The following is a 56,199-nucleotide window of genomic DNA, read 5'->3' as shown; positions in this document are numbered from 1 at the left end:
AGACGGTCTGGGGCTACTACGGCCTCGACCCGGCCGACGCGGCCAAGGGCGGCATGAACCCGCAGATGTTCAACTCCTTCCTCGACGGCACCAAGTCGGGCATCGAGATGGCCGCGGTCGCCAACGCCACCGGCCTGACCCCGCCGCCCTCCGGCCTCGCCTTCCCGCCCTGCGGCGTCGACGACCTGCCGCGGGTGCTCCGGCCGCACAACGAGGGCGGGGTGCTCAACCACTCCGGCACGGTCGAGGTCGTTTCGTCCCTGGAACGCGACGGCCGGCCGGTGTTCCGCGACCTGCGCTGGGGCGTCTACGTCGTCTTCGAGGCGCCGAACGCGTACGCCGCGCGCTGCTTCCGCGAGTACGGCCTGATCACCGATCCCTCCGGGACCCGGGCGGCGATGTACAAGCCCTTCCACCTGATCGGCCTGGAACTCAACGTCTCGGTGCTCTCGGCGGCGCTGCGCGGCGAGGCGACGGGGGCGCCGACCGGCTTCCGCGGCGACGTCGTGGCGACCGCCAAGCGCGACCTCAAGGCCGGCGAGACGCTGGACGGCGAGGGCGGATCCTGCGTCTGGGGCAAGCTGACCGAGGCCGGCGAGAGCCTGGCCAGGGGCGGCCTGCCGATCGGCCTCGCCCACGGCATCAAGCTGGTCCGTCCTGTTTCGGCGGGCCAACCGCTGAGCTACGCCGACGTTCAGATGAACGAGCAGGACGCGACGCTGAAGGTGCGCCGCGAAATGGAACAGGCCTTCGCCGGTCGCGCGGCGGCCGCCGAATAGCGGCGGCGCCGGGGCAGGTAGCCCCGAGTCGGAAAACTATTTGCTCTGAAGACGGGAGAGCGAGATTCCGATTGGAATCATCGACGCGGGGAAATGGCAATTAAATTGCGTTCTTGCACATGCGAGACGGGAAAATCTTTACGGATCACCATTTCGGTGCCATTTTTTTCTTGACAACGTCGGAGTCCATACCGACGGCACCGGGGAGGACGGGCAATGGTTGGATGGATGGAAACAATCGGAATCCTGATCGCGCTCTTCGCGGCACTGTACTTCGCGCGCCTCGCGTGGAAGTTGGGCCTTGGAAGTGGCACAGAGTACAACCGCAATCGTAGTCGGCTAGATGGATTCGGCGCGACTCTCCGCGGGCAAGCGGCGACGAGTGTTAACGGCTCTCGCGACTACCGAGTCGCGGCGGGAATTGCGATAGACACCAAAGCAAATAGATGGGTAGAACAGGGTCGCCTTTCAGACGAAGCTGTTCTGTCGTCGATTAGGCGAACTGAATAATATAATTGAGTCCTGCAAATTGAGATCTGAACCCCCCGTGTTCTGCGGATGGATTCCCGCAGTAAGCGGGCGGTTGTCTTTTAGCGTGTTTGGGCAATCTGAACACCCTACTAAATCTATATCTGCGCATGCTGCAGATCGAACGAGGCGCTATTTAGTAGTCTATCAACGCCGAATCACAGCTGATGCGGTTGTTCCTCTCAAGTCGTTGCTTCTGCCAGCGCTCCACTTGGACGGCGACTTCATATTTCTGTTTCTTGCGTCCACAGACGATGGACGACTTAAGCAAGAGTTCTTGAGAGGAAGAGCCTTTATATTTAGGAGGAGAAGCGGGTGGACAATGATAAAGCGGGAAATCAGGAAGTATAGAGATTATTTAAATGAGTTTCGCTTTTCCAGAGATGAAAAAGTGACGGACTTTGCGAAGGAAAAACACGAGTATTTTATGAATGAGTGCACAAGATTTTGTGTATTCTGTGTGGACGTGTCTATTAGGAGAACCGGCACTACAGAAATATTTCCAGTTATCGAACACGATGGATATCATGACGCACCAAATTTACCTTGCGATTCAAAGGAAAGAGAGCATATTTTGTATATTTTAAGTGCACAGATATTCTATTTCCTGAAGGATATCGGCCATCGACATCAGAATCATGACCCAACAACTGATACGGTAGTTGATTTATATACGAAAGGAGACAATATAGAGTGGAGAATGTCCTCTTTATATAATATTTATAGAAAAGTAATATAGTATAAGAGGCATCCGAACATTGAGACATTTGATAATACTCTCGGTTTGATTGCTTATGCATCTGCTCTATATGAAGTCAGTAAGTCAGAAATCGGAGAAAACGAAGAATTTTCTACGATAAATAGAGATTTTCCGAGATATTTTAGCGCGGAAATATCAGAAAGTATAAAATCCACAAGATCACGTGTCGAGCGGGAAGCGATAAATAGGCAGGAAACAAGAGATTCAATCAGGAATTGGGTCCTATCAATTGTAGGAATAATACTTTCATTTTCGGGAATACTGCAACTATCTGATTACCACATAGACATCTCACCAAATAACAATATAGATATCGCTTTCAAATTTATCTTAAGATACCCAGAGCTGTTTGTGGGGACATCAATCGTGTTAATTGCTTTTTTCTCATACGTATCTGATAAGTTTCATTCAACAAGACGCGTGGACGCGGCTCTCATTAGGTTTTTTAACTCAATGAAGAGAATATATACTATTATGATATTATCAGCAGTCTCAATTATATTACTCACCAGCATAATTTTCTACGGCGTATTTATTCTTCCTTAGAGCCCGGCCTCTTTCGCCAGGCCGCCGATGCGGTCGGCGAAGTCGCGCAGGAACACCGAGCCCTTGACCGTGCGCTGGACCAGCACCGAGCGCTTGTCGCTCTCGTCGACCTTGCGCCGGGCGTAGTCGAGCGCCTCCAGCCGGTGCAGCGCGCGGGTCACCGCCGGCTTCGAGATCGCGAGGCGCCGGGCCAGGCCGCGCACCGTGTGCGGCGGCTCGCCGAGATAGATCTCCAGCAGGATCGCGGTCTGCCGCTGGTTCAGCTCGGCGAGGTCGTGGCTGAGGCTCTCGACCGCGACGCGGTGCCAGAGCGCGAGGGCCTTGCGGGCATCCATGGGCGGGCTCGGCTTGTCGTTTCGACGGCGAAATGATAGCCGCGGCGCCGCCGAGCGGCAAGGCGTCCGGCAAGGCCGCCGGACCGATCTCCCGGGTCAGTCGTGCGGCTTGACCGTGACCACCGTGCACTTGGCCAGGGAGTTGACCTTGAAGGAGACCGAGCCGAGCAGCACGCCGCCGATGTCGCCGATGCCGCGGCTGCCGAGCACGATGCAGTCGGCCTTGTGGCGCTCGGCGAACTCGACGATGGTCCGCGCCGGGTTGCCCGTGCGCACCTCCGCCTTGACGCCCTGCAGGCCGCTGGCCTCGGCGACGTCCCTGGCCTTGTTGACGATCTCCTCGGTGTACTCGTCGAGCACGTACTGCGGCTCGCCGGAGAGCTGCTCGAGCGCCATGAAGCGCTTCACCGATTCGCTCGGCTTCAGCTCCTTGGCGACGGTCAGGATGGTCAGCTGCCCGCCGAACTTCGCGGCCAGGGCGCAGGCCGTCTCGGCGGCCCTCAGGGCGTGCTGCGAGCCGTCGACGCAGCAGAGTATCCGCTCGAACATGATCCCCCCTTGCTTGCTTTCGCAGCACCGGTCGGCGCGACAGCCTAGCACCTCGGGCCGGGAACGCCCAGTCGAGGGGGCCCCGACGACCGCCAGTCTGCGCTTTCGAGCATCGGCCGGGGCTCCCGGATTCCGGCCATTGCTGGCCGATTCGCGCCGAGTCCGGCCGGTTCAGCGGGCGGCGAGATCCTCGATCAGCGCGAAGGCGCTGCGCAGGCCCATCGCCTCGCCGCCCTTGGGCCGGCCCGGCCGGTCCTCGGGATTCCAGGCGAAGAGGTCGAGATGGGCCCAGGCCCGCCCGGCCGAGACGAACTGCTCGAGGAAGAGCGCCGCGGTCACCGAGCCGGCGAAGCCGCCGCTGGAGACGTTGTTGAGGTCGGCGACTCGGCTGTCGAGCATCTTGAGGTAGGGCTGGTGCAGCGGCAGGCGCCACAGCGGGTCGCCGAGCCGCCGGCCGTGGGCCAGCAGCGCCTCGGCGGTCGCGTCGTCGTTGCTGAACAGCGCCGGCAGCTCGGGCCCGAGCGCGACGCGTGCCGCGCCGGTCAGGGTCGCGAAGTCGAGAATCAGGTCCGGGGCCATGGCGTCGGCCTCGGCCAGCGCGTCGCAGAGGATCAGCCGGCCCTCGGCGTCGGTGTTGCCGACCTCGACGGTCAGGCCCTTGCGGGTCCTGAGCACGTCGAGCGGGCGGAAGGCGTTGCCGGAGACGGCGTTCTCGACGCAGGGCACGAGCAGGCGCAGGCGGACCGGCAGCCCGGCGTCCATGACCAGGCCGGCCAGGGCGATGGCGTGGGCGCCGCCGCCCATGTCCTTCTTCATCAGCAGCATGCCCGACGAGGGCTTGAGGTCGAGGCCGCCGCTGTCGAAGCAGACGCCCTTGCCGACCAGCACGACCTGCGGGCCGTCCTCGGCCCCCGGGCCCCGCCAGGTCAGGTCGAGCAGCCGCGGCGCCCGCGCCGCGGCCCGGCCGACCGCGTGGATCGTCGGGTAGTTCTCCGCCAGCAGCGCCTCGCCGACCAGGATCCGGCTGGTCGCGCCGTAGCGCCGGCCGAGCTCGGCGCCGGCCTCGGCGAGCTGCTCCGGGCCCAGGTCCTCGGCCGGGGTGTTGACCAGGTCGCGGACCCGGCAGATCGCCTCGACCAGGCGGCCGACCCGCGCGCGACCGGCACCGGCCGGCCAGGCCAGCCGCGCGAAGGCCCGTTTCGGCGCCTTGTAGCGGGTGAAGGCGTAGCAGCCGAGCGCCCAGCCCAGCGCCGCCGCCTCGGCGACCGCCGCTTCCCCGTCCGCTGCCAGGCGATAGGCGCCTTCGGGCAGCGTGCCGGGCAGGCCGCCCCAGGCCCAGGGGTCGTCGGGTCGCTCGACCCCCAGCAGGACGCCGGCGAGCTTCCCCTCCGCATCCGGCACCAGCGCCTGGCTGCCGGGCCTGGCCGTGAAGCCGGTTGCGGCCAGCCAGGCGCCGAGCGGGGCCGGCTGGCCGGCGGTCCAGGCGGCGAGGCCCTCGGCGGTCACGGCGTGGATCGGCACCGCGCTCGGGTCGGGCTCGGTCAGATGGGCGAGCGGGAGCGGGAAGTCGGTCATGCGGTCTCCGGTCGGCGGCAGGGGTGAGCGGGCAGGGATGAGCGGGCAGGGATGAGCGGGCAGGGATGAGCGGGTTGGCGGTTGACGGCGGCCCGGGCGTCACCTTCCATCGCGGGCACGCGCCCGGGCGGTCGGTTCGGGCCCTGGAGCAGGAGGTCGGAATGTCGGGTGCGGAGTTTACCCTGGTCGTCGCAAACAAGAACTACTCTTCCTGGTCGCTGCGCGGCTGGCTGGCGCTGAAGCTGGCCCTGGCGGAGAGCGGCGCCGGCTTCGAGGAGATCGTGATCCCGCTCGACCAGCCCGAGACCCGGGCCGCGATCCTCGTCCATTCGCCGAGCGGCAAGGTGCCGCTGCTCAGGCACGGCGCGCTCTCGGTCTGGGATTCCCTGGCGATCGGCGAGTACCTGGCCGAGCGCTTCCCCTCGGCCGGGCTCTGGCCCGAGGACCCGACGGCCCGCGCCGTCGCCCGCTCGGTCGTCGCCGAGATGCATTCCGGCTTCGCCAGCCTGCGCGCCGAGCTGCCGATGGACATGCGCAACCGGGCGCCGGCCAGCCCCTCGTCGAAGACCCTGGCCGAGATCGCCCGGGTGCAGGAGATCTGGAACGACTGCAGGGCCGGCTTCGGGGCCGGCGGCGACTTCCTGTTCGGCCGGCCCGGGCTGCCCGACTGCTTCTATGCGCCGGTGGTCAGCCGCTTCGTCACCTACGGCATCCCGCTCGACGGCGCGGCCGCCGCCTACGCCGAGGCGGTCCAGGCCTGGTCGCCCTACCGCGAATGGCTGGCCGCCGGGGAGATCGAGCCCTGGGTGCTCGAGCGGCCCTGAGCCGCTCCGCCCCTCATTTCGGAGGTGGGGGCTTGCAGCCGATAGGGTTTCGATATATCTAAGTCATGATGTATCGAAACCCTATCGGAGACGCTTTCATGTTCCATCATCCCCATCATCGTTCCGAGTGGCGCCGGCGCTTCGCGCACGGCGAAGGCCGCCGCGGCTGTGGCCCCGAGGGTGGCCCCGAGGGCGGCCCTGGGCACGAGCACGGACACCATCGCCACGGCCGCGGCGGCCGGCGCTCGGCCAGGCTGTTCGACCACGGCGAGCTGCGTCTCGTCGTGCTGGCCCTGATCGCCGATCAGCCGCGCCACGGCTACGAGCTGATCAAGGCGATCGAGGAGCGGGCCGGCGGCAGCTACAGCCCGAGCCCCGGCGTGATCTACCCGACCCTGACCATGCTCGAGGAGCTCGGCCAGGCGACGGTCGAGGAGAGCGGCGGCAAGAAGCTCTACGCGGCGACCGACGAGGGCCGCGTCTGGCTGGCCGCCAACCGGGGCGCCGTCGACGCCGCGCTGGCCCGCATGGACGAGGTCGGTGCCGGCCAGGGCGGTCGCCCCGCGCCGCAGCTGGTCCGCGCCATGGAGAACCTGAAGCTGGCGCTGCGCCTGCGCCTGCGCGGCGGGTCGCTGAGCGACGAGCAGCTGCGGCAGATCGTCGAGACGCTCGACGCCGCCGCGGTCGCGATCGAGCGCAGCTAGGGAGGCCGGCCATGACGCGATTCGAAGCCAGCGTCCCGACCGCCCACGCCAGCCGCTACCTGCAGCAGCTCTGCAAGCACTGGAGCCATCGCTTCGAGGTCACGTTCGACGCGACCTCCGGCGAGGTCCGGATGACCGGCGCCACCTGCCGCTTCGAGGCGGCCCCGGAACGCCTGTCGCTGTACCTGGAAGGCGAGGACGCTGCGGCGCTCCCGCGGCTCTGCGGGGTCGTCGCCGACCACCTCAAGCGCTTCGCCTTCCGCGAGGATCTCGCGGTCGAGTGGCGCGAGGCCGCCTAGCGGCCTCCGCTATTCCTCCGGCGGCTGCAGCGTCTCGGGGATCGCCTTGCCGTGGTCCTCGTAGTAGCGCAGCGCGCCGGGGTGCAGCGGCACGCCGAGGCCGTCGAGGGCCGTGGCGAACTGGATCAGCCGGCCCTTCTGGTGGCCGGCGTCGAGCAGATGGCGGGTGTTCTCGTGCCAGAGCGAGGCCGTCACCTCGTAGATCAGCTGGGCATCGATCTCGGCCGAGCAGATCCACTGGGCGCCGACCGACAGCGTCGCGGTCGCGGCCACCCCGCGGTAGAGGCCCGCGCCGACGAAGGCGCGGGCGAAGAAGGGATAGTCCTTCAGCAGCTTCTCGACCGGCGGCCCCTCGATCGGCACCAGCGTGATGGTCATGTCGCGGGCCAGCGCCTCGATCGCGGCCGTCGGTGTGCCGGCGACGTAGAAGAAGGCGTCGAGCGTGCCGCGGCGCATCTGCTCGACCGCCTCGTTGGCGCCGATCATCCGGGCGTCCAGGTCCTTCGGGCTCAGGCCCCAGGCCTGCAGGATCAGCTTGGCGTCGATCTGCGTGCCCGAGCCCTCGCTGTCGATCGAGACGCGCTTGCCCTTGAGATCGGCAACGTTGCGCACCTTGGCGTCGGCCGCGGCGACCAGTTGCACCGACTCGGGATAGAGGTTGGCGATCGCCCTGAGGTTGGCGAGCGGCGGCTTGTCGGCGAAGGGCCCGGCGCCGTGGTAGGCCCAGAAGGCGACGTCGGCCTGGCTGAGCGCCGACTCCAGCCGGCCCTCGGAGACCGCCCGGACGTTGTAGACCGAGCCCTCGGTCGACTGCACGACGGCGATCAACCCGGGCACGCCGCAGCTGCCGCCGGAATCGCAGGGCCGGCTGCCCGGCGGGTGGCTGATCGCGGTGGCCAGCAGGCCGCCGATCGGGAAGTAGGTGCCGGCAGTCGAGCCGGTGCCGATGCGGAAGAAGGTCGGCGCCTCGTCGGCGACCGCCCGCCGCGCCAATCCGCCGGCCAGCCCGCCCGCCAGCAGGGGGGCCAGCGAGAGGCCGGAGAGGAACTGTCGGCGACGCATCGGATGGTCTTCCGGCGACTTCCGGGAGGGCGGGAGGGCCATACGTAGGCCCTTAGAAGACTATAGGCTCTGCTCTGCGCGATATAAAGGCGCCACCGTCGCAAATCGCCGCGATTTCTGTATCTTGGCGCCTCCGTGTCCAGGCCTTCGCATGGACCCGGTGTGGCGACGAAGGGAGGAGAGCGATGAACCTGGCCCGTCTGCTGGCCCGTACGGCGCAGGCCCGCGGCGACCGGCCGGCCCTGGCCCTCGGCGAGCGGGTGCTGACCGACTATGCCGGCCTGGCCGGCCGGGCGGCGCGTCTCGCCGGGGCGCTGCGCGGCCGCTGGGGCCTCGAGCCCGGCGAGCGGGTCGCGCTCGCCATGAAGAACCGGCCCGAATACCTCGAGGCGCTGTTCGGGCTCTGGTGGGCCGGGCTCGCCGCGGTGCCGATGAACGCCAAGCTGCACGGCCGCGAGTTCCGCTACATGCTGGAGCACTCCGGCGCCCGGCTCTGCTTCGCGAGCCCCGAGCAGGCGGCGGCGATCGCCGGCGAGAGCGCGGGCCTGGACCGGCTGGCCGAGCTGGTCGAGGTGCCGGGCCCGGCCTGGGACCGCCTGTTCGAGGCCGAGCCGCTGCCGCCCGCCGAGTCCGCCGAGACCGAGCTCGCCTGGCTGTTCTACACCAGCGGCACGACTGGCCGGCCCAAGGGCGCGATGCTGAGCCACCGCAACCTGCTGGCCATGACCGCCTGCTACTTCGCCGACGTCGATCCCGTGGCGCCGACGGATTCGATCCTGCACGCCGCGCCGCTGTCGCACGGCTCCGGCCTCTACGTGCTGCCGCATGTCGCGCAGGGCGCCCTGCAGGTCGTGCCGGAATCGGGCGGCTTCGACCCGGCCGAGGTCTTCGAGCTCTTCGCCGCGCACCGCGGCATCGGCTTCTTCTTCGCGCCGACCATGGTCAAGCGCCTGGTCGAGCATCCGGCCGCCGGCTCGGTCGACCCGGCCAACTTCAAGACCTGCGTCTACGGCGGCGGGCCGATGTACCTCGCCGACATCGAGCAGGCGCTCGAACTGTTCGGCCAGCGCTTCGTGCAGATCTACGGCCAGGGCGAGAGCCCGATGACCATCACCGCCCTGCCGCGCTGGGAGCACGGCCGGCGCGACGACCCGCGCTGGCGCGACCGCCTCGCCTCGGTCGGCCGCGCCCAGCTGCTGGTCGAGATGCGGGTCGCCGGCCCCGGCGGCGAGGGGAGCGCCGCCGCCCTGCCGCCGGGCGAGACCGGCGAGGTGCTGGCGCGCGGCCCTTCGGTGATGGCCGGCTACTGGCACGACCCGGAGGCGAGCGCGCGGGCCCTGGCCGGCGGCTGGCTGCACACCGGCGACCTCGGCAGCCTGGACGCCGACGGCTTCCTGACCCTGAAGGACCGCTCGAAGGACGTCATCATCTCGGGCGGCAGCAACATCTATCCCCGCGAGGTCGAGGAGGTGCTGCTGCGCCACGACGGCGTGCTGGAGTGCTCGGTCGTCGGCGGCGCCCACCCGGACTGGGGCGAGGAGGTCGTGGCCTTCGTGGTCGCGCGGCAGCCGGGCGCGGTCACGCCCGAGGCGCTCGACGCGCTCTGCCTCGCCGAGATCGCCCGCTTCAAGCGGCCGAAGCGCTACCGCTTCGTCGAGAGCCTGCCGAAGAACAACTACGGCAAGGTGCTGAAGACCGAGCTCCGGCAGCTGCTGGAGGACGTGCCGGACTGAGCCGTGCCCCGGGTCCCGCCGCCGGCTCCGGGCGCTGCGGCGACCTGCCCGCCGTGCGGGTCAGACCCTCTCTTGTGCGGCTGCCGGGATCGGCGTAAAGCTCCGGCCCGACCGTTCTACCGCACTGCAAGATGAGGGAGAGTAAGGCTCATGGCTCGCAACAAGATCGCCCTGGTCGGCGCCGGCAACATCGGCGGAACGCTCGCCCATCTGGCGGCCTTGAAGGAGCTCGGCGACGTCGTGCTGTTCGACATCGCCGAGGGCATTCCCCAGGGCAAGGCCCTCGACCTCGCCCAGAGCGGCCCGGTCGAGGGCTTCGACGCGAAGCTGAGCGGCGCCAACGACTACAGCGCGATCGCCGGGGCCGACGTGGTGATCGTCACCGCCGGCGTTGCGCGCAAGCCCGGCATGAGCCGTGACGACCTGCTCGGCATCAACATGAAGGTCATGGGCCAGGTCGGCGCCGGCATCAAGCAGCACTGCCCCGACGCCTTCGTGATCTGCATCACCAACCCGCTCGACGCCATGGTCTGGGTGCTGCGCGAGGCCTGCGGCCTGCCCCACGAGAAGGTCGTCGGCATGGCCGGCGTGCTCGACTCGGCGCGCTTCCGCCACTTCCTGGCCGAGGAGATGGGGGTCAGCGTCGAGGACGTCTCGGCCTTCGTGCTCGGCGGCCACGGCGACACCATGGTGCCGACGGTGCGCTACGCGACGGTCGCCGGCATCCCGCTGCCCGACCTCATCAAGATGGGCTGGATCAGCCAGGAGACGCTGGACCAGATCGTCCAGCGCACGCGCGACGGCGGCGCCGAGATCGTCGGCCTCCTGAAGACCGGCTCGGCCTTCTACGCCCCGGCCTCCTCGGCGATCGCCATGGCCGAGAGCTACCTCAAGGACAAGAAGCGCGTGCTGCCCTGCGCCGCCTGGCTGAAGGGCGAGTACGGCGTCGACGGCCTCTACGTCGGCGCGCCGGTGGTGATCGGCGCCAAGGGCGTCGAGCGCGTCGTCGAGCTGTCGCTCAACGCCGAGGAGCAGGCGATGTTCGACAAGTCGGTCGGCGCCGTGAAGGGCCTGGTCCAGGCCTGCAAGGACCTCGCCGCCAAGAGCGCGTAAGTCCGCGGCGGCGCGGCCTCCGCTCTCCGGCGTCGGGCGCCGCCCTGCGCGGTTGCACTGCAGCGTCGGGGTGCTAGAGTGCCGCCCGCCCGAGGGACGGGCGCCGCGCGGCCGCCGTTCGGGGTGGGCCGCTCGCGGCGTCCCGCCGCTTGACCGAGACGCTTCAACGAAACCGCAAGCGAGCGCGCCCGCATGAATATCCACGAATACCAGGCGAAGAGCCTGCTCAAGAAGTTCGGGGTCGCCGTCCCCGAGGGCTATGTCGCCTACACGCCGGAGGAGGCCGAGGAGGCTGCCGCCAAGCTCGGCGGCCCGGTCAGCGTGGTCAAGTCGCAGATCCACGCCGGCGGCCGCGGCGCCGGGCGCTTCAAGAGCGATCCCGACGGCAAGGGCGGCGTGCGCGTGGTCAAGGGCGGCCCGGCCGAGGTCAAGGCCGAGGCCGGCAGGATGCTGGGCGAGACGCTGGTCACCAAGCAGACCGGCCCGGCGGGCAAGGAAGTCAAGCGGCTCTACGTCGAGCAGGGCTGCGACATCGCCCGCGAGCTCTACCTCTCGATGCTGCTCGACCGCGCGACCGGCCGGATCACCATCGTCGCCTCGACCGAGGGCGGCATGGAGATCGAGGAGGTCGCCGCCGAGCACCCGGACCGGATCGTCCGCCAGGCGATCGACCCGGCGGTCGGCCTGATGCCCTTCCAGTGCCGCAAGATCGCCTTCGCGCTCGGCCTCGAGGGCAAGCAGATCGGCGCCGCCACCAAGTTCCTGTCGGCGATGTACAAGGCCTACACCGAGCTCGACGCCTCGCTGGTCGAGATCAACCCGCTGGTCGTCACCGGCGACGGCTCGGTGATCGCGCTCGACGCCAAGATGGGCTTCGACGACAACGCCCTGTTCCGCCACGCCGACATCGCCGAGATGCGCGACGAGGACGAGGAGGACCCGACCGAGCTCGAGGCCTCGCGCCACGAGCTCAACTACATCAAGCTCGACGGCAGCATCGGCTGCATGGTCAACGGCGCCGGCCTGGCCATGGCGACGATGGACATCATCAAGCTCTACGGCGGCTCGCCGGCCAATTTCCTCGACGTCGGCGGCGGGGCGACCAAGGAGCGCGTCACCGCGGCCTTCAAGATCATCCTCTCCGACCCCAATGTAGAGGGCATCCTGGTCAACATCTTCGGGGGCATCATGCGCTGCGACATCATCGCGGAGGGCGTCGTCGCGGCGGCCCGCGAGGTCAGCCTGCACGTGCCGCTGGTGGTGCGCCTGGAGGGCACCAACGTCGAGCGGGGCAAGGAGATCCTCAACGAGAGCGGCCTCGCCATCGTCTCGGCGGACAACCTGGCCGACGCAGCGGAAAAGGTCGTCAAGGCCGTGAAGGAGGCGCAGTAATGGCCGTCCTGGTCGACAAGAACACCAAGGTCATCTGCCAGGGCTTCACCGGCGCGCAGGGCACCTTCCATTCCGAGCAGGCGATCGCCTACGGCACCCGCATGGTCGGCGGCGTGACCCCCGGCAAGGGCGGCACGACGCACCTCGACCTGCCGGTCTTCAACACCGTCGCCGACGCGGTCGCCGAGACCGGCGCCGACGCCAGCGCGATCTACGTGCCGCCGCCCTTCGCGGCCGACGCGATCCTCGAGGCGATCGACGCCGGCATCCGCCTGGCGGTCTGCATCACCGAGGGCATCCCGGTGCTCGACATGGTCAAGGTCAAGCGCGCCCTGCAGGGCTCGGGCACGCGCCTGATCGGACCGAACTGCCCGGGCGTGATCACCCCGGACGAGTGCAAGATCGGCATCATGCCGGGCCACATCCACCGCCGCGGCAAGATCGGCATCGTCAGCCGCTCTGGCACGCTGACCTACGAGGCGGTCGCCCAGACCACGGCGGCCGGCCTCGGCCAGTCGACCTGCATCGGCATCGGCGGCGACCCGGTCAACGGCACGAACTTCGTCGAGAGCATCAAGATGTTCCTCGACGACGAGGAGACCGAGGGCATCATCATGATCGGCGAGATCGGCGGCGACGCCGAGATCATGGGTGCCGAGTACTACAAGGCTGCCGGCTCGCCGAAGCCGGTCGCCGGCTTCATCGCCGGCCGCACGGCCCCTCCGGGCCGCCGCATGGGCCATGCCGGCGCGGTGATCTCGGGCGGCAAGGACACCGCCGACCACAAGATCGCGGCGCTGCAGGCGGCCGGCATCTTCGTAGCGGACTCGCCGGCCAGCCTCGGCAGCACCATGCTCAAGGCAATGAGCGAGTTCAAAGGCTAGCGCAAAGGAAAGGGCGGCCCCGGCCGCCGTCGGCCGGGCCCGTGCGACGGACATGGCGAACGATATGGCTCAGCCGATCCTGATCGGCCCGAACGCGGAGCAACTGGTCGCAACCTACGCCCGCTACCTGGGCGATCCGGGGTCGGTGGGCCAGGACTGGAAGGCCCTCTTCGACGACCTGGCCGACGACGCCCGCAGCGTCCTCGAGCGGGCCGTCGAGCGGCCGGCCGGCGCCGGCAACGGCGCCGCCGTGCCGATCGGCGGGCCGTTCCCGGCGGGCGAGGGCGGCGTGCGCGCTGCGACGGTCGATTCGATCCGCGCGCTGATGCTGATCCGCGCCTATCGGGTGCGCGGCCACCTGGAGGCCAATCTCGACCCGCTCGGCCTGGCGCCGAGGGCCCGGCACCCGGAGCTCGATCCGGCCAGCTACGGCTTCACCGAGGCCGACTGGGACCGGCCGATCTTCATCGACAACGTGCTCGGCTTCGAGACCGCGACGCTGCGCCAGATCATGGAGGCGCTGCGCCAGATCTACTGCGGCTCGATCGGCGTCGAGTTCATGCACATCCAGGATCCGGACCAGAAGCGCTGGATCCAGCAGCGCATCGAGAACCGCGAGCTGAACCGCACCGACTTCACGGTGCCGGGCAAGCGCGCGATCCTGGAGCGCCTGGCCGCGGCCGAGACCTTCGAGCGCTTCCTCGACAAGAAGTACACCGGCACCAAGCGCTTCGGCCTCGACGGCGGCGAGGCGATGATTCCGGCCCTGGAACAGATCCTCAAGCGCGGCGGGCAGCTCGGCCTCAGGGAGGTCGTGATCGGCATGCCGCACCGCGGTCGCCTGAACGTGCTCGCCAACTTCATGGGCAAGCCCTTCACCGCGATCTTCAAGGAGTTCAAGGGCGGTGCCACCAGCCCCGAGGACGTCGGCGGCTCGGGCGACGTCAAGTACCACCTCGGCACCTCGGCCGACCGCGAGTTCGACGGCAATCCCGTCCACCTGTCGCTGACCGCCAACCCCTCGCACCTCGAGGCGGTCGACCCGGTGGTGGTCGGCAAGGTGCGCGCCAAGCAGGCGCAGCGCCAGGACAAGGACCGCACCGAGGTCATGGCGCTGCTGATGCACGGCGATGCCGCCTTCTCCGGCCAGGGCCTGGTGCCGGAGACGCTCGACCTCTCGGAGCTCAAGGGCTACCGGATCGGCGGCACGATCCACTTCATCGTCAACAACCAGATCGGCTTCACCACCAACCCGGTGAACTCGCGCTCCGGGCCCTACTGCTCGGAGCCGGCGAAGGTCATCCAGGCGCCGGTGTTCCACGTCAACGGCGACGACGCCGAGGCCGTCGTCCATGTCGCGCGCATCGCCACGGAGTTCCGCCAGACCTTCAAGAAGGACGTGGTGATCGACATGTTCTGCTACCGGCGCTTCGGCCACAACGAGGGCGACGAGCCGGCCTTCACGCAGCCGCTGATGTACTCGACGATCCGCAACCACCCGACGACCCGCGAGATCTACGCCGGCAAGCTGGTCGCCGAGGGCGTGGTCAGCGACAACGAGGCGGGCAAGCTGGTCGAGGAGTGGTACGAGCGGCTGGAGCGCGACTTCGAGGCGGCCAGCTCCTACAAGTCCAACAAGGCCGACTGGCTGGAGGGCGCCTGGGCCGGCCTGTCGCCGGTCAAGGGCTACGACGCCCGGCGCGGCCACACCGCGGTCAAGGAGGACGACCTGAAGAAGGTCGGCTTCAAGCTCTGCGAGGTGCCCGCGGGCTTCAACGTCAACCGCAAGATCGCCCGCCAGCTCGAGGCGAAGCGCAAGGCCATCGAGTCGGGCGAGGGCATCGACTGGTCGACGGCCGAGGCGCTGGCCTTCGGCACGCTGGCGCTCGAGGGCTACCCGGTGCGCATGTCCGGCCAGGACTCGAACCGCGGCACCTTCTCCCAGCGCCATGCCGCGCTGATCGACCAGGAGACCGAGGAGGCCTACAAGCCGCTGCAGAACCTGGCGCCCGACCAGGCACCGGTCGAGATCGTCGACAGCCCGCTCAGCGAGCTCGCCGTGCTCGGCTTCGAGTACGGCTATTCGCTGGCCGAGCCGCGGGCACTGGTCGTCTGGGAGGCGCAGTTCGGCGACTTCGCCAACGGCGCCCAGACGATCATCGACCAGTTCATCGCCTCGGGCGAGGCCAAGTGGCTGCGCATGACCGGCCTGGTCATGCTGCTGCCCCACGGCTACGAGGGCCAGGGCCCCGAGCACTCCTCGGCGCGGATCGAGCGCTTCCTGCAGCTCTGCGCCCAGGACAACCTGCAGGTCGTCAACTGCACGACCCCGGCCAACTACTTCCATGCGCTGCGCCGCCAGGTGCACCGCGACTTCCGCAAGCCGCTGGTCGTGTTCACGCCGAAGTCGCTGCTGCGCCACAAGCGCTGCATCTCCAGCCTGGCCGAGATGGGCGGCGACAGCTCGTTCCACCGGGTGATCACCGAGGACGCCTCGGCCGCCGCGATCAGGAAGGCGAAGCAGCTCGTGCTGTGCAGCGGCAAGGTCTACTACGACCTGCTGGAGGCGCGCGAGGAGAAGGGCATCGAGGACATCCACCTGATGCGCCTGGAGCAGCTCTACCCCTTCCCCAGCGACACCCTGCTGAGCGAGCTGGCCAAGTACGCCCACTGCGAGCTGGTCTGGTGCCAGGAGGAGCCCCGCAACATGGGCGCCTGGTCGCTGATCAGCGAGTTCCTCGAGGAGATCGCCGAGGAGGCGGGGGTCCACAACCCGCGGCCGCGCTACGCCGGACGCTCGGCCGCCGCCTCGCCGGCGACCGGCCTGTTCCAGCGTCATCTGGACGAGCAGGCGAAGCTGGTCGAGGAGGCGCTGACCGTCGGCCTGCCGCGCTATGGCCGGATCGGCTACCGCAAGGCGGCGATGAACGGCAAGACCGCCTCGAGCGACGTCGCGACCCCGGTCGCCGCTGCCAAGGCGGCGCCGGCGTCGGCGGCCCCGGTCGAGGTTCCGGCCAAGGCCAAGGCGAAGACCCCCGCCAAGGCCGGATCGAAGCCGGCGGGCAAGAAGGCGTCCGGGGCCGCGAGCGGCCGCGGCAGCAGGAAGCAGGCCGCCGAGTAGGCGGTGCCGGCCGCAGTCCCGGCGGCCGGGGACTAGGGAACGAGAAGGCGGAGCATGGCAGCGGAGATCAAGGTCCCCACGCTGGGCGAATCGGTGACCGAGGCGGTCGTCGCCAAGTGGCTCAAGGCTGAAGGCGAGAGCGTCGCCCTCGACGAGGCGCTGGTCGAGCTGGAGACCGACAAGGTCACGCTGGAGGTCAACGCGCCCGAGGCCGGCACCCTGACCGAGATCGCCGCCCAGGAGGGCGAGAGCGTCGAGGTCGGCGCCCTGCTCGGCCGCATCGGGGCCGGCGACGGCAAGGCCGCGGCCAGGCCGGCGCCTGCCGCCGCGGCTCCGGCGCCCGCGCCGACCGCCGCCGCCCCTGCGCCCGCCGCTGCTCCTGCACCCGCCGCGGCTCCGGCGGCTGCCGGCGGCGGCAAGCTCCACGAGATCAAGGTGCCGACCCTCGGCGAGTCGGTGACCGAGGCGGTGATCGCCAAGTGGCTGAAGCGGCCGGGCGAGGCGGTCGCCGCCGACGAGGCGATCCTCGAGCTGGAGACCGACAAGGTCAGCCTCGAGGTCAACGCCCCGGTCGCCGGCACCCTGGCCGAGACCCTGGCCGAGGAGGGCGCGACCGTCGAGGTCGGCGCCCTGCTGGCGCGCGTCGCCGAGGGTGGCGGCGCGGCCGCTCCCGCCGCGGCGCCCGCCCCCGCGTCGGCGCCTGCTCCGGCCCCCCCCGCACCCGCCACTCCTGCGGCGGCCACTCCCGCACCGGCCGCCGCGACGCTCGATCCCGGCAGCGCTAGGCGCACCGACGGCAAGGTGACGGCCGGCGACCTCGCCGCCTTCCTGGCCCAGGGTGCGCCGAGCTCGGCCATGACCCTCTCGCCGGCCGTCGCGCGCCTCGTCGAGCAGAACGGCCTCGACCCCTACCGGATCCCGGCGACGGGGCCGCAGGGCCGCCTGACCAAGGAGGACGTCGAGGCCGTGGTCGAGGGCCGCGTCGCCCTGAAGCCGAAGCCGACGGTCGCCGGCGCGCCCGCCGCCGCGCCCTCCGCTCCGGCCGCAGTGCCCGCCCCGGCCCCGGCCGGCGCCGCGCCGCGCGAGCGCCGCGAGCGCATGTCGAAGCTGCGCCAGACGATCGCGCGCCGGCTCAAGGAGTCGCAGAACAACGCGGCGATGCTGACGACCTTCAACGAGGCCGACATGTCCGCGGTGATGGACCTCCGGGCCCGCTACAAGGACGGCTTCGAGAAGAAGCACGGCGTCAAGCTCGGCTTCACCGCCTTCTTCGCCAAGGCCTGCGTCAAGGCGCTGAAGGAGGTGCCAGCGGTCAACGCCCGCATCGACGGCACCGAGATCGTCTACAACGAGTTCTACGACATCGGCATGGCGGTCTCGGCGCCCCAGGGCCTGATGGTGCCGGTGATCCGCGACTGCGACGGCAAGTCCTTCGCCGAGATCGAGAAGGCGCTCGGCGATCTCGCCGGCCGCGCCCGCGACGGCAAGCTGGCGATCGACGAGATGCAGGGCGGCAGCTTCACCATCACCAACGGCGGCGTGTTCGGCTCGCTGGTCTCGACGCCGATCCTCAACGCGCCGCAGTCGGGCATTCTCGGCCTGCACAAGATCCAGGACCGGCCGGTCGCGATCGGCGGCAAGGTCGAGATCCGGCCGATGATGTACCTGGCCCTGTCCTACGACCACCGCATCGTCGACGGCCGCGAGGCCGTGACCTTCCTGGTCAAGGTCAAGGAAGCCATCGAGGACCCCGAGCGCCTGCTGCTCGACCTCTAGCCTTTTTCTCCCTCTCTGCCCCTCCGGGGCGGAGAGGGCCGGGGAGAGGTGGGGCGATCCCGCGGAGACCGGTCCGCCTGCCTCCACTGCCGTCCCCTACCTCTCCCATCCCCTCTCCGCCCCCAGGGGCAGAAAGGGGATGGGCACCTCGCCTTGTTAGCCTCCGGGCTTTCCGGCAAGGTGCCCTGCGCCTTTCGGACGATGCCAAGACGGAGCGAAGCGACATGGCCGAGCAGGCTTACGACCTCATCGTGATCGGTGCCGGGCCCGGCGGCTACGTCTGCGCGATCCGCGCGGCGCAGCTCGGCCTCAAGGTCGCCTGCGTCGAGAAGCGCGCGACGCTCGGCGGCACCTGCCTCAACGTCGGCTGCATCCCCTCCAAGGCGCTGCTGCAGGCCAGCGAGAAGTTCGAGGAGGCGGCGCACGCCCTGGGCGCCTTCGGGGTCAAGGTCGGCAAGCTCGAGCTCGACCTCCCGACCATGCTCGGCCACAAGGACAAGGTCGTCGAGGCCAACGTCAAGGGCGTCGAGTTCCTGTTCAAGAAGAACAAGGTCGACTGGCTGAAGGGCAGCGGCCGGATCACGGCGCCGGGCACCGTCGAGGTCGCCAGCGATCAGGGCGGCACGGCCTACCAGGCGAAGAGCATCGTCATCGCGACCGGCTCGACCCATGTCGACCTGCCGGGGGTGACGGTCGACGAGAAGCAGATCGTCTCCTCGACCGGGGCGCTGAGCTTCGCCAAGGTGCCGAAGCACCTGGTCGTGGTCGGCGGCGGCTACATCGGCCTGGAGATGGGCTCGGTCTGGCAGCGGCTCGGCGCCAAGGTCACCGTCGTCGAGTTCCTCGACCGCCTGGTGCCGACCATGGACGGCGAGGTCGGCAAGCAGTTCCAACGCATCCTCGGCCGCCAGGGCATGACCTTCAAGCTCTCGACCAAGGTGACCGGCGCCAAGACCTCGAAGAGCGGCGTCAAGCTGACCGTCGAGCCCGCCGCCAAGGATTCCAAGGGGGGCGGCGAGGCCGAGACGATCGACTGCGACGCCGTGCTGGTCGCGATCGGCCGCAAGCCCTACCTCGAGGGCCTCGGGCTGGAGGCCGCCGGCGTCGCGCTCGACGAGCGCGGCCGGGTCAAGGTCGACGGCCACTTCGCGACCAACGTCCCGGGGATCTACGCGATCGGCGATGCGATCCCCGGTCCGATGCTGGCCCACAAGGCCGAGGAGGAGGGCGTCGCCCTCGCCGAGCACCTGGCCGGCCAGGGCGGCCACGTCAACTACGAGACCGTCCCCGGGATCGTCTACACCTGGCCCGAGGTCGCCAGCGTCGGCCGGACCGAGGAGGAGCTGAAGCAGGCCGGCATCGAGTACCGGGTCGGCAAGTTCCCCTTCATGGCCAACGGCCGGGCGCGCGCCATGAACGCGACCGACGGCTTCGTGAAGATCCTGGCCGACAAGGCAAGCGACCGGATTCTCGGCGCCCACATCCTGGGCCCCGACGCCGGCCACCTGATCCACGAGGTCGTGGTCGCCATGGAGTTCGGCGGCTCGGCCGAGGACCTCGGCCGCTCGTTCCACGGCCACCCGACCCTCAACGAGGCGGTCAAGGAGGCGGCGCTGGCCGTCGAGGGCCGGCCGATCCACATCTAGGCCGGGCCGGTCAGCGGCATCGCGCCGCTGGCATCCGCGGCCCGGCGCGGATATATCCCCGCCATGTCCGCCGTCACCCTGTCCCGCTCCGCCCGGACCAGCCGCGCGGCGCCACGCGCCGTCGCGGCCTGGCTGCTGATCTGCTGCGCCATGATCTTCGCCATGGCGGTGATCGGCGCGATCACGCGCCTCACCGAGTCCGGCCTCTCGATCATGGAATGGGATCCGATCACCGGCGCGATCCCGCCGCTCAGCCACGCCGAGTGGGAGCGCCTCTTCGGGCTCTACCAGGAGACCGGCGAGTACAGGAGCCTGCCCGGCGGCATGACCCTGGGCGGCTTCCAGCAGATCTTCTGGTGGGAGTGGATCCACCGGCTCTGGGGCCGGACGATCGGGCTCGTCTACCTGCTGCCCTTCCTCTGGTTCCTGTGGCGCCGCAAGGTGCCGGCGGGCTTCGCCGCGCCGCTCTGGATCGGCTTCGGGCTCGGCGCCCTGCAGGGCTTCATGGGCTGGTTCATGGTCGAGAGCGGCTTCTCGGCGCGCACCGACGTCAGCCAGTACCGGCTGGTCATGCACCTCGGCCTCGCCCTGCTGATCTACAGCTACCTGCTGTGGATCGCGCTCTCGCTGCTGCGCGGCGTCACGCCCCCAGCGCCCCGCGCGCCCAGGCGCAGCCTGCCGATCTTCCTGGCACTGCTGGTGCTGACCCTGGCGGCCGGCGGCTTCGTCGCCGGCACCGATGCCGGCCTGACCTACAACACCTTCCCGCTGATGGACGGCCGGCTGGTGCCGAGCGGCTACGCGGCGCTCAGCCCCTGGTGGCTGAACTGGTTCGAGACCATCGCGGCGGTGCAGTTCGACCATCGCCTGCTGGCGACCCTGACCCTGCTCGGCGCGCTGGCCCTGGCCTGGCGAAGCTGGGCGCGTGCCGGCGGCACGCCGCTCGCCCGCGGCCTGGCGCTGGTCGCCGCCGCGGCGCTGCTGCAGTACTGCCTCGGCGTCGCGACCCTGCTCGCCGCGGTGCCGGTGCCGCTCGGCGCGCTGCACCAGGCCGGGGCGATCCTGCTGCTGACCGCCACGGTCGACGCCCTGCACCGGCGCTTCGCCCGGCCGCGCGCCTCGGCGGGGACGGCGCCGGGCATGGCAGGGGTCGCGCGCTGACGGCTTGACGGGACCGGGGACGGCGGGGAGGCTGGCGGCCCTTCCAAGCGCCGCGAGCCCGCCATGACGCCGATCCTCTACCTGACCCGCATCCTCTTCGACTTCGGTGCCCTGAAGGTCCTGGCCGAGGAGCTGGCGGCGCTCGGCGTGACGCGCCCGCTGCTGGTCACCGACAGGGGCATCGTCGCCGCCGGCCTCGTCGAGCGGCTGCGTGCCGTGCTGCCGGACAGCATGCCGGTGACCCTCTTCGACGGCACGCCGGAAAACCCGACGGAAACCGCGGTCGAGGCGGCCGTTGCCGCCTACCAGGGGGCCGGCTGCGACGGCCTGGTCGCGCTCGGCGGCGGCAGCTCGATCGACCTCGCCAAGGGCGTCGCCCTGCTGGCGACCCATCCCGGGCCGCTGGAGCAGTACGCCGCGATCCTCGGCGGCGTGCCGAAGATCACCGACCGGGTGGCGCCCCTGGTCGCGATCCCGACCACCGCCGGCACCGGCAGCGAGGTCGGCCGCGCCGCCCTGATCACCCTGACCGACGGCCGCAAGCTCGGCTTCCTGGCGCCGCACATGATCCCCAGGGTCGCGCTCTGCGATCCCGAGCTGACCCTCGGCCTGCCGCCGCGGCTCACCGCCGCGACCGGCATGGATGCGATCACCCACTGCATCGAGACCTACCTGAGCCCGCGCGACAACCCGCCGGCCGAGGCGATCGCCCTTGACGGCCTGGCGCGCGGCTGGGGCGCGATCCGCCGGGCCGTCGCCGACGGCGCGGATCGCCAAGCGCGGCGCGAGATGCTGCTGGCCTCGCTGATGGGCGGCATGACCTTCCAGAAGGGCCTCGGCGCGGTCCACGCCATGTCGCACCCGCTCGGCGGCCTCGAGAGCCCGCGCCTGCACCACGGCACGCTCAACGCCGTGATCCTGCCGGCCGTGCTGCGCTTCAACGCCGGCCACGTCGGCAGCAAGTATGCGCGCCTCGCCCGGGCGATTGGCCTGCCCGAGGGGGCCGACCTCGCCGAGGCGGTCGAGGCGCTCAACGTAGACCTCGGCCTGCCGGCCAGCCTGAAGGCCATGGGCGTGCCCGCCGGGGTGCTGCCGAAGATGGTCGAGGGCGCGCTCGCCGACCACTCCAACGCCAGCAACCCGCGCCCGGCGACCAGGGCCGACTACGAGGCCCTGTTCGCCGCCGCCTACGGCTGAACCACCCAGGGAGAGACCCAGCATGCACCTGATCGGCCGCGACCTATCCCCCTTCGTGCGGCGCAGCGCCGTCAGCCTCGAGCTGCTCGGCTTCGACTTCGAGCGCCGTCCGCTGGCGACCGGGCCGGACCTGGAGGCGATCAAGCAGGTCAACCCGCTCGGCCGCGTGCCGGCGCTGGTGCTCGACGACGGCGCGGTGATCCTCGACTCGGCGGCGATCCTCGACTGGGCCGACCAGGAGGCCGGCCCGGAGCGCGCGCTGATCCCGCCGTCGGGGCCGGAGCGCCGGCAGGTGCTGCACAGCGTCTGCCTCGCCGTCGGCGCCGCCGAGAAGGCGGTGGGCTCGGCCTACGAGCGCAACCTCAAGGCCGAGGGCAAGACCGACCCGGCCTGGGTCGAGCGCCTTGAGGGCCAGGCAGCCGGCGGCCTCGCCGCCCTGGAGCAGGCGCTCGGCGAGGCAGAGTGGTTCCACGGCCGCCCGACCCAGGCCGACATCACCGCCGCGATCGTCTACGACTTCATGGGCGTGATGACGCCGGGCATCGTGCCGGAGGGCCGCTACCCTCGGCTCGCCGCCCTGACCGAGCGGCTGAACGAGACGCCGGCCTTTCGCTCGACCAGCCTCGACCCCTTCCGCAAGAAGTAGGACCCATGGAGATCGCTTGCGATTTCGACGGCGGCAACATCGAGCTCGTTGCCGTCGAGGACCGCGAGGGCGGTCGCAGGGCCCGCCTGCGCATCCGGCCGGACGGCAAGGCCGCCTTCCACCAGTGGTTCTTCTTCAAGGTCATGGGCGAGCCCGGCGCAGGCTGGTCCTTCGAGATCGAGAACGCCGGCTCGAGCAGCTATCCCCGGGGCTGGGACGGCTACGACGTCGTCGCCTCGACCGCCGGCCCGGCCGGGCCGGCCGAGGCCTGGGTCCGGGTGCCGAGCCGCTACGCCGAGGGCCGGCTGTCGTGGTCCTTCGCCGCGGCCGGCGGCGAGGCCTGGTTCGCCTACTTCGCGCCCTACTCCCTGGCGCGCAACCGCGCCCTGGTCGCGCGCGCGGCCGAGAGCCCGCTGGTCCGCCATGAGGTCCTTGGCCAGACGCTGGAGGGCCGGCCGATCGACCTGCTGAGTGCCGGCGGCGGCGCCCAGCCGGTCTGGGTGATCGCCCGCCAGCATCCGGGCGAGACCATGGCCTCCTGGTGCGTCGAGGGCCTGCTCGACCGCCTGCTCGATCCCGAGGACGCCGTGGCGCGCGCCCTGCTCAAGCAGGCGACCCTTCACGTCGTGCCGTTGATGAACCCCGACGGCGCCGCCGCCGGCCACATCCGCACCAACGCCGGCGGCGTCGACCTCAACCGGGCCTGGTGCAACGCCACCCCCGAGGCCAGCCCCGAGGTCTTCTTCGTGCGCGAGCGCATGGCCGCGACCGGGGTCTCGATCTTCCTCGATATCCACGGCGACGAGGGCCTGCCCTACGTCTTCCTCGTCGACGCCGACAACGTGCCCTCGGTGACCCCCGGGATGGTCGAGCGGCGCAGGACCTTCGCGGCCGTGCTGGAACGGGCCGACCCGGACTTCCAGACCGTCCACGGCTATCCGCCGAGCCCGACCGCCAACCTCGACATCGGCTCCAAGTACGTCGCCGAGACCTTCCAGTGCCTCTCGATGACCCTGGAGCAGCCCTTCAAGGATGCCGCCAACCTGCCGCTGCCGGCCGTCGGCTGGTCGCCCGGCCGCTGCCGCCGCCTCGGCGCGGCCTGCCTGACGGCCATGCTGGCGGCGCTCTAGAAACACCTCTCCGACGAACAAGGACGCCGATGACCGACTATCACGTCTTCGACCCGCGCCAGGGCCACGGCCTGGCCCACGACCCGCTCAACTCGATCGTGGTGCCGCGCCCGATCGGCTGGATCTCGACGCGCAGCGCCGAGGGCGCGCTGAACCTCGCGCCCTACAGCTTCTTCAACCTGCTGAGCTACAAGCCGGCGATCGTCGGCTTCGCCAGCACCGGCGTGAAGGACAGCCTGCGCAACGTCCGGGAGACCGGCGAGTTCGCCTGGAGCCTGGTGACCCGGCCGCTGGCCGAGGCGATGAACCGGACCAGCGCCATGGTGCCGCCCGAGGTCGACGAGTTCGAGCTGGCCGGCCTGACCCCGGCGCCCTCCGACGAGATCGCCGTGCCGCGAGTCGGCGAGAGCCCGGTCTCCTTCGAATGCAAGGTGACGAAGATCCTGCGCCTCGACGGCCACGCCGGCAACGAGGGCAGCTCCTGGCTGGTGCTCGGCGAGGCGGTGCGGATCCACATCGACAGGCGGGTGATCCGCGACGGCGTCTACCAGACCGTGCTGGCCGAGCCAGTCGCCCGCGGCGGCGGCCCGACCGACTACTTCTGGATCGGCGAGGAGAACCGCTTCCACATGCGCCGGCCGGACTGAGGCGGCGGCCCGTCAACCGGGATCGGCCTCGAAGTTGTGGACGAAGCCCTCGGGCAGCTCCGGGCCCCAGAGGAAGAAGCTGTCCTCGGGCGGGTGGTCGGCGGCCGGCCAGTCCTGGTCGAGCGGGATGTAGTCGATGTCGGCGGCGTACTCGGCGTAGCTGCCCCAGGGGTCGCCGACGTAGTGGAAGTAGTTCGAGCCGAGCACGTGCCGGCCGAGCCCCCAGCCCTTGGCGAAGCCCTGCGCGGCCATCTGAGCCGCGCCGCGGCCGATCTCGTCGATGCCGCCGACGTCCCAGCTGGAATGGTGCAGGCCCGGGCCGTCCGACTTGGCGAAGGCGATGATGTGGTGGTCCGAGCCGTGGATGCCGTGCAGGAAGCAGACGATGTCCCCCGCGCGGTCCGATAGCCGGAGGCCGAGGGCGCGGCCGTAGAAGTCGAGGCAGGCCGAGACGTCAGGCGAGAAGAGCAGCAGGTGGGCGAGGCGCTTCGGCTGCACGAGGCCGGCGCGCGAGCGCGAGGGTGCCGCCGCGACGCCCGCCGGGACCGAGGCCGTGGTGAAGGCGGGCTTGGCGTTCGGCGAGCTCTTCTCCGCGACCTTGAGCTCGATCGCGATGCCGAAGGGGTCGCGGAACCAGAGGCCGTCGCTCTCGACGCCGGCCGGTGCGTCGGTCAGCCGGATGCCCTGGGCCTCGATGTGCCGCTTCATCGGCTCGGCGTCCTCCTCGAAGAGGCCGAAGCTCAGGTGGCCGAGCCGCTTGCGCGGGCCCTCGCGGAGGCTGAGCCAGCGATGGTCGTCGCCGGCCGCGTAGACGCCGAGTCCCTCGCCCTCCTCGCGCACCTCCAGCCCGAAGGCCCCGTAGAAGCGCCGCGCGTCCTCGAGGCTCGGGACCTCCAGGGTGAAGGCGTCCAGCGAATGGATGCCGAGCTCGCCCGGGCGCTTGGTTACGCCCGGCTGTCCGGTGATCGCCGTCATGTCTCGCTTCTCCTCCCTGCTGCGGGCTTCTGCCGGGCCGCGCCTGCCGTCACGCTCGAAGCTCGCGGATGGCCCCTCCGGCCTCCCGATCTTCCTGCCCTCCGCATAGCACGAAGCGATATGCACATTGCAAGAGAAAATATATTTTTGCGTCGGAAGAGAATTTTCGGCAGACTCGGTCCGATGATGCACGACATGCCGCACAAGAGCCTGACCGCCCGGACCTGCGACCTGCTGCGCGAGGCGATCGTGCGCGCGCGCTATGCGCCGGGCCAGAAGCTGCGGATCGACCAGATCGGACGCGAGCTCTCGGCCAGCTCCGGCGCCGTGCGCGAGGCCCTCTCGCGCCTGACCGCCGAGGGACTGGTGATCGCCGAGCCGCAGAAGGGCTTCGTCGTCTCCCCGATCTCCCGCCGCGATCTCCAGGAGCTGACGGAGGTCCGCATCGCGGTGGAGTGTCGATGCCTGGCCGAGTCGATCGCCCAGGGCGACGTCGACTGGGAGGCGCGGGTCGTGGCCGTCCGTCATCGGCTCGCCGCCATAAAGGGCTCGGCGCGCCGCCCGGATGCGCCGGAGGTGCGCCGCTGGCACGCCACCCATCTGGAATTCCACGACGCGCTGGCCTCGGCCTGCCCCAACCGCTGGTGGGGGCGGCTGCGGTCCCAGCTCTTCACGCAGTCGGAGCGCTACCGGCGCCTCTCGGGCCCGTTCGACGAGACCGGCCGCGACGTCGAGGCGGAGCACAACGCGATCGCCGATGCCGCGCTGGCCCGCGACGTCGAGGCGGCCACGGCGGCCCTGACCGTCCATCTCAGCCGCACGACGGAGATCCTCCTGAACTCGCGGATCCTCTTCGTCGACGTGCCTCCGGCGCCGGACTCAGGCGGCGCGGCCGACTAGCGGCGCCGGCGGGCGCTCGCTCGGGCGCGGCGTCCGATCTTGCGGGCAGGTCTTGCGGGCAGTGAGCGGCCCGGACACAGGCCGGTTGGAGCGGGTGAAGGGAATCGAACCCTCGTCGTAAGCTTGGGAAGCTTCTGCTCTACCATTGAGCTACACCCGCTTCCGCGCCGGCCCCGATTATGTCGCAGAGAGCGGCCGCGCTGACAAGAGGGCGAGGGGCTTGTTCCGCCCCCCACACCTCTCCCTAGCCCTCTCCCCTCCCCAGGGAGCGGAGAGGGGACGCAAAGGGTGAGGCCTGGCCGTCCGACGCCCTCTCTGCCCCACGGGGGCGGAGAGGGTCGGGGAGAGGTTGGGGCCGTCTCGAAGCTTGCTGGCGCGATCGTGAAGCGCGCTTGATAGGCAGGGCGCCGGGTGCCCGGCATACTCCCGGCTTTGCGAAGACGAGCGCGGCGAGAGGAAGACGATGATCGAGACCCTGCGGTGGTTCGCCGTAGCCTTCGGGCTGGTGCTCGCGCTCGGCGGCCCTGTGGCGCCGGCCCGTGCTGCAGAGCCGCTGACCTGGGACCAGGCGCTGCAGCAGGCGCGCGGCGAGACGGTCTACTGGAACGCCTGGGCCGGCGACGAGCGGATCAACGCCTACATCGCCTGGGTCGGCGAGCGGGTGAAGGCGCTCTACGGCATCACGGTCGAGCAGGTGAAGCTGACCGACACCGCCGAGGCGGTCAGCCGCGTGCTCGCCGAGAAGGCGGCAGGCAAGACCGAGGACGGCTCGGTCGACCTGGTCTGGATCAACGGCGAGAACTTCGCGACGATGAAGGAGAACGGCCTGCTCTACGGCCCCTTCGTCAGGGAGCTGCCGAACTTCGCGCTGGTCGACACGCGCGACAAGCCGACCACGCTGGTCGACTTCACCGTGCCGACCGAGGGGCTCGAGGCGCCCTGGGGCATGGCCAAGATCAACTTCATCTACGATTCGGCGCGGGTCCACGACACGCCGGGCTCGATCCCGGCCTTCGCCGACTGGGCCGAGGCCCATCCCGGCCGCTTCACCTACCCGGCGCCGCCCGACTTCATCGGCTCGACCTTCCTGAAGCAGGTGCTTATCGAGCTGACCGCGGATGCCGACCAGCTGCAGAAGCCGGTCGCCAGCGACAGCCAGTTCGCGCGGGTCACGGCGCCGCTCTGGGCCTACCTCGACCGGCTGCACCCCAGCCTCTGGCGCGGCGGCCGGGTCTTTCCGGCGAGCGGGCCGGCCGAGCTGCAGCTGCTCGACGACGGCGAGCTCGACGTCGCGATCTCCTTCTATCCCTCGGAGGCGCAGTCGCTGATCGACAACGGCCGGCTGCCGAAGACGGCGCGGGTCTTCGTGCTCGACGACGGCACGATCGGCAACACCCACTTCGTCGCCATCCCCTTCAACGCCCGGGCCAAGGCGGCGGCGATGGTCGTCGCCGACTTCCTGATGAGCCCGGAGGCCCAGGCGCGCAAGCAGGACCCGCAGTACTGGGGCGACGACACGGTGCTGGCGATGGACCGCCTGACCCCGCAGCAGCGCGCGCTCTTCACGGCGATCAAGTCGGGGCCGGCGAGCCTGCCGCCCGACAGGCTGGGCCCGGTGCTGCTCGAGCCGCATCCGACCTGGATGACGCGGATCGAGGCCGAATGGGCGCGACGCTACGGCGGCTGAGCGAGCCGGCGAGGCCGGCGGCCGGCGCCCCGGCGCTGCGGCTGCCGGGCACCGGCGACTGGACTCGGCCGGTTCCGGCCCTGACCCTGACCCTGTTCCTCCTGCCGATCGGCGCCGGCCTGCTCGGCACCCTGCTGCCGGCCTTCGGCTGGCTGCCGGCCCTGGGCGGTCGCGCGCTCGGGCTCGGCCCCTGGCGGGCGCTCTTCGCGGAGCCGGGCCTTGGCCGGGCGGTGCTGGTCAGCCTGGTCTCCGGCGTCGGCGGCAGCGTCGCCGCCCTGGCGGTCGTCGTGCTGTTCTGCGCCGGCTGCCACCGCAGCCGGCTGTTCCGGCGCCTCAGGGTGGTGCTGGCACCGCTGCTCGCCGTGCCGCACGCCGCGGTCGCCATCGGCCTCGCCTTCCTGATCGCGCCGAGCGGCCTCCTGGCGCGCCTGGTCTCGCCCTGGGCGACCGGCTGGACGCTGCCGCCCGACGTCGCCATGGTCAACGACCCCTGGGGCCTGGCCCTCGGCCTCGGCCTGGCGGTCAAGGAGCTGCCCTTCCTGCTGCTCATGACCTTCGGCGCGCTCGGCCAGGTGCAGGCGGCGCAGAGATTGAGGACGGCGCGCGCGCTCGGCTACGGTCCGGCGACGGCCTGGCTCAAGACCGTGCTGCCGGCGGTCTGGCCGCTGGTCCGCCTGCCGTTCTACGCCGTGCTGGCCTATTCCCTGTCGGTCGTCGACATGGCGATCATCCTGGGCCCGAGCACGCCGCCGAGCCTCGCCGTGCTGGTCGTGCGCTGGTTCTACGACCCGGACCTGTCGCTGCGCTTCGTCGCGGCCGCCGGCGCGCTGCTGCAGCTCGCCCTGGTCGCCGGCGCGATCGGTCTCGCGGCGCTGGCCGAGCGCCTGGCGGCCCGGCTCGGCCGGCGCTGGCTGGCCGGCGGCGGGCGCGGCGGCGGCGGCCGGGCGGCCGACCTCGCGGGCCGGACCGCCGCGCTCGGCGCACTCGGCCTCGGCCTCGCCAGCCTGCTCGGCATCGCGCTCTGGTCGGTCGCCTGGCGCTGGCGCTATCCCGAGGCGCTGCCGAGCGTCTGGTCCGCGCAGACCTGGCTGCGGCACCTCGACGCGCTGCTGCCGACCACGGCCGTCACCTTCGGCCTCGGGCTCGCCGCGACGCTGGTCGCCCTGGCTCTGGTCGTCGGCTGCCTGGAGCGCGAGCAGCGCGGCGGCCGCCGGCCCGGACGGGGCGCGCTCTGGCTGCTCTACCTGCCGCTGCTGGTGCCGCAGGTCGCCTTCCTGTTCGGCGTCCAGGTGCTGGCGGTGAGGCTTGGCCTCGACGGCGGCTGGCTGGCCCTGGTCTGGAGCCACCTGCTGTTCGTCCTGCCCTACGTCTTCCTGGCGCTCGCCGAGCCCTACCGGGCGCTCGACCCGCGCTTCGGGCGGGCCGCGCGCTGCCTCGGCGCCGGGCCGGACCGGATGCTCTGGCGGATCCGCCTGCCGATGCTGCTGCGCCCGCTGGCCTTCGCCGCCGCGGTCGGCTTCGCCGTCTCGGTCGGCCAGTACCTGCCGACCCTCTTCGCCGGCGGCGGCCGCGTCGCGACCCTGACCACCGAGGCGGTCGCGCTCTCGGCCGGCGGCGACCGCCGGGTGCTCGCGGTCTATGCCTTCCTGCAGACCCTGCTGCCGCTGCTCGCCTTCCTGGCGGCGCTCGCCCTGCCGGCCTGGCGCCACCGCCGGCGCCGCGGCCTGAGGCTGCCGTCGTGAGCGGCTTGGCGCCGGCCGATCCGGGCCCGGACCGCGCCCTGGTGCTGGAGGGCATCGGCCTGCGCCTCGGCGGCCGCAGCCTGGTCGAGGGCCTCGACCTGACGGTGCCGCCGGGCGAGGTGGTGACCCTGATGGGGCCGAGCGGGGTCGGCAAGTCGAGCCTGCTCGATTTCGTCTGCGGCACGCTCGACCCGGCCTTCGAGGCCTCCGGTCGGGTCCGCCTCGCCGGCCGCGAGCTGACCGGCCTGCCGCCGGAGCGGCGCGCCGTCGGCATCCTGTTCCAGGACGACCTGCTGTTTCCGCACCTCAGCGTTGCGGAGAACCTGGCCTTCGGCATCCCGCCGTCGGTGCGCGGCCGGCGCCGCCGCCGGGCCCGCGTCGCCGAGGCCCTGGCCGAGGCCGGCCTCGCCGGCTTCGAGTCGCGCGATCCGGCGACCCTCTCCGGCGGCCAGCGCGCCCGGGTCGCGCTGTTCCGCACCCTGCTGGCCGAGCCGCGGGCGCTGCTGCTCGACGAGCCCTTCGGCAAGCTCGACGTGGCCCTGCGCGACCGGGTGCGCCGTTTCGTCTTCGACCACGCCCGCGCGAGGGCTCTGCCGACCCTGCTCGTGACGCACGATCCCGCGGACGCCCGGGCCGCCGGCGGACCGCGCGTCGAACTTTCGACACCGGGCATGCAACAATTTGGCTAATAGCGCGTTTAGACGAGGATTTTGCCGGGTCTTGTCATGTCGGTGTCTTTGACAATGGCAGTTGTTGCGGCTATTTTCCGCGCCAGGAATGTGAGAAGCTGCCGAGTGGCGCGCTTTCACGCATTCGGCGAGGACAGCCGTTCCGGTTGACTTTGGGGGAAGCCTTCCAGAATCACGGGTGCCAAGGACGAAGGAGGACAGAGTTAATGTCACGGATCAAGCTGTTGGGCGCGTTCGCCGCGCTCTCCCTACTCGCCGGTTGCGTCACCGGTTACAACATTGACGCGGCCAAGGAAGTGCAGCCCGGCAACGTCAGCGCCTTCAACGCCGGTCTGGTCAAGGAGTACCGCGACCTGACCACGTTCGAGGCCGACAAGATGTACGACTGGCCGGATGCCGACCTGTTCGCGCGCAAGGCGCTGGCGGCGGCCAACGGCGAGACCGTGCTGCCCGAGGAGCTCGCGAACTGGGATCTGCCGGTCGACAAGATCGACGAGATGGCCAAGTACCGCGCCGAGCTGGTCAGCCTGCTCGACGCCGGCGCCCGCACCCGCGTCCCCGACGACGCGGCGCGCGCCCAGGGCCGCTTCGACTGCTGGGTCGAGCAGCAGGAGGAGAACCATCAGCCCGACGACATCGCGGCCTGCAAGAACGACTTCCTGGCCGCGCTCGAGAAGCTGAAGGTGACCCCGGCGCCGATGGCTCCGGACCGCTTCACCGTCTACTTCGACTTCGACCGCTCGAACATCCGGCCTGACGCCCAGGCGGTGCTGAACGACGTGGTCGCGGCCGCCAAGAAGGAAGGCGTCTCCGAGTTCTCGCTGACCGGCCACGCCGACCGTGCCGGCCCGCCGGACTACAACCTGCGCCTGTCGATCAAGCGCGCCGAGTCGGTCCGCGACTACCTGGTGGGCAAGGGCTTCATGCCCCAGAACATCTCGGTCGCGGGTCGTGGTGAGGCGGATCCGGCCGTGCCGACCGCCGACGGTGTCCGCGAGCAGGCCAACCGCCGCGTCGAGATCATCTTCCAGTAAGCTCGACGACGGTTCCTGACGACGGGCGGCGCCGTCCCCATGAGGGGGCGGCGCCGCTCCGCTTTTCGGCCCCGCGCACCGCGCGGGGGACGGCATCCCGCCTCGCTCCCGAGGCGGGATTTTTCGTCGGCCGCGCCCTTTGGCGCCCTTGCCAAGCGGCGCCCGAGACCGCAGCTTTGCCTCGGGCCAGGGCCGCTCCGCTCGGGCCGCATCGTCGGCGCGGCGGACCGGCACGAGCGCAGACCGCTCCAGCAGGAGGTTGCGATGAGGTATGCGGAGACCACCGCCGGCATCACCGTCGAGGTCGAGCCGACCTTTCTGGACGAGCAGTCCTCGCCCGGCGACGGCCACTACGTCTGGGCCTACAGCGTGCGCATCGCCAACAACTCGACCGAAGGCGTCCAGCTGCTGTCGCGCCATTGGCGGATCACCGACGCGCTCGGCCGGACCCAGGAGGTGCGCGGCCCCGGCGTGGTCGGCGAGCAGCCGCACATCGCGCCCGGCGAGGCCTTCGAGTACGCCAGCGGCGCGCCGCTGGGGACCGCCTCCGGCATGATGGTCGGCAGCTACGAGCTGGCGACCGACGGCGGCCGCCGTCTGGAGGTCGCGATTCCCGCCTTCAGCCTCGACAGCCCGCACCAGCCGCTCGTCGTCCATTGAGCGCTCCCGCCGGCCCGGACGTCGCCGGCCCGCCCATTCCCTGCTAGGCTGCGGCCCCGCTCGCCGCCTACTGACCGCTCCCGGGCATGCTCGACTTCCGTCCGATTCTCTTCGTCATCGGGGTGCTGCTCTCGGTGCTGGCCTTCGCCATGGCGATCCCGGCGACGGTTGATGCCGCCAGCGGCCATGCCGACTGGCAGGTCTTTGCGGCCGCCGGCGCGGTCAGCCTGTTCGTCGGCATCGCGCTGGTCCTGACGACGCGCAGCGGCTGGGGCGCCTTCTCGGTCCGCCAGGGCTTCCTGCTGGTCAGCCTGGCCTGGGCGGTGATCGCGCTGTTCGGCGCCCTGCCCTTCGCCTTCTCGGAGCTGCGGCTGAGCCCGGCCGATGCGCTCTTCGAGTCGATGTCGGGGGTCACCACGACCGGTGCGACGGTGATCGTCGGGCTCGACGCGGCGCCGCCCGGCATCCTGATCTGGCGGGCGATCCTGCAGTGGCTCGGCGGCATCGGCATCATCGTCATGGCGATCGCGGTGCTGCCGGTGCTGCGGGTCGGCGGCATGCAGCTGTTCCGGGTCGAGGCCTTCGAGACCGACAAGATCCTGCCGCGTGCCGCCCAGCTGGCGGGCGAGATCTCGATCGTCTACCTCGGCCTGACCGCGGCCGCCGCGCTGCTGTTCTGGAGCCTCGGCATGGACGGCTTCGACGCCGTCGCCCACGCCATGACCGCGATCGCGACCGGCGGCTACTCGACGCGCGACGCCTCGGTCGGGCATTTCGATTCGGCGGTGATCGACTATGCCGTCTCGCTGGTCATGGTGCTCGGCTCGATCCCCTTCGTGCTCTACCTCAGGGTCCTGCGCGGCAAGCCGCTGGCGCCGCTGCGCGATTCCCAGGTGCGCTGGATGCTGATCGTGCTCGCCTCGGCGATCGCCCTGCTCAGCGCCTGGCTGGTCCACGGCGGCCAGTTCGCCCTGCCGGATGCCCTGCGCTACACGACCTTCAACGTCGTCTCGGTGATGACCGGCACCGGCTACGCGACCAACGACTTCGACCTCTGGGGCGGCTTCGCGATGGTCGTGTTCTTCCTGCTGATGTTCGTCGGCGGCTGCGCCGGCTCGACGACCTGCGGCATCAAGATCTTCCGCTTCCAGGTCCTGGCGGCGACCGCCGGCACCCAGCTCAAGCGGCTGATGCATCCGCACGGCGTGTTCCTGGCCTACTACCACGGCAAGCCGGTGCCCGAGCAGGTCTCGCTGTCCGTGACCTCGTTCTTCTTCCTGTTCATCGGCGCCTTCGGGCTGCTCGCCGCGGCGCTCGCCCTGGTCGGGCTCGACTACGTGACGGCGATCTCCTGCGCGGCCAGCGCGATCGCCAACGTCGGGCCCGGCCTCGGTCCGATCATCGGCCCCGCCGGCACCTACGCCAGCCTGCCCGACACCGCCAAGTGGCTGCTCTGCCTCGGCATGCTGCTCGGCCGGCTCGAGCTGTTCACCGTGCTGGTGCTGTTCATGCCGCACTTCTGGCGCGGCTGAGGCGCCGGCCGGCCGCTCTGCGGGATCGCAAAGCGATTCCCTCGGGCCGCGATCTGATCTAGTAAGCTTACATGCCGAAGAGACGCTATTCCCCGCAGGAGATGCTGGCCATCCTGGTCGGCTTCGACACCACCTCCCGAGAATCGAACCTCAAGCTGATCGACTGGGTCGAGGCCTATCTCGCCGACTACGGCGTGGCCTGCCGGCGCAGCTACGACGACGCCGGCGGCAAGGCCAACCTGCTGGCCACTATCGGGCCCTCGGTCGAGGGCGGCATCGTGCTGTCCGGCCACACCGACGTGGTGCCGGTCGACGGCCAGAGCTGGACCAGCGACCCCTTCCGCATGGTCGCGCGCAACGGCCGGCTCTACGGCCGCGGCACCGCCGACATGAAGGCCTTCTCGGCGGTCGCCCTGGCGCTGGTGCCGGACTTCCTGGAGCGGCCCCTGGCGCGGCCGATCCACCTGGCGCTCTCCTACGACGAGGAGGTCGGCTGCATCGGTGTGCACCGCCTGGTCGCCGACCTGTCGGCCAACCTGCCGAGGCCGGGGCTGGTGATGGTCGGCGAGCCGACCGAGATGCGCGTCGTCAATGCGCACAAGGGGGTGTCCGGCTTCGTCACGCGGATCCACGGCAAGTCGGCCCATTCCAGCCAGCCGCACCGCGGCGGCAACGCCATCGTCGCGGCGGCGCGCCTGATCGCCTTCCTCCACGAGATGGCCGAGGAGAAGAAGACGGGGCCGCAGTCGAGCGCCGGCTTCGAGCCGCCGCACACGACCTTCGGCATCGGCGTCATCCAGGGCGGCTCGGCGCTCAACATCGTCGCCGAGCACTGCCAGTTCCAGTGGGAGTTCCGGCGCGTGCCGGCCGACGATCCGGCCGAGATCCTGGGCCGCTTCGAGCGCTACGCCCGGGAGGTCGTGCTGCCCGACCTGCGCCGCCACGCGCCCGACGCCGAGATCGTCACCGAGACCCTGGCGGCCGTGCCGCCGCTGGCGCCCGAGGACGACGGCCTGGCCGAGACCCTGCTCAAGCGGCTGACCGACGCCAACCAGGCCCATGTCGTGTCCTACGGCACCGAGGGCGGCGTGTTCCAGCAGGCCGGCCTCTCGACCGTGGTCTGCGGGCCGGGCTCGATCGACCAGGCGCACCAGCCCGACGAGTTCATCGAGGCGAAGCAGCTCGAGCTCTGCGCCGAGGTGATGCTGCGCCTCGCCGACTGGGCCCGCCGGGCCGAGGCGGCCTGACGGCGATCGCGGGCGGGGCTCACTGGAGCCTCAGGTAGTCCATTTCGGCGAGCACGCTGCGCACCGTTCCGATCAGCGCCTTGACGATCGGGCTGTGGTTGTCCGCGTGGAAGGTCGCGAAGACCGGCACGTCCTCGAGCGCCGGGGCGGTCCTGAGCAGGCGGACCCGGCCGAGCGCCGCCTCGCGCTCCATCATCTTGCTCGACAGGATGCCGATCGCCGTCCCGGCGCTGACCAGATGCGCCAGCAACGCGACCCCCGAGCAGAGGTCCAGGCGGGCCGGCACGAGACCGGCACTGGCGAACCAGGCCTGGACCTGGCGATAGCCGATCGTCGAGGGCGCGTTGCTGATGATCGGCAGGTGCGCCAGGTCGCGCGGCCGCACCAGCTCCGGCAGCGCCCAACGGGGTGCGGCGACCCAGCTCGTCTCCTGGGCGCCGAGCGGCAGCAGGGTGAAGCCCTCCCGCTCCGTCGGGTCGACCAGAAACGCGAGGTCGAGTCTGTGATCGTGCAGCTCCGGCTCGATGGCCGAGCTGGTCGCGACCACGACCTCCGGCCGGATGTCGGGATAGAGCTCGTGCAGGCGCTCGAGAGTCTGCGCCAGGCAGACCAGCGCGAAACCCTCCGCGAAACCGATCCGGATGCGGCCGCGCACCCGGCTCTCGCCCGAATGGCTGACCATCTGGTCGATGTTCTCCAGCACCCGCTTGGCATTCGGCAGCAGCGCCTGGCCGTCGAGCGACAGCCGGAGGCCGCGGCCGACCCGGTCGAAGAGCGGCAGGCCGACCGTCTCCTCCAGGGCGCGCAGCCGCAGGGAGATGGTCGGCTGGCTGAGATGGAGACGCTGCGCCGCGCGCTCGACGGAGCCGAGCGAGGCGATCCAGAAGAAGGCCTCGAGCTGCGCGACGGTCACGCGATTCATTGAAATTTCCAATCTTTTGTCCCGGCATCTTCCAATTGGACCGCCGAGATTTCAATGACCTATAGAGGCAGCCGCCGACGGGGCGAGGGGACGGGGAGCAGGGGGAATCCATCCGCATGGCGGATCCGGCGCATCAGGTCGTCAAGGTCGAGGGCTTCGAGGTCACGTGCCGGCTGCCGAGACCGGTCGGCAACTCGATGCGGACCTTCGACCGGCGCTCGTCGCTGATCGTACGCATCACCACCCGATCCGGCGCGGTCGGCTGGGGCGAGACCTGGGCTTTCCCGGAGGCCGCCGGCAGCCTGATCCGCAGCAACCTGGCGCCGGCGATTCTCGGCGCCGATGCGACGGCGCCCCGCACCGTCCAGGCGCGCATGGTCGCGCCGCTCGCGATCGACCGACGCGGCCAGTGCCACATGGCGATCAGCGCCCTCGACATCGCGCTCTGGGACGCCTGGGGGCGGATCGCCGGCCAGCCGATCCACGCGCTGCTCGGCGGCGCCCTGCGCGATCGCGTCCCGGCCTACGCCAGCGGGCCCTTTCTGGAGGCTGCGCCCGACCGCTACGGCGCCCTCGCCGGCGAGGTCGAGCGCTACGCCGCCGCCGGCTTTCGCGCGATCAAGCTGCGGGTCGGCACCGATCTCGCCACGGACGCCTCCGCGATCCGCCAGGCCCGCTCGATTCTCGGCGCGGAGGCGCTGCTGATGGCCGATCTCAACGAGGGCTCGACGGTGCGCGACGCCGTGGCCCTGACCGAAGCGGTCGCCGACGCGCGGCTGTCCTGGATCGAGGAGCCGATCCCGCACGACGACCTGCCGGGCTACCGGCGGCTGGCGCAGCTGCTGTCCCTGCCCCTCGCCGGCGGCGAGTCCTTCTCGGGCACCCAGGCCTTCCGCGACTTCCTCGCTGCCGGCGCCCTCGACATCGTACAGCCGGACCTGGCGATCTGCGGCGGCCTGACCGAAGGCCTGCGCGTGGCCGCCCTCGCCGACGCCTTCGAGACGGCGGTCGCGCCGCACGTCTGGGGCACCGGCATCAACTTCCTGGCATCGCTGCAGTTCGCCGCGGTGCTGACGCCGCGGCGCGGGCCCGTGCCCTTCCCGCTGTTCGAGTACGACATGGGCATCAACCCGCTGCGCTCGGCCCTCTACGACCCGCAGCCCGACAGGGACGGCCGGCTCGCCGTTCCGGACGGGCCGGGCCTCGGTATCGAGATCTCGATCGACCGTCTGGCCGACTACGTCACCGGCCACTGGACGCTCGAATAGTCGCTGCAAAGACCGATAAGACTGCAAGGGAGGACAATGATGAATCGCCGTATGCTCCTGGCCGCCGCCGTCGCGCTGGCCGCCGCTCTGCCCGGCTTCTCCGCCGCCGCGCAGACGATCCTCAACCTCGGTTTCGTCGGCGGCCCGAAGGCCCCCGAGGCGATCGCGATGGGGCAGCTCGCCGACGAGGTGAAGCAGAAGACCGACGGCCGCGTCGAGATCCGCCTGCAGGGCGGCGGCGCGCTCGGCGGCGACCGCGAGGTCGTCGAGGGCGTCCAGCTCGGCACGGTCGACATGACCGTGGTCTCGACCTCGGTCGTCGCCAACTTCGTCCCGGATCTCAAGATCTTCGACATCCCGTTCCTGTTCCGCGACTTCGACCACGCCCAGGCGGTGCTGGAGGGGCCGATCGGACAGAAGATCCTGGACGGCATGCCGGACCAGGGGCTGGTCGGGCTGGCCTTCGGCGGCATGGGCTTCCGCCAGCTGACCAACAACGTGCGGCCGGTGCATACGCCAGCCGACGTCAAGGGCCTGAAGATCCGCACGCAGCAGAACGACATGCACATCGCGGTCTGGCGGGCGCTCGGCGTGCTGCCGACGCCGATGGGCATCCCGGAGGTCTACACGGCGCTGCAGCAGGGCGTGGTCGACGGCCAGGAGAACCCGATCGGCGCGATCATCAACAACCGCTTCGGCGAGGTGCAGAAGTATCTCAGCCTGACCAACCACGCCTTCACGCCGCTGGTCGTGCTGATCTCGCCCTCGGCCTGGGGCGCGCTCAGCGACGTCGACAAGGCGGTGTTCCGGACCGCCGCCGGGAACGCCATGGCGCGCAACCGCAAGGAGGTCGAGGCCGTCGCGAAGTCGGGCCTCGACACGCTGCGCGGCCAGGGCATGACCGTGGTCACCAACGTCGACACCAAGGCCTTCCGGGCCGAGCTCGACCCGCTCTTCGCCGAGTTCGCCAAGCAGTTCGGCGCCGACCGCCTGAAGGCGATCCAAGAGACCGAGTGATGGCGGCGGTCGCCGCGGCGCGCGCGGCCTTCCTGGCGGTCGAGCGGCGCGTGACCCAGGCCGCGGTGGCGGCGGGCTGCCTCGGGCTCGCCGTCGCCGCGCTGACCGGCCTCTATCAGGTGCTGGCCCGCTTCGTGCTGCTGCGGCCGGCCTCCTGGTCGGAGCCGCTGATCCAGGTCGTGCTGATCTGGATGGCCTACCTCGCGCTCGCCGGCGCGATGCGCAGCGGCAGCTTGATCGCCGTCGACCTGCTGCTGCGCGTCGCCACCGGCCGGGCACGGCGGGCGCTGCGGACGCTCGTCACGCTGGCGGTCCTGGCGCTGCTGGCGACGCTCTTCTGGTTCGGCTGCCTGATCGTCTGGCGGGTGCGCTTCCAGACCATCGCCGGTCTCGACGTCGCGGCCTCCTGGGCCTACGCGGCGCTGCCCTTCGGCTCGGCGCTCTCGATCCTCGCCCTGCTCGCCCACGCCGCCGATCCGCCGGTCGAGGCCGCGCCAGAGCCGGACGCCGCCGGCTGACCGGGGAGGAGACCTCATGCTCGGCACGATGATCGTGACCATGACGCTGCTGCTGGTGCTGGCGGTGCCGGTCGCCGTGGCGATCGGCCTCGCCGGCGTCGTCGGCACGCTGGGCTTCTCGAACCTGCCGCTGATCGTCATCCCGCAGCAGGCCTTCGTCGCCCTCGACAAGTTCCCGCTGGCCGCGATCCCCTTCTTCATCCTGGCCGGCAACATCATGGCGGCCGGCGGCATCTCCTCGCGCCTGGTCGACTTCGTCGACAGCCTGCTGCGCGGCGTGCGCGGCGGCCTGCCGATCTCCTGCGTCCTGGTCTGCATGATCTTCGCCGCGGTCTCGGGCTCCAGCGTCGCCACGACCTACGCGATCGGCGCGATCCTGATCCCGGCGATGGTGCGCCAGGGCTATCCGGTCGGCTTCGCCGCGGCGCTGCAGGCCAGCTCGGCCGAGCTCGGGGTGCTGATCCCGCCTTCGATCCCGATGATCCTCTACGGCGTCTCCGCCGCGACGCCGGTCGGCGACCTCTTCGTCGCCGGCCTCGGGCCGGGCCTGCTGGTCGCCGCGGCCCTCGCCCTCTACGTCTGGGTCTGGTGCCGCCTCTCCGGCCACAGCGCCGCGGACGCGCCGGCTGCCAAGCCGATCGGCCGGACGGCACGCCGGGCGCTGCTGGCGCTGGCCATGCCGGTGATCATCCTCGGCGGCATCTACGGCGGCGTCTTCACCCCGACCGAGGCCTCGGTCGTCGCGGTCTTCTACGCCCTGGCGGTCAGCATGGGGATCTACCGGGAGCTCACCTTCGGCGGCCTGCTGGTGGTGCTGAAGCGCTCGACCCTGGCCTCGGCGATCATCATGTTCATCATCTCGATGGCCGGGCTCTTCTCGTTCCTGCTGACCCGCGCCGGCGTGCCGGCGATGATCGGCGACTGGATCATCGCGACCTTCACCGACGGCGTGACCTTCCTGCTGGCGGTCAACGTCTTCCTGTTCCTGATCGGCATGTTCGTCGAGACCTCGGCCTCGATCGTCGTGCTGGCGCCGATCCTGGCGCCGGTCGCCGTGCGCTTCGGCATCGACCCGGTGCACTTCGGCATGGTCATGATCATGAACCTGGCGCTCGGCATGATCACGCCGCCCTTCGGCGTCAATCTCTTCGCCGCCTGCGCGGTCGCCGAGATCTCGCTCGAGAGGATGCTGCCCTACCTGCTGCCGCTGGTCGCCACGGTGCTGGCCTGCCTGGCGCTGGTCACCTACCTGCCGGACATCAGCCTGTTCCTCGTCGGCCTGCTCGGCGGCCGCTGAGGCCGGGCTATTTCAGGTAGCTGCCGAGGCTGCCCTTGATCTGGCGGGTCATCTCGGCGTCGAAGTCGTCCATCAGCTGCTCGGTCATCTGGAACCAGATCTGCTCGCGCTGGGCCAGGGTCGCGTCCTCCGAGACGGTGGTCGAGCGGGTCGCCTCGGCCTCGGCGTAGCCGCTGCGCCGGCCGTCCGGCTCGAAGATCGCGACGGTCGCGGCGACCCGGGCGTCGTAGCGCTGGGTCTGGTCGGTGGTGAAGGCGCCCTTGATGCCGCCGGTGCGCGGCAGCTGGACCTCCTTGACCGAAGCGTCGGTGATCGTCACGACGGCGCGCCGCGGGCCGCCCAGGGCGAGCAGCCGCTCCTTGGCCCAGCGCTCGGCGACCTTGTCCGGCGGCTGCGGGAACAGGTGGTCGACGTAGGGCGGCTCGAGGGTCGGGCGGTAGTCGTCGACGACCTGGATCGAGCCGACGTCGAGGCGCAGGGTCTGCTCGTGGGCGAAGCCGATCTCGGGGAAGGTCGGCTCCGGCGGCGGCGACTGGCAGCCGGCCAGGACGAGGCCGGCGGCGGCCAGGGGGGCGAGCAGGGCGGCGGGAAGACGCATCGTGACGTGACCTCTCTTGCTGACCCGAAGGAAGCGTCGGACGGCCGATCCGGTTCCGCGCCTCAGCCGGCATCCTCGCGGCCGCCGCCGTAGAGACGGTCGAGCGCCGGATCGTCGAAGCGGAAGTCGCGGCTGCAGAACTCGCAGGTCATCACGACCTCGCCCTCGACCTTCATCTCGTCGATCTGCTCGCGCGGGATCGAGCGCAGGATACGCTCGACGCGCTCGCGGGTGCAGCGGCAGCCGACCGCGACCGGCTGCGGCTCGAAGACGCGGATCCCCTCTTCGTGGAACAGGCGGAACAGCAGCCGCTCGGGCGAGATCGCCGGGTCGGCCAGCTCGGCGTCGGTGCAGGAGGCCATCAGGATCAGCGCCCGGCGCCAGTCCTCCTCGGCGATGTCGCCGCCGAACTCGCCCGCGACCGCGCCGGTGCCCTCGCCGCCGCGGCCGCCCTCGCCGGGGATCCGCTCGATCAGCAGCGCGCCGCCGCGCCAGCCGCTCCCGCGCCGCTCGCAGGCGACCAGGATGCCGGCGTTGAGCTGCTGCGACTGGCGGAAGTAGTGCAGCAGGCTGTCGGCGAGCCGCGGCCCGGTCAGCTCGACCAGGCCCTGATAGCGCTCCGAATAGACGCCCTGGTCGACGGTGAAGGCCATGTGGCCGTTGCCGAGCCAGCGCTCGATCGTGCCGTCGTCCTGCGCGGCCTCGCGCCCCACCTCGCCCCCCGCCTCGCCCCCGGCCGCGGCCAGCGCCGCCGCGTCGAAGCCCGCGTAGCCGCGCAGCTCGCCCTCGTGGGTCAGGTCCGCGACCATCGTGCGGATCGCGCCGTCGCCCTTGATCTGCAAGGTGAAGACGCCGTCGTACTTGAGCGACGAGCCGAGCACGCCGCAGAGCGCCAGCAGCTCGCCGAGCAGCCGGGCGACCGGCCCGGGATAGCCGGGCCGCGTCAGGATCGTGTCGAGCGCCGGGCCGAGCCGGATCAGCCGCCCGCGCACGCCGCTCTGCTCCAGCACGAAGGGCTGGATCTGGTCGTCGGCACTGGGGTCCCAGTCGGGCAGGCGGGTCTCGCCGCGCTCGAATCCGGCTGCGCTCATTCCGTCCCCAGGCACCAGAGCAGGATGCCCTTCTGCGCGTGCAGGCGGTTCTCGGCCTCGTCCCAGATCACCGACTGCGGGCCGTCGATCACCGCCTCGGTGACCTCCTGGCCGCGGTGCGCCGGCAGGCAGTGCATGAAGATGGCGTCGGGCCTGGCCAGGGCCATCATGCGCTCGTCGACCTGGTAGGGCCTGAGGATGTTGTGGCGGCGGATCGAATCGCCGACGTCGTCGCCCATCGAGACCCAGGTGTCGGTGACCACGCAGTCGGCGTCCTTCATCGCCTTCACCGGGTCCTCGGTGACCACGATGCGGCCGCCCTCCCTGGCCGCCCAGGCGACGATCTCCTCGGGCGGCTGCAGCTGGCCCGGGCAGGCCAGGCGCAGCTCGAAGCCGAAGCGCACCGCGGCCTGGATCCAGCTGGTCGCCATGTTGTTGCCGTCGCCCGACCAGGCGATAACCTTGCCGGCGATCGGCCCGCGATGCTCCTCGAAGGTCATCACGTCGGCCATCAGCTGGCAGGGGTGGGTGCGGTCGGTCAGCCCGTTGATCACCGGCACGGTGGCGTACTCGGCGAGCTCCAGCAGCTTCTCCTCGCGGGTCGTGCGGATCATGATCGCGTCGACGTAGCGTGACAGCACGCGCGCCGTGTCGGCGATGGTCTCGCCGCGGCCGAGCTGGCTGCCCGAGGGCTCCAGCACGATCGCCTCGCCGCCGAGCTGGCGGATGCCGAGCTCGAAGGACACGCGGGTCCGCGTCGAGGGCTTCTCGAAGATCATCGCCAGGGCCTTGCCGGCGAGCGGCCGGTCGGCACCGGTGGCGCCGCTCTTGCAGGCCTTGCCGAGCTCCAGGACCGTCCGCAGGCCGGCCGAATCGAAGCGGTCGAGGTCGAGGAAGTGCTTGGGGGTCGCGCTCTTGGGGGCCATGGCTATTCCGCCGCCTTCCGGGCCGCGCTCGCGCAGACCTTCTCGATGATCGCGCAGGCCTCGTCGGCCTCGCCGCTGCTGAGCGTCAGGGGCGGCAGCAGGCGAATCACGTTCTCGGCGGCGCCGACGGTCAGCAGGCCGGCCTCGCGCAGCGCGCCGATCAGCTCGGCGTTCGGCCTGGCCGCCTTGAGGCCGAGCATCAGGCCGGCGCCGCGCACCTCCTCGATCTGCTCGGGGTGGCGCCCGGCGATCGCCTCGAGCCGCGAGCGCAGGTGCCCGGCGACCTCCTGGACCCGGTCCAGGAAGCCCTCGGCCAGGATCACGTCGAGCACCGCGTTGCCGACCGCCATGGCCAGCGGGTTGCCGCCGAAGGTCGTGCCGTGGACGCCGGGCGTGAAGCCGACCGCGGTCTTGTCGTTGGCCAGCACCGCGCCGATCGGGAAGCCGCCGCCCAGGCCCTTGGCCAGCATCATGACGTCGGGCGCGATCCCGGCCCACTCGCAGGCGAAGAGCTTGCCGGTGCGGCCCATGCCGCACTGGATCTCGTCGAAGACCAGCACCAGGCCGAACTCGTCGCAGATCGTCCGGAGCTCGCGCAGGTAGTCCAGCTCGGCCGGCCGGATGCCGCCCTCGCCCTGGATCGGCTCGACCAGGATCGCCGCGGTCTCGTCGTCGATCGCCGCGCGCAGCTCGTTGGTGTTGCGGAAGGCCACGGTCTCGTAGCCCGGCACCCGGGGCCCGAAGCCCTCCAGGTACTTCGGGTTGCCGGCCGCCGAGATCGCCGCCATCGAGCGGCCGTGGAACGAGCCGGTGACGGTGATGATCTTCCAGCGCTGCGGGCTGCCGGTGACATTCTGGTAGCGGCGCGCCAGCTTGGCGGCACCCTCGAAGGCCTCGACGCCGGAGTTGCAGAAGAACACCTTGTCGGCGAAGGAAGCGGCGACCAGGCGCTCGGCCAGGCGCTCGCCGGCCGGGATCCGGAACAGGTTCGAGGTGTGCCAAAGCTTCGCCGCCTGGTCCTGCAGCGCCTTGACCAGGTGCGGATGGGCGTGGCCGCAGGAGGTCACGGCGATGCCGGCGGTGAAGTCGAGATAGCGTCGGCCGTCGGTCCCGAACAGGTAGGAGCCCTCGCCGCGTTCGAAGGCGAGATCCGCGCGCGCGTAGGTGTTCATCATCGCTTCGCTCACGGGCGTTCCTCCCGGCCGGACGGCCGATTCAAGGGATTGCAGGAAGTCGGCGAAGATGGCGGCAGGCCGCCGCGAAGTCAACGACGGCCCCGTGAAGGTCGGCCCTGCGGGAAGCGCCTAGGCTCTGACCTTGTAGCCGCTCGCGAAGAGCCGCCAGGCGACCAGGAACAGGACCAGGCAGAGGCCGGCGAGCAGCGCGGCGCCGGTGCCGGGCGAGGCCTGGGCGCTGCCGATGAAGCCGGCGCGCAGGCCGTCGATGCCGTAGAACACGGGATTGAGCAGCATCGCCTCGCGCCCGGCCGCCGGCACGGCGTCGAGGGTGAAGAAGGTGCCCGAGAGGATGCCGAGCGGCATGACCAGGAAGGTCTCGACCAGGGCGTAGCGGTCCCACTTCTCGGCCCAGAGCCCGGTCAGGAAGCCGACCAGCGCGAACAGCAGGCTGCCGAGCGCGGCGAAGACCAGCACGGTGCCGAGATCGGCCAGCGGCAGCGGCACGATCAGCGAGATCAGGCCGAGGATCACGGCGCCGGTGGTCATGCCGGCCAGGGCCGCCGCGCCGACGTAGGCGATCACCACCTCCCAGGGCCGGAGCGGCGCCATCAGCACGTCGGACATCATGCCTTCGAGCTTGTCGTAGACGATCGGGAAGGCGGCGTTCTCGAAGGCGGCGTGGAAGCCCTGGTAGGCGCCGATTCCGGGCACCAGGAAGACCAGCGGCTCGACGCCGCCCAGGCTGGAGCGGCCCTGCGGCAGCGCCAGGACGAAGACCGCCAGGAACAGGGCGGCCGAGATCATCGGCCCGACGATGCCCTCGACGGCGAACTTCAGGTAGCGCAGGAAGGCCCGCTGGTAGAGCGTCCAGAGCCCGCGCCAGTTGACCCGGCCGAAGCGGCGCGGAGCCGCGAAGCCGCCGGCGGTCGCAGGGGCGGTTGCGGGGGCGGTTGCGGCGGCGGGCAGGGGGCCAGGCACGGCGGGGCGGCTCAGGGCTTCAGCTTGTAGCCGGTCGCGAACATCCGCTGCACGACCAGCCAGAGCGCCACGTTGAGGCCCGCCACGGCGACCGCGCCGACCGCGAGGTTGCCGTCGTGATGGCCGAGGAAGCCGTAGCGGAAACCGTCGATCAGGTAGAAGAAGGGGTCGAGGTGGGCGACCAGGTTCCAGCCGTCGGGCAGCCGCTTGATCGAGTAGAAGGTGCCCGACAGGAACGACAGCGGCATGATCACGAAGTTGGTGATCGCGGCGATGTGGTCGAACTTCTCGGCCCAGATGCCGCCGATCATGCCGAGCAGCGCCAGCATCAGCGAGGCGTTGACGGCGAACCAGACGACCGCGAGCGGGTCGTGGATGCCGATCGGCAGGAAGATCGCCATCGCGATGCCGGCCGCCAGGGCGACCGAGAGGCCGCGCGTCACGCCGCCGGCGGCGAAGCCCAGCGCCAGCTCGAAGTGGCTGAGCGGCGGCATCAGCACGTCGACGATGTTGCCCTGCACCTTGGAGATCAGGATCGAGGAGGAGGTGTTGGCGAAGGCCTGCTGGATGATCTGCATCATGATCAGGCCCGGCGCCAGGAACACGGCGTAGGGCACGTCGCCGAACTTGATGTTGCCGCGTCCCAGGGCGAGCGTGAAGATCGCCAGGAACAGCAGCGAGGTGACCATCGGCGCCAGGATCGTCTGGGTGAAGACGTTGAGGAAGCGCTTGACCTCGCGGAGGTAGAGCGTCCAGAGACCGCGCCAATTGACCCGGCCGAGGTTGCGCGGGCCGGGGTGGCTGCGCCGCGGCTGCAGCGCAGCGCCCGCCAGCGGACGGCGCCGGGCCGCGCCGAGGTCGCTTTCGGTGGTTGCCATGGCCGGGGAGATAGCGTGCCGAGGCAGGCCGAACAAGCGCGCTTCGGTCATGGGCAGCATTCGGGCCGGGATTCGGGCCAGCATTCGGGCCAGCATTCGGGGGAGCATTCGTGACGGACGACGGCAGCACCCGGAAGACGCGGCGCCGCGGCCCCCGCCCGGCGACGCCCGAGCGCCTGGAGAAGGCCGCCCTGGCCTATCTGGAGCGCTACGCGGCGAGCAGCGGGTCGCTGCGCCGGGTGCTCGCCCGCCGGGTCCGGCGCAGCGCCGAGCTGCACGGCACCGACCCGGCCGAGGGCGCGGCGGCGATCGAGGCGATCGTCGGCAAGCTGACCCGCGCCGGCTTCCTGGACGACGACGCCTTCGCCCGCGGCCTGGCCGAGAGCCTGCAGCGCCGTGGCCTGTCGCAGCGCGCCATCGCCCGGCGCCTCGCCGCCAAGGGCCTGGCCGGGTCGCTGCGCGAGGCGGCGCTCGGGCGCCTCGCCGAGACGCGCGCCGATCCGGAGCTGGAGGCCGCGCTCGCCTATGCCCGCCGGCGCCGGCTCGGCCCCTTCGCCGCGCCCGGCCGGCGGGCCGAGCGGCGCGAGCGCGACCTTGCCGCCCTGGCGCGCCAGGGCTTCCCCTTCGGCCTCGCGCTGCGGGTCGTCGATGCGCCCGACGCAGCGGCCGCCGAGGCGCTCGCCGAGGATCCCGACGCCGCCGGCCGGCCGCGCGACCCGGAGTGAGGGGCGGCCTCAGCCGCCCAGCGTCGCGAACAGCCGGTCGAGCACCGAGTCGAGCAGCGCCAGGTCCGCCGGTGTCGAGAGGCGATGGTCGCCCGTCTTGACCAGGTGCAGCTCGACGTCGTCGCTCCGCAGCGCGCCGGCGAGCCTCGGCGACAGCTGCCAGGGCACGTTCGGGTCGGCCATGCCGTGCAGCAGCCGCACCGGGCAGTCGAGCGGGATCGGCCGGCGCAGCAGCAGGTGCCGGCGGCCCTCCTCGATCAGCCGGCGGGTGATCGTGTAGGGCTGCTCGCCGTACGCGCTGGGCTGGCGGTAGACGCCGTCGCGCTCCAGCGTCTCCCGGATCTCGGGCGCGAAGGTCGCCCACATCAGGTCCTCGGTGAAGTCGGGCGCCGCGGCGATGCCGACCAGCCCGGCGACCCGCTGCGGCCGGGCCAGGGCCGCCAGCAGCATCAGCCAGCCACCCATCGAGGAGCCGACCAGGACCTGCGGCCCCTCGGTCAGCGCGTCCAGGGCGGCGACGGCGTCCTCGGCCCAGCGGCCGATCGTTCCGCTCTCGAAATCACCAGACGATTCGCCGTGGCCGAAATAGTCGAAACGCAGGAAGGCGCGGCCGCGGCGCTTCGCGTGCTCTTCCAGAAAGCTTGCTTTCGTGCCCGTCATGTCGGACATGAAGCCGCCGAGGAACACCAGCCCCGGGCCCTTGCCCGCGGTGCGGTGATAGGCGATGGTGGCGCCGTCCCGACGGTGTAGCCGGGATGCGGGGGTGGTCTTGGCGATTTCCCTATCAGGCATGTGGTTCCACCGCCGTGACGGATGATCTCGAACTGGCCGAAGCGGGCGGCGACCCTAGCATCGTCGCGCAGGCCGACAAAGACCTGCCGCCGGTCGTCCTGCAGGTGCTGCCGGCGCTGGTCACGGGCGGGGTCGAGCGCGGCACGGTCGACATGGCCCAGGCGATCCTGGAAGAGGGCGCCATCGCCATCGTCGCCTCGTCCGGCGGGCCGATGGTCTACGAGCTGCAGCGCAGCGGCGCCGACCACGTCGAGCTGCCGCTCGACAGCAAGAACCCCTGGCGCATCCTGTCCAATGCCCGGAAGCTCGAGGAGCTGATCCGCCTGCGCAGCGTCTCGATCGTCCACGCGCGCAGCCGGGCGCCGGCCTGGAGCGCCTGGCTGGCGACGCGGCGCACCGGCCGCGCCTTCGTCACCACCTTCCACGCGCCCTACGGCCTGAAGCCGCCGATCAAGCGGCTCTACAACCAGGTCATGGCGCGCGGCGACCGGGTGATCTGCATCTCGCACTTTGTCGCCGAGCACGTGCAGCGCAACTACCGGGTCGACCCGGCGCGACTCCGGGTGATTCCGCGCGGCGTCGACCTGGAGCGCTTCGATCCGACCCGGATCTCGGCCGAGCGGGTGATCCAGCTGGCCCAGCGCTGGCGCCTGCCCGACGGCGTGCCGGTGATCATGCTGCCCGGCCGCCTGACCCGCTGGAAGGGCGCCGAGCTGCTGCTCGCCGCGGCCGCGCGCCTGGCCCGCGACCGCGAGTTCCTGCTGCTGCTGGTCGGCTCCGACCGCAACAGCAGCCTGCGGGCGGAGCTCGAATCCAAGGCCGCCGCCTTCGGGCTGGGCGGCAAGTTCGCCGCGGTCGGCGACTGCGACGACATGCCCGCCGCCTTCATGCTGGCCGACGTCGTGGTCTCCGCCTCGCTGGAGCCGGAGGGCTTCGGCCGGGTCATCGGCGAGGCCCAGGCCATGGGCCGGCCGGTCGTCGCCGCGGCCCACGGCGGCGCCCTGGAGCAGGTCGAGGACGGCGAGACCGGCTTCCTGTTCAATCCCGGCGACGTCGAGTCGCTGGCGGTCAGCCTGCGCCACGCCCTCGACCTGCCGGCCGGGGCGCGCGCCGAGCTGGCCGAGCGCGCGGTCGCGCATGTCCGCGCCCACTTCTCCAAGCGCCTGATGTGCCGCCGCACCCTCGAGGTCTACGACGAGCTGCTGCGCGGGTAGGGGCGCGCGAGTCCCCTCTCCGCCCCCAGGGGCGGAGAGGGAGTTTTCGGGTGGCGGCGGCTTTCGGGGCCGGCCCTCGCGGCTTGACTCGGCATGCCCAGCTTCTAAATTCCGGCACCCCGTGCTTATTCGGCTCGCGCGCGGGGTCCGATCGGCCGGCGCGGCGTTCCGCGGCCGGCCGTCGCGTCGTGAGCGCGCCCTGTCGGGGCGCCTCGCCCCGGGCAGGCAAACGGAAGACGGATATCATGGTCGCGATCACGCTGCCGGACGGGACGGTCAGGCGTTTCGAGGGCCCGGTCACCGGGCTCGAGCTCGCCGAGTCGATCGGCCCGGGCCTCGCCAAGGCCGCCCTCGCCGTCACCGTCGAGGGCGAGCCGCGCGATCTCGCCCGGCCGATCGAGCAGGACGCGACGGTCGAGATCGTCACCGCGCGCCATCCCTACGCGCTCGAGCTGGTGCGCCACGACTGCGCCCACGTGCTCGCGCAGGCGGTGCAGGAGCTGTTCCCCGGCACCCAGATCACCTTCGGCCCGGCGACCGACGACGGCTTCTACTACGACTTCTATCGCGAGCAGCCCTTCTCGACCGACGACTTCGCGGCGATCGAGGCGCGCATGGCGGAGATCGTCGACCGCGACCTGCCGATCGCCCGCGAGGTCTGGGACAAGGCGAGCGCCCACAGTTTCTTCAAGGAGACCGGCGAGTCCTTCAAGGCCGAGTGGGCCCTGGCGCTGCCCGACGGCGAGCCGATCACCTTCTACCGCCAGGGTGATTGGATCGACCTCTGCCGCGGCCCGCACCTGCCCTCGACCGGCAAGCTGCCCAAGGCCTTCAAGCTGATGAAGCTGGCCGGCGCCTACTGGCGCGGCGACGCGCGCAACCCGCAGCTGCAGCGCATCTACGGCACGGCCTGGCTCACCGAAAAGGACCTCAAGGCCCACCTGACCATGATCGAGGAGGCCGAGAAGCGCGACCATCGCCGCCTCGGCCGCGAGATGGACCTGTTCCACCTGCAGGAGGAGGCGGTCGGCTCGACCTTCTGGCATCCGGCCGGCTGGACCCTCTACCGCACGGTCGAGGCCTACATGCGCCGGCGCCTGGAGCGCGGCGGCTACGTCGAGGTCAAGACGCCGCAGCTGATCGACCGCGCGCTCTGGGAGGCCTCGGGCCACTGGGAGAAGTTCCGCGAGCACATGTTCATCGCCGAGAGCGAGGAGCGGGTGCTGGCGGTCAAGCCGATGAACTGCCCGGGCCACGTGCAGATCTTCAAGCAGGGCATCACCAGCTACCGCGACCTGCCGATCCGCATGGCCGAGTTCGGCTCCTGCCACCGCAACGAGCCCTCGGGTGCGCTGCACGGCCTGATGCGGGTCCGCGCCTTCACCCAGGACGACGCCCACATCTTCTGCACCGAGGACCAGATCGTCAGCGAGACCAAGGTCTTCTGCGAGCTCTTGCAGTCGATCTACCGCGACTTCGGCTTCCCGGAGGTCAAGGTCAAGTTCTCCGACCGGCCGGAGAAGCGGGCCGGCAGCGACGCGACCTGGGACAAGGCGGAAGCCGCGCTCAAGCACGCGACCGAAGAGGCCGGGCTCAGCTTCACCCTGAACCCCGGCGAGGGCGCCTTCTACGGCCCCAAGCTGGAGTTCGTGCTGCAGGACGCGATCGGCCGCGACTGGCAGTGCGGCACGTTGCAGGTCGACTTCGTGCTGCCCGAGCGGCTCGACGCGGTCTATGTCGGCGAGGACGGCGCCAAGCACCGCCCGGTCATGCTGCACCGGGCGATCCTCGGCTCCTTCGAACGTTTCCTGGCGATCCTGATCGAGAACTTCGCCGGCCGCTTCCCGCTCTGGCTGGCGCCGCGCCAGGTCGTGGTCTGCCCGATCACCAGCGACGCCGACGTCTATGCCGAGGAGGTGCGCGCCGCCCTGGCGGCCCGCGGCCTCAGGGCCGAGACCGACCTGCGCAACGAGAAGATCAACTACAAGGTGCGCGAGCACAGCCACGCCAAGGTGCCGGTGATCGCCGTCGTCGGCCGCCGCGAGGCCGAGCAGCGGACGGTCACCCTGCGCCGCCTCGGCGTCGAGCAGCAGGAGTCTCTTGCACTCGACGCCGCCGTCATTACACTAATAGGCGAGGCGTCTCCGCCGGATTTACGGGCGGAGCGCTGATTGGCGTTTGATCAAGCGCCATCCGGCACGGTATTGGCCGGATCCTGCGACCTGTCGAAAGCAACAGAGGAGAGGTTTCCATAGCTCGACCGCCGTTCAATCCGACGCCAAGCCGCGACGGCCCGCGCGTCAACCGCCAGATCGATGTCATGAAAGTCCGCCTGATCGACGAAGAGGGCGAGAACTTGGGCGTCGTTCCCACCCGCGAGGCTCTGCTGCGCGCCGAGGACGTCGGACTCGATCTGGTCGAGATCTCGCCGCAGGCCGATCCGCCTGTCTGCAAGATCCTCGACTTCGGGCGCTACAAGTACGAGGCCCAGAAGCGGGCCAACGAGGCGCGCAAGAAGCAGAAGACGATCGAGCTCAAGGAAATCAAGATGCGCCCGAACATCGACGACCACGATTACGGGGTCAAGATGCGGGCCATCAACCGCTTCCTGGGCGAGGGCGACAAGGTCAAGGTGACCCTGCGCTTCCGCGGCCGCGAGATGGCCCACCAGGAGCTCGGCCTCAACCTGCTGTTCAAGGTCCGCGACGAGATCGCCGAGATCGCCAAGGTCGAGCAGACGCCGAAGCTCGAAGGCCGCCAGATGACCATGGTCGTCGCGCCGCGCTGAGTCGCCGGCGCCGGAAACGACGAAGGCCTCGCCCCCGGCCGGGGACGAGGCCTTTCTTGTCTGTCGGTCCCGGCGGGCCGCCGTCGCCGACCTGGGCGTGGGCGTCCCGCCGCTCAGGCCGCGAACAGCGGGCTGCCCGGCTCGCCGAGGTCGTACCAGAGGCCGGCCATGACGGTCAGGGCCTCGCGGCAGACCGGGCGCAGCACGTGCTCGTTCGGCGCATGCTGGCTGCAGCCGGCGTAGGAGTGCGGCACCCAGACCGTCGGCAGGCCGAGGATCTCGCTGAAGGCGTCGTTCGGGATGGTGCCGCCGAGGTTGGGCAGCAGCGCCGGCCGTTTGCCAGTGGTCTTCTCCAGGGAGGCCGCGGCGAAGCGCGCCGCCGGATGCTCCGGGTCGAGCCGGGTCGCCGGCATCGGCGTGTCCCTGGCCGGCGCCGCCACGACCTGCGGGAAGCCGGCCTGCCTGAGGTGGGCGGCGATCGCCGGCACGACCTCCTCGGGCCGCGTGCCGACCACGAAGCGCAGCTGGCAGACCGCCTCGGCGCGGCCCGGGATGGCGTTGACCGGCTTCGCCGGGTCGCCGGTCACGAAGGCCAGGATCTCCAGGGCGTTCCAGCCGTAGACGCGCTCCGGCGGGGTCAGGCCCGGCTCGCCCCAGTCGGCGTCGATCGCCGGGGCGCCGGGGCCGCCGTCGATCTCGATGTCGGCGAGCGCCTTGCGCACCGCGTCGGTCAGGCTGGTCGGGCGCAGCGCCTGGACCCGGATCTCGCCGCGCGGGCCGACCAGGCTGGCCAGGGCGTTGGCCAGGATCGTGCCGGGATTGGCCAGCGCGCCGCCCCAGTTGCCGCTGTGGTGGCCGCCCTGCCGCAGGTCGACCGTCAGGGTGAAGTTGATGACACCGCGCGAGCCGAAATAGAGCGTCGGCCGGTCGGGCGCGACGCGCGGGCCGTCGGAGGCGACCAGCAGGTCGGCCTTCAGGCGCTCGGCCTGGTCTCGGCAGAAGGGGCGCAGGCCCGGCGAGCCGACCTCCTCGCCGGTCTCGATCAGCGCCTTGACGTTGTAGCCCAGCTTGCCGCCGCGGGCCTTCAGCGCCGCCTCCAGGCCGAGCTGGTTGATCGTGTGCTGGGCCTTGTTGTCGGCGCTGCCGCGACCGTAGAGGCGGTCGCCGTCACGGCTCAGGGTCCAGGGGTCGCGGCCGTCGCGCCAGCGGCCCTCGTGGCCGCGCACCGTGTCGCCGTGGCCGTAGGTCAGCACCGTCGGCAGCGCCGGATCCTCGATGCGCTCGGCGACCAGGAAGGGCACGCCGGCCATCTCGGGGTTCTCGAAGGTCGACCAGGCGAAGCCGAGCCCGGCCAGGGCCGGGCCGATCTCCGCGGTCAGGTAGCGCTCCAGCTCGGGCCGGGCGTCCGGCTCCTGGCTGGTCGAGGCGATGGCGACGCGGCGCGCCAAGTCCTTCTCGAAACGGCCCTCGTCGAAGAAGGCGGCGGCGGCGGCGACGGCGGTTTCGCGTGACATGCTGGTTCCCTGCTGTTTCGCCCCTCTCTCGCCCGCGCCGGCCCTGCGGTCAAGCGCACCCTGCTCCTGGCAGCCTTGTCCGGACGGGCCGGATCCGCCGTTGTCGAGCCCGGCGCGCGCACACCGCTCCGGCGAGACTTAACCGACTATTTAGGTCTCGCGGCCTAGAACGGCGCGATGCGAGTTCCCGTCAGACAGCAGGCGCCCGACGCTGCGGCCGGCGGCCTTCGGGCCCTGCTGCCGGCGCTCGTCCTGCTGCTGGTCAGCCTGCTCGTCATGCCGGCCCTGGCCGTCCGCCTGCCGTCTGCCGGGCAGGAGGTCGCACTGGTCTTTCCGCCGGGCACCTCGTCCGATGCCGCGATCGGCGCCGTCGCCTCGGCCGACGGCCTGCTGGTCCGTCCCGGCGGCTTTGACAACCTGATGATCGCGCGCTTCCCGCACGCCCTCGGCTGGCTGGCGCTCTGGCGCCTGGGCGTCGTCGTCGCGCTCGATCCCGCGGTCGCCGGCGCCTGCGCCGCCTTCCTGCAGTCCTCCTCGAAGGGAGCTCCGTCGTGAACGCATTGCTGTCGATCCGTGGCCAGGTCGCGCGCGCGATCGTGCTGTACCTCTGGCTCCACGTGCCGGTGATCGCCGGCGTCAGCTTCCTGCTGCAGGGCGGCAGCCTGCTGCCGGCCGCCGCCGCGGCCTTCTTCGCCCTGGCCGCGACCCTGGCCTGGCGCTTCGATCCGCGCGGCGACAGCGCCCGGCCGGTCGCCGGCGTCGCCCTGGTCATGATGGTCGCGCTGCTGGTCTACGAGTTCCGCGGCAACGGCTGGCAGATCGACATGCACATGTACTTCTTCGCGGCGCTCGCCCTGCTGGCGGCCTTCTGCGACTGGAAGACCCTGCTGATCTCCGCGGCCGCCATCGCCATCCACCACCTGGGGCTCAACTTCCTCTACGCCGCCGCAGTCTTCCCCGGCGGCGCGGACCTCGCCAGGGTGGTGCTCCACGCGGTCATCGTGGTCATCGAGACGGGGGCGCTGATCTGGCTGACCGCCCGGCTCACCCAGGCCTTCGCCGGCAGCGAGGTCGCGCTGAAGCGGGCCCGCGCCGCCGAGGCCAAGGCCAAGGCCGCCTCCGAGGCGCGGGAGGCTGCGGAGCGCGAGGCAGCCGAGCGCCGCCAGCGCGAGCTCGCCGCCTTCGCCGACGGCTTCGAGCAGAACGTCGCCAAGGTCGTCCAGGCGGTCTCGCAGCAGGCCGAGGGCCTGCGCCTGCGCAGCGACGACCTGTCCGAGGCCGTCGGCGCCATCGGCGAGCGCAGCCGCTCGGCCGCCGGCAGCGCCCAGGGCGCGGTCGACGAGGTGCAGAGCGCCGCGACCGCCACCGAGGAACTCGGCCGCTCGATCGACGAGATCGCCGGGCGGGCCGCCGAGGCCGGCCGGATCAGCCAGGAGGCGGTGACCAACGCCGAGGCGACCGACGGCACGGTCCAGGCGCTGTCGACCGCCGCCGAGAAGATCGGCGCCGTGGTCACGCTGATCAGCGAGATCGCCGAGCAGACCAACCTGCTCGCCTTGAACGCGACAATCGAGGCGGCGCGCGCCGGCGAGGCCGGCAAGGGCTTCGCGGTCGTGGCCTCGGAGGTCAAGAATCTGGCGACCCAGACCGCCAAGGCGACCGAGGAGATCGGCCAGCAGATCGGCGAGATGCAGGGTGCCACCGGCGAGTCGGTCCAGGCCATCGCGCGGATCCGCCAGACCATCGAGAAGCTCGACGGCGTCGCCGGCGCGATCGCCTCCGCGGTCGAGGAGCAGTCGGCCGCGGTTCGGGAGATCACCGGCAACACCAGCCGTGCCGCCGACGGCGCCGGACGGGCCGGCCGCGAGATCACCGAGCTCGGCGGTTCCGCCCAGCATGCCCTCGGCGCGGTGCGCGAGAACGCGGCGGCCTCGGAGGCGCTGGGCAGCGCCGTCGCCGACCTGGAGGCTCAGGTCAGCGACTTCCTGCGCCAGGTCCGGGCCGCCTGACGCGCCGCTTCCACACGTCCCTGGACAAGCGAAAGGCCACCGAACCGTTCGGCGGCCTTCTTCGCATCGGCCGGGCGGTAACGGGGGACGCCGGGCGTTAACGCCATGGCAAGAGTCGCGGATCAAAAGTTGAAGCACGGCGGGTCCTATCCGCCTGCACCGCGATACGCACGCCAACCAAAGAAGCCGGGGATCACCATGACGACCGAAGAGACGACTGTGCCCGATGCAGAGCAGCGGGACGAGGATTCCCGGACCGTCCGGGCCGCCCGCACCGCCGGCAAGCCGGCCTTCGGCATCGCGCCGCGCCTGTTTCTCGCCTTCGGCTGCGTTGCGGCGCTGATCCTGCTGGCCTGCGGCGTCGCGCTGGTCAGCGGCCGCAACGTGCAGAAGAGCTTCTCGGTCGCGACCGACCGCAGCGTGCCGGCGATGAGCGAGGCCCTGACCCTGCAGTCCAATGCCGCCAGCCTGGCGGCCGCGGCGCCGCTGCTGGCGGCCGCGAACAGCGACGCCGAGCGACAGGCGGCGCTCGACCGGCTGAACGACCGCTGGGCGGCGCTCGAGGCCGGCGTCGACAAGCTGGAGAAGCTCGGCGCCCGGCCGGAGCGGATCGAGGCGATCCGCGGCAGCACCACGGCGCTCGCGGGCGCGACCGGCAACCTCAACAAGGCGGTCGTCGCGGAACTGAAGCTGAGCTCGGCGATCGCCGAGCGCCGTGCCGCTGTCGAGGCGGCCCAGGACGCCCTGCTCGAGACCACCGACAAGGTCGCGGAGCAGGCCAGCACCGACACCAGCATCTCCGGCGTCGCCACCGGCATGCATCTGGAGGACGGCGTCAAGAAGCTGTTCGCCGAGCAGGTGCCGCAGTTCCGCCAGGTGATCGAGACCTCGGCGGCCGCCGAGCGGCTCGGCAAGCTGCTCGTCCTGGCCTCCGCGGCCGGCGACGCCGCCGAGCTCGACCGCCTGGCGGGCGCCTTCCAGAAGGACCTCGAGACCCTGAAGGCCGGCATCGCGGCGCTGCCCGAGGGCGACTGGAGCAAGCCGCTGGCGGAGCAGCTGACGGCGCTGCAGGCGCTCGGCAGCGGCCCGGACAGCATCTTCGACCAGCGCCGCGCGCAGCTCGCCGCGGGCACCGCGGGCGGCGGCGCCCTGGCCGAGCTGCGCAGCCGGGTCGAGGCGGCGACCGACGCGCTGGGCGCCCAGCTCACGCCGGCGCTCGAGAAGGTCCAGGCCGACCTGGCGGCTGCCGGCAAGGAGACGGCGGCCAAGGGGTCGGGCGCGATCCGTACGCTGATGGATCACGGCGTCAAGAACCTGCAGGGCATCCTGACCATGAAGGCCGAGGCGAATCGCATGGCCGGCCTGATGGGCCAGGCCACGACGGCGCCCGATGCCGAGGCCCTGAAGAAACTCAAGGCCGACTTCGGCACCCGCGCGGCACTGTCCGCGATGGCGCTGCTGCGCGCCGCCGACGTGCGCGACAAGGTCGAGGAAAAGCGGGCCGCGCTGCAGGCTCTGGGCGAGAAGGCGGGGAACGTCTTCGAGCTTCGCTCGGAGCAGCTGGCGGCGCAGCGGCAGGCGGAGCAGGCGCTTTCGGAGAGCCGGCAGGCGGC

48 protein-coding genes, 1 tRNA gene and 1 pseudogene (1 of these 50 only partly in view) are annotated in these 56,199 nt (G+C 70.9%); 35 read left to right on the top strand and 15 right to left on the bottom strand.

Annotated features, from left to right (window positions below; genetic code table 11):
* Positions 1-779: the 3' portion of an NAD(P)H-dependent oxidoreductase gene (locus B9O00_RS07040; RefSeq protein WP_085121761.1), read on the top strand. The gene continues 547 nt to the left of window position 1, outside the view; the window shows 779 of its 1,326 coding nt (coding positions 548-1,326); the start codon falls outside the window, past its left edge; it ends in the stop codon at positions 777-779.
* A gap of 1,830 nt (positions 780-2,609) precedes the next feature.
* Here the strand turns inward: B9O00_RS07040 and B9O00_RS07035 are convergent.
* From B9O00_RS07035 to B9O00_RS07025, 3 genes are all read right to left on the bottom strand, one after another.
* Positions 2,610-2,948 carry a MarR family transcriptional regulator gene (locus B9O00_RS07035; RefSeq protein ID WP_085121760.1) on the bottom strand — a complete coding sequence of 113 codons (339 nt, stop codon included), beginning with the start codon at positions 2,946-2,948 and terminating at the stop codon, positions 2,610-2,612.
* A gap of 96 nt (positions 2,949-3,044) precedes the next feature.
* On the bottom strand, positions 3,045-3,497 hold the full coding sequence (locus B9O00_RS07030; protein ID WP_085121759.1) for a universal stress protein: 453 nt from the start codon (positions 3,495-3,497) through the stop codon (positions 3,045-3,047).
* A gap of 171 nt (positions 3,498-3,668) precedes the next feature.
* The gene (locus B9O00_RS07025; protein WP_085121758.1) at positions 3,669-5,072 is read right to left on the bottom strand and encodes a leucyl aminopeptidase family protein; all 1,404 of its coding nucleotides are present in this window, start codon (positions 5,070-5,072) and stop codon (positions 3,669-3,671) included.
* Between the two features lie 161 nt (positions 5,073-5,233).
* On the opposite strand from B9O00_RS07025, the gene B9O00_RS07020 reads away from it, so the two are divergent.
* From B9O00_RS07020 to B9O00_RS07010, 3 genes are all read left to right on the top strand, one after another.
* Complete coding sequence (locus B9O00_RS07020; protein WP_085121757.1) at positions 5,234-5,896, top strand: glutathione S-transferase family protein; 663 nt, start codon at positions 5,234-5,236, stop codon at positions 5,894-5,896.
* Positions 5,897-5,994: 98 nt separating this feature from the next.
* Positions 5,995-6,600 (top strand): PadR family transcriptional regulator, encoded by a 606-nt coding sequence (locus tag B9O00_RS07015; RefSeq protein WP_085121756.1) that lies wholly within the window; start codon positions 5,995-5,997, stop codon positions 6,598-6,600.
* A gap of 11 nt (positions 6,601-6,611) precedes the next feature.
* The gene (locus tag B9O00_RS07010; protein ID WP_085121755.1) at positions 6,612-6,899 is read left to right on the top strand and encodes a DUF2218 domain-containing protein; all 288 of its coding nucleotides are present in this window, start codon (positions 6,612-6,614) and stop codon (positions 6,897-6,899) included.
* Positions 6,900-6,908: 9 nt separating this feature from the next.
* Here B9O00_RS07010 and B9O00_RS07005 read toward each other — a convergent pair whose 3' ends face one another.
* Positions 6,909-7,961: a TAXI family TRAP transporter solute-binding subunit gene (locus B9O00_RS07005; protein ID WP_085121754.1), complete on the bottom strand. Its 1,053-nt coding sequence runs from the start codon at positions 7,959-7,961 to the stop codon at positions 6,909-6,911.
* A gap of 185 nt (positions 7,962-8,146) precedes the next feature.
* Between B9O00_RS07005 and B9O00_RS07000 the strand changes: the two genes are divergently transcribed.
* The 12 genes and pseudogenes from B9O00_RS07000 to B9O00_RS06945 all read left to right on the top strand — a co-directional run bounded on the left by B9O00_RS07000 (position 8,147) and on the right by B9O00_RS06945 (position 24,407).
* Entirely contained in the window at positions 8,147-9,694 is a 1,548-nt protein-coding gene (locus B9O00_RS07000) for an AMP-binding protein (RefSeq protein WP_085121753.1), read from the top strand.
* 150 nt (positions 9,695-9,844) lie between these two features.
* Positions 9,845-10,807 (top strand): malate dehydrogenase, encoded by a 963-nt coding sequence (gene mdh / locus B9O00_RS06995; protein WP_085121752.1) that lies wholly within the window; start codon positions 9,845-9,847, stop codon positions 10,805-10,807.
* A gap of 186 nt (positions 10,808-10,993) precedes the next feature.
* A pseudogene (sucC, locus tag B9O00_RS06990) lies at positions 10,994-12,199 on the top strand (ADP-forming succinate--CoA ligase subunit beta); the annotation flags it as partial.
* Positions 12,199-13,083 (top strand): succinate--CoA ligase subunit alpha, encoded by an 885-nt coding sequence (gene sucD / locus B9O00_RS06985; RefSeq protein WP_085121750.1) that lies wholly within the window; start codon positions 12,199-12,201, stop codon positions 13,081-13,083. The pseudogene sucC and the gene sucD, both read left to right, overlap by 1 nt.
* A 64-nt stretch (positions 13,084-13,147) precedes the next feature.
* The gene (locus B9O00_RS06980) at positions 13,148-16,204 is read left to right on the top strand and encodes a 2-oxoglutarate dehydrogenase E1 component (protein ID WP_235017057.1); all 3,057 of its coding nucleotides are present in this window, start codon (positions 13,148-13,150) and stop codon (positions 16,202-16,204) included.
* Between the two features lie 54 nt (positions 16,205-16,258).
* Positions 16,259-17,980 (top strand): 2-oxoglutarate dehydrogenase complex dihydrolipoyllysine-residue succinyltransferase, encoded by a 1,722-nt coding sequence (odhB, locus tag B9O00_RS06975; protein ID WP_085121748.1) that lies wholly within the window; start codon positions 16,259-16,261, stop codon positions 17,978-17,980.
* A 224-nt stretch (positions 17,981-18,204) separates the two neighbouring features.
* Entirely contained in the window at positions 18,205-19,626 is a 1,422-nt protein-coding gene (gene lpdA, locus B9O00_RS06970; protein WP_085121747.1) for a dihydrolipoyl dehydrogenase, read from the top strand.
* A gap of 63 nt (positions 19,627-19,689) precedes the next feature.
* A complete protein-coding gene (locus B9O00_RS06965; RefSeq protein ID WP_085121746.1) occupies positions 19,690-20,787 on the top strand; it encodes a COX15/CtaA family protein in 1,098 nt (365 codons plus the stop codon).
* Between the two features lie 63 nt (positions 20,788-20,850).
* Positions 20,851-21,984 carry a 4-hydroxybutyrate dehydrogenase gene (gbd, locus tag B9O00_RS06960; RefSeq protein WP_085121745.1) on the top strand — a complete coding sequence of 378 codons (1,134 nt, stop codon included), beginning with the start codon at positions 20,851-20,853 and terminating at the stop codon, positions 21,982-21,984.
* A gap of 22 nt (positions 21,985-22,006) precedes the next feature.
* Positions 22,007-22,630 (top strand): glutathione S-transferase family protein, encoded by a 624-nt coding sequence (locus tag B9O00_RS06955; protein WP_085121744.1) that lies wholly within the window; start codon positions 22,007-22,009, stop codon positions 22,628-22,630.
* A 5-nt stretch (positions 22,631-22,635) separates the two neighbouring features.
* The gene (locus B9O00_RS06950) at positions 22,636-23,760 is read left to right on the top strand and encodes a M14 family metallopeptidase (RefSeq protein ID WP_085121743.1); all 1,125 of its coding nucleotides are present in this window, start codon (positions 22,636-22,638) and stop codon (positions 23,758-23,760) included.
* Between the two features lie 29 nt (positions 23,761-23,789).
* The gene (locus B9O00_RS06945; RefSeq protein ID WP_085121742.1) at positions 23,790-24,407 is read left to right on the top strand and encodes a flavin reductase family protein; all 618 of its coding nucleotides are present in this window, start codon (positions 23,790-23,792) and stop codon (positions 24,405-24,407) included.
* 12 nt (positions 24,408-24,419) lie between these two features.
* On the opposite strand, the gene B9O00_RS06940 is transcribed toward B9O00_RS06945, so the two are convergent.
* Positions 24,420-25,382: a VOC family protein gene (locus B9O00_RS06940; RefSeq protein WP_085121741.1), complete on the bottom strand. Its 963-nt coding sequence runs from the start codon at positions 25,380-25,382 to the stop codon at positions 24,420-24,422.
* A gap of 195 nt (positions 25,383-25,577) precedes the next feature.
* Here B9O00_RS06940 and B9O00_RS32385 point away from each other — a divergent pair, with 195 nt between their 5' ends.
* Positions 25,578-26,282, top strand: coding sequence for a GntR family transcriptional regulator (locus B9O00_RS32385; protein ID WP_159460133.1), 705 nt, complete (start codon positions 25,578-25,580; stop codon positions 26,280-26,282).
* A gap of 86 nt (positions 26,283-26,368) precedes the next feature.
* On the opposite strand, the gene B9O00_RS06930 is transcribed toward B9O00_RS32385, so the two are convergent.
* Positions 26,369-26,442 (bottom strand) — tRNA-Gly (locus B9O00_RS06930).
* Between the two features lie 303 nt (positions 26,443-26,745).
* On the opposite strand from B9O00_RS06930, the gene B9O00_RS06925 reads away from it, so the two are divergent.
* From B9O00_RS06925 to argE, 7 genes are all read left to right on the top strand, one after another.
* Positions 26,746-27,969, top strand: coding sequence for an ABC transporter substrate-binding protein (locus tag B9O00_RS06925; RefSeq protein ID WP_085121740.1), 1,224 nt, complete (start codon positions 26,746-26,748; stop codon positions 27,967-27,969).
* Complete coding sequence (locus B9O00_RS06920; protein ID WP_085121739.1) at positions 27,945-29,711, top strand: ABC transporter permease; 1,767 nt, start codon at positions 27,945-27,947, stop codon at positions 29,709-29,711. Before B9O00_RS06925 ends, B9O00_RS06920 begins: the two co-directional genes overlap by 25 nt.
* The gene (locus B9O00_RS06915) at positions 29,708-30,400 is read left to right on the top strand and encodes an ATP-binding cassette domain-containing protein (protein WP_085121738.1); all 693 of its coding nucleotides are present in this window, start codon (positions 29,708-29,710) and stop codon (positions 30,398-30,400) included. Before B9O00_RS06920 ends, B9O00_RS06915 begins: the two co-directional genes overlap by 4 nt.
* Positions 30,401-30,606: 206 nt before the next feature.
* Entirely contained in the window at positions 30,607-31,434 is an 828-nt protein-coding gene (locus tag B9O00_RS06910; protein ID WP_085121737.1) for an OmpA family protein, read from the top strand.
* Positions 31,435-31,698: 264 nt separating this feature from the next.
* Positions 31,699-32,094 (top strand): Co2+/Mg2+ efflux facilitator ApaG/CorD, encoded by a 396-nt coding sequence (gene apaG / locus B9O00_RS06905; protein WP_085121736.1) that lies wholly within the window; start codon positions 31,699-31,701, stop codon positions 32,092-32,094.
* Between the two features lie 86 nt (positions 32,095-32,180).
* A complete protein-coding gene (locus B9O00_RS06900) occupies positions 32,181-33,626 on the top strand; it encodes a TrkH family potassium uptake protein (protein WP_085121735.1) in 1,446 nt (481 codons plus the stop codon).
* 71 nt (positions 33,627-33,697) lie between these two features.
* A complete protein-coding gene (argE, locus tag B9O00_RS06895) occupies positions 33,698-34,873 on the top strand; it encodes an acetylornithine deacetylase (protein ID WP_085121734.1) in 1,176 nt (391 codons plus the stop codon).
* A 19-nt stretch (positions 34,874-34,892) separates the two neighbouring features.
* On the opposite strand, the gene B9O00_RS06890 is transcribed toward argE, so the two are convergent.
* Positions 34,893-35,795, bottom strand: a complete 903-nt coding sequence (locus tag B9O00_RS06890; protein ID WP_085121733.1) for a LysR family transcriptional regulator — start codon at positions 35,793-35,795, stop codon at positions 34,893-34,895.
* 116 nt (positions 35,796-35,911) lie between these two features.
* On the opposite strand from B9O00_RS06890, the gene B9O00_RS06885 reads away from it, so the two are divergent.
* The 4 genes from B9O00_RS06885 to B9O00_RS06870 are packed head-to-tail and all read left to right on the top strand — an operon-like array spanning position 35,912 to position 39,895.
* Entirely contained in the window at positions 35,912-37,063 is a 1,152-nt protein-coding gene (locus tag B9O00_RS06885; protein WP_085121732.1) for a mandelate racemase/muconate lactonizing enzyme family protein, read from the top strand.
* 39 nt (positions 37,064-37,102) lie between these two features.
* Positions 37,103-38,080, top strand: coding sequence for a TRAP transporter substrate-binding protein (locus B9O00_RS06880; protein ID WP_159460132.1), 978 nt, complete (start codon positions 37,103-37,105; stop codon positions 38,078-38,080).
* Positions 38,080-38,598 (top strand): TRAP transporter small permease, encoded by a 519-nt coding sequence (locus B9O00_RS06875; protein ID WP_085121730.1) that lies wholly within the window; start codon positions 38,080-38,082, stop codon positions 38,596-38,598. The genes B9O00_RS06880 and B9O00_RS06875 overlap by 1 nt, the downstream gene beginning before the upstream one ends.
* Before the next feature lie 16 nt (positions 38,599-38,614).
* The gene (locus B9O00_RS06870) at positions 38,615-39,895 is read left to right on the top strand and encodes a TRAP transporter large permease (RefSeq protein WP_085121729.1); all 1,281 of its coding nucleotides are present in this window, start codon (positions 38,615-38,617) and stop codon (positions 39,893-39,895) included.
* Between the two features lie 7 nt (positions 39,896-39,902).
* Here the strand turns inward: B9O00_RS06870 and B9O00_RS06865 are convergent, their stop codons facing one another.
* The 6 genes from B9O00_RS06865 to B9O00_RS06840 form a co-directional block, all read right to left on the bottom strand.
* On the bottom strand, positions 39,903-40,493 hold the full coding sequence (locus tag B9O00_RS06865) for a hypothetical protein (RefSeq protein ID WP_085121728.1): 591 nt from the start codon (positions 40,491-40,493) through the stop codon (positions 39,903-39,905).
* A 62-nt stretch (positions 40,494-40,555) separates the two neighbouring features.
* Entirely contained in the window at positions 40,556-41,584 is a 1,029-nt protein-coding gene (gene hslO, locus B9O00_RS06860) for an Hsp33 family molecular chaperone HslO (RefSeq protein WP_085121727.1), read from the bottom strand.
* Positions 41,581-42,510 (bottom strand): ornithine carbamoyltransferase, encoded by a 930-nt coding sequence (argF, locus tag B9O00_RS06855; RefSeq protein WP_085121726.1) that lies wholly within the window; start codon positions 42,508-42,510, stop codon positions 41,581-41,583. Before argF ends, hslO begins: the two co-directional genes overlap by 4 nt.
* Positions 42,511-42,512: 2 nt before the next feature.
* Positions 42,513-43,697, bottom strand: a complete 1,185-nt coding sequence (locus B9O00_RS06850) for an aspartate aminotransferase family protein (RefSeq protein ID WP_089229566.1) — start codon at positions 43,695-43,697, stop codon at positions 42,513-42,515.
* A gap of 117 nt (positions 43,698-43,814) precedes the next feature.
* Complete coding sequence (locus tag B9O00_RS06845; protein ID WP_159460131.1) at positions 43,815-44,666, bottom strand: ABC transporter permease; 852 nt, start codon at positions 44,664-44,666, stop codon at positions 43,815-43,817.
* A gap of 11 nt (positions 44,667-44,677) precedes the next feature.
* Positions 44,678-45,544, bottom strand: a complete 867-nt coding sequence (locus B9O00_RS06840) for an ABC transporter permease (RefSeq protein WP_085122007.1) — start codon at positions 45,542-45,544, stop codon at positions 44,678-44,680.
* Positions 45,545-45,654: 110 nt separating this feature from the next.
* On the opposite strand from B9O00_RS06840, the gene B9O00_RS06835 reads away from it, so the two are divergent.
* Entirely contained in the window at positions 45,655-46,269 is a 615-nt protein-coding gene (locus B9O00_RS06835; protein ID WP_085121725.1) for a RecX family transcriptional regulator, read from the top strand.
* A gap of 9 nt (positions 46,270-46,278) precedes the next feature.
* Here B9O00_RS06835 and B9O00_RS06830 read toward each other — a convergent pair whose 3' ends face one another.
* Positions 46,279-47,061 carry an alpha/beta hydrolase gene (locus B9O00_RS06830; protein ID WP_085122006.1) on the bottom strand — a complete coding sequence of 261 codons (783 nt, stop codon included), beginning with the start codon at positions 47,059-47,061 and terminating at the stop codon, positions 46,279-46,281.
* 14 nt (positions 47,062-47,075) lie between these two features.
* On the opposite strand from B9O00_RS06830, the gene B9O00_RS06825 reads away from it, so the two are divergent.
* The 3 genes from B9O00_RS06825 (at position 47,076) to infC (ending at position 51,063) form a co-directional block, all read left to right on the top strand.
* A complete protein-coding gene (locus B9O00_RS06825; RefSeq protein WP_218822790.1) occupies positions 47,076-48,275 on the top strand; it encodes a glycosyltransferase family 4 protein in 1,200 nt (399 codons plus the stop codon).
* A 245-nt stretch (positions 48,276-48,520) separates the two neighbouring features.
* Positions 48,521-50,446 (top strand): threonine--tRNA ligase, encoded by a 1,926-nt coding sequence (gene thrS / locus B9O00_RS06820; protein ID WP_085121723.1) that lies wholly within the window; start codon positions 48,521-48,523, stop codon positions 50,444-50,446.
* Between the two features lie 80 nt (positions 50,447-50,526).
* Positions 50,527-51,063 (top strand): translation initiation factor IF-3, encoded by a 537-nt coding sequence (gene infC / locus B9O00_RS06815; protein WP_085121722.1) that lies wholly within the window; start codon positions 50,527-50,529, stop codon positions 51,061-51,063.
* A gap of 113 nt (positions 51,064-51,176) precedes the next feature.
* On the opposite strand, the gene B9O00_RS06810 is transcribed toward infC, so the two are convergent.
* Positions 51,177-52,577, bottom strand: coding sequence for a M20 family metallopeptidase (locus B9O00_RS06810; RefSeq protein WP_085121721.1), 1,401 nt, complete (start codon positions 52,575-52,577; stop codon positions 51,177-51,179).
* A gap of 177 nt (positions 52,578-52,754) precedes the next feature.
* Between B9O00_RS06810 and B9O00_RS06805 the strand changes: the two genes are divergently transcribed.
* From B9O00_RS06805 to B9O00_RS06795, 3 genes are all read left to right on the top strand, one after another.
* A complete protein-coding gene (locus tag B9O00_RS06805) occupies positions 52,755-53,132 on the top strand; it encodes a hypothetical protein (protein ID WP_085121720.1) in 378 nt (125 codons plus the stop codon).
* Positions 53,129-54,586, top strand: coding sequence for a methyl-accepting chemotaxis protein (locus B9O00_RS06800; protein WP_143596172.1), 1,458 nt, complete (start codon positions 53,129-53,131; stop codon positions 54,584-54,586). The genes B9O00_RS06805 and B9O00_RS06800 overlap by 4 nt, the downstream gene beginning before the upstream one ends.
* A 198-nt stretch (positions 54,587-54,784) precedes the next feature.
* Positions 54,785-56,199 (top strand): hypothetical protein (locus tag B9O00_RS06795; RefSeq protein WP_143596171.1); only part of this gene is annotated, 1,415 nt, incomplete at its 3' end.

Origin of the sequence: Tistlia consotensis USBA 355 (genome assembly GCF_900177295.1) — a bacterium.
Lineage (GTDB): Bacteria > Pseudomonadota > Alphaproteobacteria > Kiloniellales > DSM-21159 > Tistlia > Tistlia consotensis.
The sequence above is the reverse complement of the archived record's forward strand: the minus strand, read 5'-3'. Positions and strand labels throughout refer to the sequence as shown.

Coding starts and splice junctions, on each gene's coding strand:
- B9O00_RS07035 (WP_085121760.1), bottom strand. CDS start 2,948: ATGGATGCCCGCAAGGCCCTCGCGCTCTGGCACCGCGTCGCGGTCGAG.
- B9O00_RS07030 (WP_085121759.1), bottom strand. CDS start 3,497: ATGTTCGAGCGGATACTCTGCTGCGTCGACGGCTCGCAGCACGCCCTG.
- B9O00_RS07025 (WP_085121758.1), bottom strand. CDS start 5,072: ATGACCGACTTCCCGCTCCCGCTCGCCCATCTGACCGAGCCCGACCCG.
- B9O00_RS07020 (WP_085121757.1), top strand. CDS start 5,234: ATGTCGGGTGCGGAGTTTACCCTGGTCGTCGCAAACAAGAACTACTCT.
- B9O00_RS07015 (WP_085121756.1), top strand. CDS start 5,995: ATGTTCCATCATCCCCATCATCGTTCCGAGTGGCGCCGGCGCTTCGCG.
- B9O00_RS07010 (WP_085121755.1), top strand. CDS start 6,612: ATGACGCGATTCGAAGCCAGCGTCCCGACCGCCCACGCCAGCCGCTAC.
- B9O00_RS07005 (WP_085121754.1), bottom strand. CDS start 7,961: ATGCGTCGCCGACAGTTCCTCTCCGGCCTCTCGCTGGCCCCCCTGCTG.
- B9O00_RS07000 (WP_085121753.1), top strand. CDS start 8,147: ATGAACCTGGCCCGTCTGCTGGCCCGTACGGCGCAGGCCCGCGGCGAC.
- mdh (WP_085121752.1), top strand. CDS start 9,845: ATGGCTCGCAACAAGATCGCCCTGGTCGGCGCCGGCAACATCGGCGGA.
- sucD (WP_085121750.1), top strand. CDS start 12,199: ATGGCCGTCCTGGTCGACAAGAACACCAAGGTCATCTGCCAGGGCTTC.
- B9O00_RS06980 (WP_235017057.1), top strand. CDS start 13,148: ATGGCTCAGCCGATCCTGATCGGCCCGAACGCGGAGCAACTGGTCGCA.
- odhB (WP_085121748.1), top strand. CDS start 16,259: ATGGCAGCGGAGATCAAGGTCCCCACGCTGGGCGAATCGGTGACCGAG.
- lpdA (WP_085121747.1), top strand. CDS start 18,205: ATGGCCGAGCAGGCTTACGACCTCATCGTGATCGGTGCCGGGCCCGGC.
- B9O00_RS06965 (WP_085121746.1), top strand. CDS start 19,690: ATGTCCGCCGTCACCCTGTCCCGCTCCGCCCGGACCAGCCGCGCGGCG.
- gbd (WP_085121745.1), top strand. CDS start 20,851: ATGACGCCGATCCTCTACCTGACCCGCATCCTCTTCGACTTCGGTGCC.
- B9O00_RS06955 (WP_085121744.1), top strand. CDS start 22,007: ATGCACCTGATCGGCCGCGACCTATCCCCCTTCGTGCGGCGCAGCGCC.
- B9O00_RS06950 (WP_085121743.1), top strand. CDS start 22,636: ATGGAGATCGCTTGCGATTTCGACGGCGGCAACATCGAGCTCGTTGCC.
- B9O00_RS06945 (WP_085121742.1), top strand. CDS start 23,790: ATGACCGACTATCACGTCTTCGACCCGCGCCAGGGCCACGGCCTGGCC.
- B9O00_RS06940 (WP_085121741.1), bottom strand. CDS start 25,382: ATGACGGCGATCACCGGACAGCCGGGCGTAACCAAGCGCCCGGGCGAG.
- B9O00_RS32385 (WP_159460133.1), top strand. CDS start 25,578: ATGCCGCACAAGAGCCTGACCGCCCGGACCTGCGACCTGCTGCGCGAG.
- B9O00_RS06925 (WP_085121740.1), top strand. CDS start 26,746: ATGATCGAGACCCTGCGGTGGTTCGCCGTAGCCTTCGGGCTGGTGCTC.
- B9O00_RS06920 (WP_085121739.1), top strand. CDS start 27,945: ATGGGCGCGACGCTACGGCGGCTGAGCGAGCCGGCGAGGCCGGCGGCC.
- B9O00_RS06910 (WP_085121737.1), top strand. CDS start 30,607: ATGTCACGGATCAAGCTGTTGGGCGCGTTCGCCGCGCTCTCCCTACTC.
- apaG (WP_085121736.1), top strand. CDS start 31,699: ATGAGGTATGCGGAGACCACCGCCGGCATCACCGTCGAGGTCGAGCCG.
- B9O00_RS06900 (WP_085121735.1), top strand. CDS start 32,181: ATGCTCGACTTCCGTCCGATTCTCTTCGTCATCGGGGTGCTGCTCTCG.
- argE (WP_085121734.1), top strand. CDS start 33,698: ATGCCGAAGAGACGCTATTCCCCGCAGGAGATGCTGGCCATCCTGGTC.
- B9O00_RS06890 (WP_085121733.1), bottom strand. CDS start 35,795: ATGAATCGCGTGACCGTCGCGCAGCTCGAGGCCTTCTTCTGGATCGCC.
- B9O00_RS06885 (WP_085121732.1), top strand. CDS start 35,912: ATGGCGGATCCGGCGCATCAGGTCGTCAAGGTCGAGGGCTTCGAGGTC.
- B9O00_RS06880 (WP_159460132.1), top strand. CDS start 37,103: ATGAATCGCCGTATGCTCCTGGCCGCCGCCGTCGCGCTGGCCGCCGCT.
- B9O00_RS06875 (WP_085121730.1), top strand. CDS start 38,080: ATGGCGGCGGTCGCCGCGGCGCGCGCGGCCTTCCTGGCGGTCGAGCGG.
- B9O00_RS06870 (WP_085121729.1), top strand. CDS start 38,615: ATGCTCGGCACGATGATCGTGACCATGACGCTGCTGCTGGTGCTGGCG.
- B9O00_RS06865 (WP_085121728.1), bottom strand. CDS start 40,493: ATGCGTCTTCCCGCCGCCCTGCTCGCCCCCCTGGCCGCCGCCGGCCTC.
- hslO (WP_085121727.1), bottom strand. CDS start 41,584: ATGAGCGCAGCCGGATTCGAGCGCGGCGAGACCCGCCTGCCCGACTGG.
- argF (WP_085121726.1), bottom strand. CDS start 42,510: ATGGCCCCCAAGAGCGCGACCCCCAAGCACTTCCTCGACCTCGACCGC.
- B9O00_RS06840 (WP_085122007.1), bottom strand. CDS start 45,544: ATGGCAACCACCGAAAGCGACCTCGGCGCGGCCCGGCGCCGTCCGCTG.
- B9O00_RS06830 (WP_085122006.1), bottom strand. CDS start 47,061: ATGCCTGATAGGGAAATCGCCAAGACCACCCCCGCATCCCGGCTACAC.
- thrS (WP_085121723.1), top strand. CDS start 48,521: ATGGTCGCGATCACGCTGCCGGACGGGACGGTCAGGCGTTTCGAGGGC.
- B9O00_RS06810 (WP_085121721.1), bottom strand. CDS start 52,577: ATGTCACGCGAAACCGCCGTCGCCGCCGCCGCCGCCTTCTTCGACGAG.
- B9O00_RS06805 (WP_085121720.1), top strand. CDS start 52,755: ATGCGAGTTCCCGTCAGACAGCAGGCGCCCGACGCTGCGGCCGGCGGC.